At 60.0% G+C, this 56,688-nt stretch carries 52 protein-coding genes and 1 tRNA gene (2 of these 53 running past the window's edge); 20 read left to right on the top strand and 33 right to left on the bottom strand.

All coding sequences use genetic code 11. The features are described from left to right. The 3 genes from P0D52_RS05915 to P0D52_RS05905 all read right to left on the bottom strand — a co-directional run. A protein-coding gene (locus P0D52_RS05915) for a hypothetical protein (RefSeq protein ID WP_394694500.1) crosses the window boundary here: on the bottom strand, positions 1-336 show its 5' end (the start). It extends 438 nt beyond the left edge of the window; only the first 336 of its 774 coding nucleotides appear in the window; the start codon lies at positions 334-336; the stop codon falls past the left edge of the window. Positions 337-398: 62 nt separating this feature from the next. Continuing rightward, positions 399-1,598 (bottom strand): hypothetical protein, encoded by a 1,200-nt coding sequence (locus P0D52_RS05910; protein WP_394694499.1) that lies wholly within the window; start codon positions 1,596-1,598, stop codon positions 399-401. Positions 1,599-1,806: 208 nt separating this feature from the next. Continuing rightward, complete coding sequence (locus tag P0D52_RS05905; RefSeq protein WP_394694498.1) at positions 1,807-3,009, bottom strand: glycine C-acetyltransferase; 1,203 nt, start codon at positions 3,007-3,009, stop codon at positions 1,807-1,809. A 191-nt stretch (positions 3,010-3,200) separates the two neighbouring features. Here P0D52_RS05905 and P0D52_RS05900 point away from each other — a divergent pair, with 191 nt between their 5' ends. From P0D52_RS05900 to P0D52_RS05885, 4 genes are read left to right on the top strand one after another with little or no spacing between them, the layout of a single operon-like run. Next, positions 3,201-5,006: an FAD-dependent oxidoreductase gene (locus tag P0D52_RS05900; RefSeq protein WP_394694766.1), complete on the top strand. Its 1,806-nt coding sequence runs from the start codon at positions 3,201-3,203 to the stop codon at positions 5,004-5,006. Further along, entirely contained in the window at positions 5,003-6,838 is a 1,836-nt protein-coding gene (locus P0D52_RS05895; RefSeq protein WP_394694497.1) for a 2-oxoacid:acceptor oxidoreductase subunit alpha, read from the top strand. Before P0D52_RS05900 ends, P0D52_RS05895 begins: the two co-directional genes overlap by 4 nt. A 3-nt stretch (positions 6,839-6,841) precedes the next feature. Beyond that, positions 6,842-7,891: a 2-oxoacid:ferredoxin oxidoreductase subunit beta gene (locus P0D52_RS05890; protein ID WP_394694496.1), complete on the top strand. Its 1,050-nt coding sequence runs from the start codon at positions 6,842-6,844 to the stop codon at positions 7,889-7,891. 8 nt (positions 7,892-7,899) lie between these two features. Beyond that, positions 7,900-8,160 (top strand): hypothetical protein, encoded by a 261-nt coding sequence (locus tag P0D52_RS05885; protein ID WP_394694495.1) that lies wholly within the window; start codon positions 7,900-7,902, stop codon positions 8,158-8,160. Here the strand turns inward: P0D52_RS05885 and hutU are convergent. The 4 genes from hutU to hutI are packed head-to-tail and all read right to left on the bottom strand — an operon-like array spanning position 8,157 to position 13,346. Further along, on the bottom strand, positions 8,157-9,824 hold the full coding sequence (gene hutU, locus P0D52_RS05880) for a urocanate hydratase (protein ID WP_394694494.1): 1,668 nt from the start codon (positions 9,822-9,824) through the stop codon (positions 8,157-8,159). The genes P0D52_RS05885 and hutU overlap by 4 nt on opposite strands. Further along, complete coding sequence (gene hutG, locus P0D52_RS05875) at positions 9,824-10,630, bottom strand: N-formylglutamate deformylase (RefSeq protein ID WP_394694493.1); 807 nt, start codon at positions 10,628-10,630, stop codon at positions 9,824-9,826. Before hutG ends, hutU begins: the two co-directional genes overlap by 1 nt. After that, positions 10,630-12,147, bottom strand: coding sequence for a histidine ammonia-lyase (gene hutH, locus P0D52_RS05870; protein ID WP_394694492.1), 1,518 nt, complete (start codon positions 12,145-12,147; stop codon positions 10,630-10,632). Before hutH ends, hutG begins: the two co-directional genes overlap by 1 nt. Then, positions 12,144-13,346: an imidazolonepropionase gene (gene hutI / locus P0D52_RS05865; protein WP_394694491.1), complete on the bottom strand. Its 1,203-nt coding sequence runs from the start codon at positions 13,344-13,346 to the stop codon at positions 12,144-12,146. Before hutI ends, hutH begins: the two co-directional genes overlap by 4 nt. A gap of 63 nt (positions 13,347-13,409) precedes the next feature. Here hutI and P0D52_RS05860 point away from each other — a divergent pair, with 63 nt between their 5' ends. Next, positions 13,410-14,765: a formimidoylglutamate deiminase gene (locus tag P0D52_RS05860; RefSeq protein WP_394694490.1), complete on the top strand. Its 1,356-nt coding sequence runs from the start codon at positions 13,410-13,412 to the stop codon at positions 14,763-14,765. On the opposite strand, the gene hisIE is transcribed toward P0D52_RS05860, so the two are convergent. From hisIE to P0D52_RS05810, 10 genes are all read right to left on the bottom strand, one after another. Next, positions 14,762-15,367 (bottom strand): bifunctional phosphoribosyl-AMP cyclohydrolase/phosphoribosyl-ATP diphosphatase HisIE, encoded by a 606-nt coding sequence (gene hisIE / locus P0D52_RS05855; RefSeq protein WP_394694489.1) that lies wholly within the window; start codon positions 15,365-15,367, stop codon positions 14,762-14,764. The two genes, P0D52_RS05860 and hisIE, sit on opposite strands and share 4 nt — an antisense overlap. Next, positions 15,364-16,131 carry an imidazole glycerol phosphate synthase subunit HisF gene (gene hisF / locus P0D52_RS05850; protein WP_394694488.1) on the bottom strand — a complete coding sequence of 256 codons (768 nt, stop codon included), beginning with the start codon at positions 16,129-16,131 and terminating at the stop codon, positions 15,364-15,366. The genes hisIE and hisF overlap by 4 nt, the downstream gene beginning before the upstream one ends. Continuing rightward, a complete protein-coding gene (gene hisA / locus P0D52_RS05845) occupies positions 16,113-16,847 on the bottom strand; it encodes a 1-(5-phosphoribosyl)-5-[(5-phosphoribosylamino)methylideneamino]imidazole-4-carboxamide isomerase (RefSeq protein WP_394694487.1) in 735 nt (244 codons plus the stop codon). Before hisA ends, hisF begins: the two co-directional genes overlap by 19 nt. Further along, entirely contained in the window at positions 16,844-17,443 is a 600-nt protein-coding gene (gene hisH, locus P0D52_RS05840; RefSeq protein WP_394694486.1) for an imidazole glycerol phosphate synthase subunit HisH, read from the bottom strand. Before hisH ends, hisA begins: the two co-directional genes overlap by 4 nt. Continuing rightward, positions 17,440-18,567, bottom strand: coding sequence for an imidazoleglycerol-phosphate dehydratase HisB (gene hisB / locus P0D52_RS05835; RefSeq protein WP_394694485.1), 1,128 nt, complete (start codon positions 18,565-18,567; stop codon positions 17,440-17,442). Before hisB ends, hisH begins: the two co-directional genes overlap by 4 nt. Then, positions 18,560-19,855 (bottom strand): histidinol dehydrogenase, encoded by a 1,296-nt coding sequence (gene hisD, locus P0D52_RS05830; protein ID WP_394694765.1) that lies wholly within the window; start codon positions 19,853-19,855, stop codon positions 18,560-18,562. The genes hisB and hisD overlap by 8 nt, the downstream gene beginning before the upstream one ends. After that, on the bottom strand, positions 19,855-20,742 hold the full coding sequence (gene hisG / locus P0D52_RS05825) for an ATP phosphoribosyltransferase (RefSeq protein ID WP_394694484.1): 888 nt from the start codon (positions 20,740-20,742) through the stop codon (positions 19,855-19,857). Before hisG ends, hisD begins: the two co-directional genes overlap by 1 nt. Beyond that, entirely contained in the window at positions 20,735-21,049 is a 315-nt protein-coding gene (locus P0D52_RS05820; RefSeq protein WP_394694483.1) for a YerC/YecD family TrpR-related protein, read from the bottom strand. Before P0D52_RS05820 ends, hisG begins: the two co-directional genes overlap by 8 nt. A gap of 1,483 nt (positions 21,050-22,532) precedes the next feature. After that, positions 22,533-23,021, bottom strand: a complete 489-nt coding sequence (locus tag P0D52_RS05815; protein ID WP_394694482.1) for a hypothetical protein — start codon at positions 23,019-23,021, stop codon at positions 22,533-22,535. A gap of 14 nt (positions 23,022-23,035) precedes the next feature. Further along, positions 23,036-23,386, bottom strand: coding sequence for a rhodanese-like domain-containing protein (locus P0D52_RS05810; protein WP_394694481.1), 351 nt, complete (start codon positions 23,384-23,386; stop codon positions 23,036-23,038). Between the two features lie 85 nt (positions 23,387-23,471). On the opposite strand from P0D52_RS05810, the gene P0D52_RS05805 reads away from it, so the two are divergent. The 3 genes from P0D52_RS05805 to P0D52_RS05795 all read left to right on the top strand — a co-directional run bounded on the left by P0D52_RS05805 (position 23,472) and on the right by P0D52_RS05795 (position 26,787). After that, positions 23,472-24,335, top strand: a complete 864-nt coding sequence (locus P0D52_RS05805; protein WP_394694480.1) for an MBL fold metallo-hydrolase — start codon at positions 23,472-23,474, stop codon at positions 24,333-24,335. A 111-nt stretch (positions 24,336-24,446) separates the two neighbouring features. Then, positions 24,447-24,995: a hypothetical protein gene (locus P0D52_RS05800; protein ID WP_394694479.1), complete on the top strand. Its 549-nt coding sequence runs from the start codon at positions 24,447-24,449 to the stop codon at positions 24,993-24,995. Between the two features lie 22 nt (positions 24,996-25,017). Then, entirely contained in the window at positions 25,018-26,787 is a 1,770-nt protein-coding gene (locus tag P0D52_RS05795) for a M28 family metallopeptidase (protein WP_394694478.1), read from the top strand. Here P0D52_RS05795 and P0D52_RS05790 read toward each other — a convergent pair whose 3' ends face one another. The 3 genes from P0D52_RS05790 to P0D52_RS05780 form a co-directional block, all read right to left on the bottom strand. Further along, positions 26,788-27,975, bottom strand: coding sequence for a hypothetical protein (locus tag P0D52_RS05790; RefSeq protein WP_394694477.1), 1,188 nt, complete (start codon positions 27,973-27,975; stop codon positions 26,788-26,790). 241 nt (positions 27,976-28,216) lie between these two features. Further along, a complete protein-coding gene (typA, locus tag P0D52_RS05785) occupies positions 28,217-30,046 on the bottom strand; it encodes a translational GTPase TypA (protein WP_394694476.1) in 1,830 nt (609 codons plus the stop codon). Between the two features lie 87 nt (positions 30,047-30,133). Further along, entirely contained in the window at positions 30,134-31,324 is a 1,191-nt protein-coding gene (locus tag P0D52_RS05780; RefSeq protein ID WP_394694475.1) for a hypothetical protein, read from the bottom strand. Between the two features lie 137 nt (positions 31,325-31,461). On the opposite strand from P0D52_RS05780, the gene P0D52_RS05775 reads away from it, so the two are divergent. The 5 genes from P0D52_RS05775 (at position 31,462) to P0D52_RS05755 (ending at position 38,191) form a co-directional block, all read left to right on the top strand. Beyond that, positions 31,462-31,551 (top strand) — tRNA-Ser (locus P0D52_RS05775). A gap of 204 nt (positions 31,552-31,755) precedes the next feature. Next, positions 31,756-32,889 carry an efflux RND transporter periplasmic adaptor subunit gene (locus P0D52_RS05770; protein WP_394694474.1) on the top strand — a complete coding sequence of 378 codons (1,134 nt, stop codon included), beginning with the start codon at positions 31,756-31,758 and terminating at the stop codon, positions 32,887-32,889. Beyond that, positions 32,886-36,008, top strand: coding sequence for an efflux RND transporter permease subunit (locus tag P0D52_RS05765; protein ID WP_394694473.1), 3,123 nt, complete (start codon positions 32,886-32,888; stop codon positions 36,006-36,008). The genes P0D52_RS05770 and P0D52_RS05765 overlap by 4 nt, the downstream gene beginning before the upstream one ends. A 104-nt stretch (positions 36,009-36,112) precedes the next feature. Continuing rightward, a complete protein-coding gene (msrB, locus tag P0D52_RS05760) occupies positions 36,113-36,559 on the top strand; it encodes a peptide-methionine (R)-S-oxide reductase MsrB (RefSeq protein WP_394694472.1) in 447 nt (148 codons plus the stop codon). 81 nt (positions 36,560-36,640) lie between these two features. Further along, positions 36,641-38,191, top strand: a complete 1,551-nt coding sequence (locus P0D52_RS05755; protein WP_394694471.1) for a tetratricopeptide repeat-containing sulfotransferase family protein — start codon at positions 36,641-36,643, stop codon at positions 38,189-38,191. On the opposite strand, the gene P0D52_RS05750 is transcribed toward P0D52_RS05755, so the two are convergent. Next, positions 38,188-39,147 carry a hypothetical protein gene (locus P0D52_RS05750; RefSeq protein ID WP_394694470.1) on the bottom strand — a complete coding sequence of 320 codons (960 nt, stop codon included), beginning with the start codon at positions 39,145-39,147 and terminating at the stop codon, positions 38,188-38,190. The two genes, P0D52_RS05755 and P0D52_RS05750, sit on opposite strands and share 4 nt — an antisense overlap. Before the next feature lie 156 nt (positions 39,148-39,303). On the opposite strand from P0D52_RS05750, the gene P0D52_RS05745 reads away from it, so the two are divergent. Then, the gene (locus P0D52_RS05745; RefSeq protein WP_394694469.1) at positions 39,304-40,809 is read left to right on the top strand and encodes an exopolysaccharide biosynthesis polyprenyl glycosylphosphotransferase; all 1,506 of its coding nucleotides are present in this window, start codon (positions 39,304-39,306) and stop codon (positions 40,807-40,809) included. Here the strand turns inward: P0D52_RS05745 and P0D52_RS05740 are convergent. Both P0D52_RS05740 and P0D52_RS05735 read right to left on the bottom strand, forming a co-directional pair. Continuing rightward, a complete protein-coding gene (locus tag P0D52_RS05740; protein WP_394694468.1) occupies positions 40,806-41,924 on the bottom strand; it encodes a glycoside hydrolase family 5 protein in 1,119 nt (372 codons plus the stop codon). The genes P0D52_RS05745 and P0D52_RS05740 overlap by 4 nt on opposite strands. Next, entirely contained in the window at positions 41,918-43,009 is a 1,092-nt protein-coding gene (locus P0D52_RS05735) for a GNAT family N-acetyltransferase (protein WP_394694467.1), read from the bottom strand. Before P0D52_RS05735 ends, P0D52_RS05740 begins: the two co-directional genes overlap by 7 nt. A gap of 221 nt (positions 43,010-43,230) precedes the next feature. Between P0D52_RS05735 and P0D52_RS05730 the strand changes: the two genes are divergently transcribed. The 3 genes from P0D52_RS05730 to P0D52_RS05720 are packed head-to-tail and all read left to right on the top strand — an operon-like array spanning position 43,231 to position 46,384. Continuing rightward, the gene (locus P0D52_RS05730) at positions 43,231-44,688 is read left to right on the top strand and encodes a polysaccharide biosynthesis C-terminal domain-containing protein (protein ID WP_394694466.1); all 1,458 of its coding nucleotides are present in this window, start codon (positions 43,231-43,233) and stop codon (positions 44,686-44,688) included. Next, positions 44,685-45,614 (top strand): glycosyltransferase family 2 protein, encoded by a 930-nt coding sequence (locus P0D52_RS05725; RefSeq protein ID WP_394694465.1) that lies wholly within the window; start codon positions 44,685-44,687, stop codon positions 45,612-45,614. Before P0D52_RS05730 ends, P0D52_RS05725 begins: the two co-directional genes overlap by 4 nt. Before the next feature lie 2 nt (positions 45,615-45,616). Beyond that, a complete protein-coding gene (locus tag P0D52_RS05720; RefSeq protein WP_394694464.1) occupies positions 45,617-46,384 on the top strand; it encodes a polysaccharide deacetylase family protein in 768 nt (255 codons plus the stop codon). On the opposite strand, the gene P0D52_RS05715 is transcribed toward P0D52_RS05720, so the two are convergent. From P0D52_RS05715 to P0D52_RS05705, 3 genes are read right to left on the bottom strand one after another with little or no spacing between them, the layout of a single operon-like run. Next, the gene (locus P0D52_RS05715) at positions 46,360-47,628 is read right to left on the bottom strand and encodes an O-antigen ligase family protein (protein WP_394694463.1); all 1,269 of its coding nucleotides are present in this window, start codon (positions 47,626-47,628) and stop codon (positions 46,360-46,362) included. The two genes, P0D52_RS05720 and P0D52_RS05715, sit on opposite strands and share 25 nt — an antisense overlap. Then, entirely contained in the window at positions 47,625-48,260 is a 636-nt protein-coding gene (locus P0D52_RS05710; protein ID WP_394694462.1) for a hypothetical protein, read from the bottom strand. The genes P0D52_RS05715 and P0D52_RS05710 overlap by 4 nt, the downstream gene beginning before the upstream one ends. A gap of 47 nt (positions 48,261-48,307) precedes the next feature. Further along, on the bottom strand, positions 48,308-49,834 hold the full coding sequence (locus P0D52_RS05705; RefSeq protein WP_394694461.1) for a GumC family protein: 1,527 nt from the start codon (positions 49,832-49,834) through the stop codon (positions 48,308-48,310). A gap of 95 nt (positions 49,835-49,929) precedes the next feature. Between P0D52_RS05705 and P0D52_RS05700 the strand changes: the two genes are divergently transcribed. Next, positions 49,930-50,721, top strand: coding sequence for a polysaccharide biosynthesis/export family protein (locus P0D52_RS05700; protein ID WP_394694460.1), 792 nt, complete (start codon positions 49,930-49,932; stop codon positions 50,719-50,721). Positions 50,722-50,731: 10 nt separating this feature from the next. Here P0D52_RS05700 and P0D52_RS05695 read toward each other — a convergent pair whose 3' ends face one another. Then, positions 50,732-51,004: an SEL1-like repeat protein gene (locus P0D52_RS05695; RefSeq protein ID WP_187167529.1), complete on the bottom strand. Its 273-nt coding sequence runs from the start codon at positions 51,002-51,004 to the stop codon at positions 50,732-50,734. A gap of 381 nt (positions 51,005-51,385) precedes the next feature. Here P0D52_RS05695 and P0D52_RS05690 point away from each other — a divergent pair, with 381 nt between their 5' ends. After that, positions 51,386-52,330: an isopenicillin N synthase family dioxygenase gene (locus tag P0D52_RS05690; protein ID WP_394694459.1), complete on the top strand. Its 945-nt coding sequence runs from the start codon at positions 51,386-51,388 to the stop codon at positions 52,328-52,330. Beyond that, a complete protein-coding gene (locus P0D52_RS05685) occupies positions 52,327-53,370 on the top strand; it encodes a hypothetical protein (RefSeq protein ID WP_394694458.1) in 1,044 nt (347 codons plus the stop codon). Before P0D52_RS05690 ends, P0D52_RS05685 begins: the two co-directional genes overlap by 4 nt. Before the next feature lie 13 nt (positions 53,371-53,383). On the opposite strand, the gene P0D52_RS05680 is transcribed toward P0D52_RS05685, so the two are convergent. The 6 genes from P0D52_RS05680 to P0D52_RS05655 all read right to left on the bottom strand — a co-directional run. Next, complete coding sequence (locus tag P0D52_RS05680; protein ID WP_394694457.1) at positions 53,384-53,521, bottom strand: hypothetical protein; 138 nt, start codon at positions 53,519-53,521, stop codon at positions 53,384-53,386. A 106-nt stretch (positions 53,522-53,627) separates the two neighbouring features. Further along, positions 53,628-53,768 carry a hypothetical protein gene (locus P0D52_RS05675; protein WP_394694456.1) on the bottom strand — a complete coding sequence of 47 codons (141 nt, stop codon included), beginning with the start codon at positions 53,766-53,768 and terminating at the stop codon, positions 53,628-53,630. Positions 53,769-53,881: 113 nt separating this feature from the next. After that, a complete protein-coding gene (locus P0D52_RS05670) occupies positions 53,882-54,415 on the bottom strand; it encodes a DUF4199 domain-containing protein (protein WP_394694455.1) in 534 nt (177 codons plus the stop codon). 110 nt (positions 54,416-54,525) lie between these two features. Next, entirely contained in the window at positions 54,526-54,939 is a 414-nt protein-coding gene (locus P0D52_RS05665) for a response regulator transcription factor (protein ID WP_394694454.1), read from the bottom strand. A 42-nt stretch (positions 54,940-54,981) separates the two neighbouring features. Further along, entirely contained in the window at positions 54,982-56,475 is a 1,494-nt protein-coding gene (gatB, locus tag P0D52_RS05660; protein ID WP_394694453.1) for an Asp-tRNA(Asn)/Glu-tRNA(Gln) amidotransferase subunit GatB, read from the bottom strand. After that, positions 56,472-56,688, bottom strand: the 3' portion of a protein-coding gene (locus P0D52_RS05655) for a hypothetical protein (RefSeq protein ID WP_394694452.1). Its footprint extends 32 nt past the window's final position; only the last 217 of its 249 coding nucleotides appear in the window; its start codon lies off the right edge, out of view; it ends in the stop codon at positions 56,472-56,474. Before P0D52_RS05655 ends, gatB begins: the two co-directional genes overlap by 4 nt.

Here is a 56,688-nt window from a genome sequence, read left to right as displayed (position 1 = left end):
AATTGGTGTCCATCGGAAACTTGATTGCGTCCCTAATCGAACCAACAATACGGTGCTAAAGCTAAGCAGAAGGCCCGCATAGGCATACGGGAAGTAATTGTCCCATGCTTGAACGCCTTCAATGTGCTCGCGCATTGGCTCGTTGGCCGGGCTTCTTATAAAGCGCAAATCATCAAAACTTCTCGGAAATTCCATCGCCAGAATGGGTGTTTCGAAACCGTTCGGCAGATCAAATTCTTCCGGCATGGGGACACCGCGTATCTCCACTGCGATCCACATCGTCGCTGCGGCAAATATGAGCGTCAGAACCAGAAGTCCACGTTGTAGCCAAATCATGAAAATGCCTCCCCGGGCGTCTATCCTAGGGAGGCATTCCATTCATGGGAAGTTTTCAGAAACTAACCCTCAGCGGCACTGACCGGCGGGAATATCCGCGCGAGCGGCCCCTCGCCCGGGATGGGCAGCAGGAGAATACGGCGCACCGGATTCCAGGCCGCACCGAGCAGAACCACAATCCCACCCAGCGTCAGCAGCGTGATCGCCACCACGGCCGGTGCTTCGAGACCGGATCCATTGACGATGACGCCAATGGAGATACCCGCGGTCAGCAAGCCCGAGACAATCAGCGCCCGGCGATTGATCAGGAGCGAGACCAGCGCGAACAGCGCAATCACGACCAGAGCCACAACGGCCAGCTGCATCGCATTGGCGCTGTTCGATGCCAACGCCGCCAGCAGGCTGAAGGCTTCCGGATCGACGAAATCCGCCTCATCCAGCGACCAGCCCACCTGCACCACATTCAGCACCGAGGTCAGAAGGATCGGCGCGGCAAAGAAATGCAGCCAGAAGGCCGTGCCTGACAACCGCGTCTCGCGCTGCGGGTCCCGGGCGTCAAAGATGATGCCGGCCAGAAGCAATGCGCCACCGATCGCGACATTGACCGCCGGCGACCAGACGCCGACCGTATAGGGATCTATCGTGAACAGCGTCAGCGCGGCCAGCGTGGCCAGTCCGACGCCCATCAGCCCGCCCGCAAAGGGAAGCCGGAAGCTGAAATAGAACATCGCCACCGGCAGCAAGGCGGCAATGCCGAAAACAATGCCTGCTATGCGAAGCGCAAAGGGAATGTTGGCGAGGACATAATCAACGGCCTCGCGCCCGAATTCCATGTCGTCCGGTGCATTCGCAAAGCGGCTTTCAAAATAGGCTTCATTGAGCCCGAGCCCTTGCGTTGCCAGTTGGATATAGGCCCAGGACAGCACGATCGTCACAGAAATGCCGAACGCGCCGCACAGCACAATGCCCGGCAGAATGCGGCGTTGATTGCCAACAAGCAGCGCCGAGAGGAACCAGACGATCACGGCGATACCGCCAATCATGCCCATCAGCGCCATCTGCCAGCGCAGACTTCCGGATTCGAGGCCAAGGTTCGACAGGACCTGCCCGGCACCGATGCCCAGCCCGCCCAGCAGGATCAGCACGCCGATCGTCGTGAAGATATCGTGGAAATTGTTCAGGAATGGCAGCATTTCGTCCGATGGACGCGCGCTGCTTGCAGACGGCGATGATACCGGCCGTTCAGTTGGTGCTTCAGACATCAAAACCTCCTCGGCAAAGCCCTTGCCGTCTTGATGCCCCCCAGCATGCATATGGATGCAAATTCGCTTCCCGGGCGAAAATGCACTCCGATTGGTACTAGATTATGGCAGCGTCGTCACCTGTCATCTAACTCTGCGTCATCCTCCGATTTATTCGGAGGATCTCATCAGATCATCCGGACAAGCCGGATGATGACGCTGGGTGCGCCTAGATCACACCCAATTCTTTCCCCACCTTCGTGAAGGCCGCAATGGCCCGGTCGATCTGTTCCGGCGTGTGGGCGGCGCTCATCTGGGTCCGGATGCGAGCCTTGCCCTTGGGCACGACCGGATAGAAGAAGCCGATCACATAGACGCCCTCTTCCATCAGGCGGTTGGCCATTTTCTGGCTCAGCGCCGCATCGCCCAGCATTACCGGAATGATTGGATGCTCCCCCGGCAACAGGTCGAAGCCGGCTTCTGTCATGCCCTTGCGGAAACGTTTGGCGTTCTCGAACAGACGCGCGCGCAGATCGTCGCCCTTGGCCACCATGTCCAGCGCTTTTAGCGAGGCCCCGGCAATGGAAGGCGCAAGAGAGTTCGAGAACAGGTAGGGCCGCGAGCGTTGACGCAGGAGGTCGATCACTTCCTTGCGCGCGGCGGTAAACCCGCCCATCGCGCCGCCCAGCGCCTTGCCGAGTGTGCCGGTGATGATGTCGACCCGGCCCATCACGCCGCAATGTTCCGGCGTGCCGCGCCCTTTCGCGCCCATAAAGCCATGCGCATGACAATCATCGACCATGACCAGAGCGCCATACTTGTCCGCCAGATCACAGATATCTTTCAGATTGGCGATATAGCCATCCATGGAGAAGACGCCGTCCGTCACGATCAGCTTGTGACGCGCGCCAGCCGCATCCGCCGCTTTCAGCTGGGTCTCCAGATCATCCATGTCGGAATTCGCATAGCGGAAACGCTTGGCCTTGCAGAGGCGAACGCCATCAATGATCGAAGCATGGTTCAGCGCATCCGAAATAATCGCGTCTTCGGCTTCCAGCAATGGCTCGAATACGCCGCCATTGGCATCAAAAGCCGCCGCATAGAGGATGGCGTCTTCCTGCCCCGTAAACTCGGCAATCGCCTTTTCCAGCTCGCGGTGAACCGTCTGGGTGCCGCAAATGAAGCGGACGGACGCCACCCCGAACCCGTATTCGTCCAATGCATCTTTCGCAGCCGAGATCAGCTCGGGACGATTCGCCAGCCCCAGATAATTATTGGCGCAGAAATTGATGACATGATCAGTTTCGCCATTTTGCTGCACATCGATTTCGGAGAATTGTTGCGACGCGATCACCCGCTCGCGCTTGAACAGGCCCTCCGCCTCGATCTCCTTCAGCGTTTCCTGGATGTGCGTAAAAAAGGCGTCGGACATGTCGGTCTCCATCGGGGTTTGCGCGACACATAGCCGGATGCCCGTTTCGGTTCAATCGTTTCGCCGCCGACAAACGGTCTGATTTCCTGCCGGTTTTCCTTGGCAGTGCCGATAAACTGGTTTTAGCTGTGGATCAGTGTTTCGCCGGGAGGGATCAGGGCGCGTTATTCGCCTTGAAGGATTGCATGGCCATGAAGCCAACGGATACCAGTGATCCGGAATATTTCCACAAAGTCGTCGATTGTCAGCATGCGTGCCCGGCCCATACGCCGGTGCCGGATTATATCCGCCTGATCGCGCAAGGCCGCTATACCGACGCCTATATGATGAACCGGCGCTCAAATGTCTTTCCGGGCATTCTCGGCCGGGTCTGTGACCGCCCTTGCGAGCCCGCCTGCCGGCGCACACGCGTCGAGGACGAGCCGGTGGCCATTTGCCGGCTGAAGCGCGTCGCCGCAGATCACCGCGACGAGGTCAAACACCTCATGCCGGAGGTCATGCCGGCCAATGGCAAGAAGATCGCACTGATCGGTGCCGGCCCTGCCTCGCTGACGGTCGCCAACGATCTCGCGCCTCTTGGGTATGATTGCACCATTTTCGAAGGGCTGGAAAAACCCGGCGGCCTGATGATTTCCAACATCCCCTCCTTCCGTCTGCCGGAAAAAGTGCTGGATGACGAAATCGGCTATATTCTCGACATGGGCGTCAAGCTGAAGACCGGCCACCGGATCGAGTCGATGAAAGCCCTGCTCGACGAGGACTATGACGCAGTCTTTGTTGGGTCCGGCGCGCCCAAGGGCAAGGATCTGGACATTCCCGGCCGCGAGGACGCCGCCGACAATATCCATATCGGCATTGAATGGCTGGAATCGGTCGCCTTTGATCATATCGAGGAGATCGGCAAGAAGGTGCTGATCATCGGCGTCGGCAATACCGCCATGGATTGCTGCCGGACCTCGCTGCGTCTCGGCGCAGACAGTGTGAAGGTCATGGCGCGCAAACCGCGCCAATTCTTCAAGGCCTCCCCATGGGAATTGAAGGATGCCGAGCACGAGAATATCGAGATCATCGTCAATCATTCGCCCAAGGCGTTCGTGACGGAAAACGGCAAGCTGACCGGCATGACCTTCGAGGTCATGGAGTATGATGTCGATGAGCGCGGCAAGATTACCGACACGCTCAAGACCGGCGAAGTCACCATCCCCTGCGACGATGTCATCCTCGCCATCGGTCAGGACAATGCCTTCCCCTGGATTGAACGCGATATCGGCATGGACTTCGACAAATGGGATACGCCGGTTGTCGACAAGACCACGTTTGAATCGACCCGCAAGGGCGTCTTTTTCGGTGGGGATGCCGCCTTTGGTCCGCTCAACATCATCTGGGCGGTCGAGCATGGCCACCAGGCCGCCATCTCGATCCACAAGCATTGCATGGGCGAGGACGTGAATGACCGCCTGCCGCGCGGGTTGAATCTGGAAACCGCCAAGATGGGGCCGAATGAATGGTCCTATTCCAACGACTATGATCCGGATGCCCGCAGCGACATGCCGGAAGTCGATCTCGCCGAGCGCTTCAAGACGCTGGATATCGAAGTCGAGCTGGGCTTCACGCCGGAGCAGATCAAGACCGAGGTGGAACGCTGTCTCAATTGCGATCTGCAGACCGTGTTTTCGGCACCCGCCTGCACCGAATGCGATGCCTGTATCGATATCTGTCCTGTCAATTGCCTGACGATTACCGCCAATGGCGAAGAGGCAGACCTGCGCACCCGGCTATCGGCCCCTGCCGACAATCTGGATCAGGCGCTTTTCGTGTCCGAAAGCCTGCCGAATACGGCCCGCGTCATGGTAAAGGATGAAGACCTTTGCCTGCATTGCGGTCTGTGTGCCGAGCGTTGCCCGACCGCCGCCTGGGACATGCAGAAATCCACCATCTTCCTGCCGCATGCCGATGACGAGCTTGCAGCAAGTGCCAGCCGGAGAGCGGCCGAATGAATGTTCAGACCCAACCCGATGCCGCCGGTTCAACCGAAGTGAAGGTCAACGACTTTGTCATCAAGATTGGCAATGTGAACGGCACCGGATCGGCGTCCGCCAACGGCCTGTTGATGAAGTCGATCTTCCGCATGGGCGTGCCCGTCGTCGGCAAGAACCTCTTCCCGTCGAATATTCAGGGCCTGCCCACCTGGTATGAAATCCGGGTCTCGAAAGACGGATGGACGGCCCGGTCCGGCAATGTCGATCTGATGGTCGCCATGAATCTGGAAAGCTATGAGCAGGACCTCAAGACCGTCTCGCCGGGCGGCGCCCTGCTCTACGATTCCACCTGGCCGCGCCCGAAACTGCATGGCCGCGAGGACATCACCGTCATCGGCGTCCCGCTGGCGAAGATGACGAATAGCGAATTCGCGAACGCCCGCACCCGCGTCCTGATGAAGAATATGGCCTATGTCGGCGCGGTCGCCGCCCTGACCGGCATCGATATGGATGTCATCCAGTCCCTGGTGGAAGACACCTTCAAGGCCAAGCCCAAGCTGATCGAGCCGAATATGAAGGCGCTGATGCTGGGCCATGACTACATCACCAACAATTATGACGCCCTGCCCTTGCGGGTGGAGCCGATGGACGAGACCAAGGACTGCATCCTGATCGAGGGCAATGACGCGGCCGCGCTGGGCTGCGTCTATGCCGGCGCGACCTTTGGCGCCTGGTATCCGATTACGCCCTCCACCTCGCTGATGGACGGTTTCAAGAACCATTGCCAGAAGCTGCGCGTCGATCCGGAAACCGGCAAGAACAACTACTGCATCATCCAGGCGGAAGACGAGCTGTCCGCCATCGGCATGGTCATCGGAGCCAACTGGAATGGCGCGCGTTCCTTCACGCCAACCTCCGGCCCCGGCATTTCCCTGATGAGCGAGTTCATCGGCTTTGCCTATTATGCCGAAGTGCCCGCCGTCCTGTTTGATATCCAGCGCGTCGGCCCGTCGACCGGCATGCCCACCCGCACCCAGCAGGGCGATATCCTGCTGGCCGCCTATGCCAGCCATGGCGATACCAAGCATATCGTCCTCTTCCCGGCCGATCCCAAGGAATGCTTCGAGCTTTCCGTCGATGCCTTCGATGCCGCCGAGCGCTATCAGACCCCCGTCTTCGTGCTCTCCGATCTCGATATCGGCATGAATGAGTGGATGGTCCCGCGCTTTGACTGGGATGACAGCCGCCAGCCGGATCGCGGCAAGGTGCTCAATGCGGCAGACCTCGAGAATATCGAGAAATTCTACCGCTATTTCGATTATGATGGCGACGGCATTCCCTATCGCACCATTCCGGGCGAACACCCCAAGGGCGCCTTCTTCACGCGCGGCTCCGGCCATAACAAGTTCGGCGGCTATACCGAGGATTCCGCAGCCTATCAGGAAGTCCTCGACCGGATTTTGCAAAAGTGGAAAAACGCGGCCGACCATTTGCCCGGCCCGGTCATCCAGAAGGCGGCCGAGCCGACCAAGCGCGCCATCCTGACCGTCGGCGGGTGTGATGCCGCCGTGCGCGAGGCCATCGCCCGCATGGCGCAGGACGGCCTGCATTTCGATTATCTGCGCGTAAAGGCCTTCCCCTTGCATTCGGATATCGAGGCCTTCATCGCCGAGCATGACACGGTCTTCGTAGTTGAACAAAACCGCGACGGCCAGTTGCGCCAGCTTCTCATCAACGAGACGGCGGCAGAGAAAAAACAGCTCATCCCAATTCTCGATTATTCCGGCATGCCGACTGATACCGGACTGATTGCGCGGATGATCACTGACCATTGTCAGGCGGAGGCGTAAGACATGACCTCGATCAAGAAACCGCTCGTCGACAAGCATCTCCGCAAGAACAAGCAGGGCCTGACCCAGCGCGATTACGAAGGCGTGGCCTCCACGCTCTGCGCCGGTTGTGGCCATGACTCCATCACGGCCGCCTTTGTGCGCGCCTTCCACGAACTGGATCTGGAACCGCACCGCGCCGCCAAGATTTCAGGCATTGGCTGTTCATCCAAGACCACCGCCTATTTCCTGGGCCAGTCGAGCGGCATCAATACGGTGCATGGCCGTATGCCGTCGGTGGCGACCGGCGCCGCGGCAGTCAATCCCGACCTCCACTATATCGGCGTGTCCGGCGACGGCGACTCGCTCTCCATTGGCCTCGGCCAGTTTGCGCACGCCATCCGCCGTAACCTCAACATGCTTTATGTCATCGAGAACAACGGCGTTTATGGCCTCACCAAGGGCCAGTTTTCGGCCTCGGCGGATATCGGCACCCGCGCCAAATATGGCGAGGTCAATGAACAGACCCCGATTGACCCGGTGCGGCTCGCCCTCACCCTGGGTGCCAGTTTTGTGGCGCGCAGCTTCTCCGGCGACAAGGAACAGCTCGTACCGCTGATCAAGGCCGGCCTCATGCATCGCGGCTTTGCCGTGATTGATGTCGTTAGCCCCTGCGTGACCTTCAACGACCACGCCGGCTCCACCAAATCCTACGCCCATACCTACAAATATTATCACCCGGTCATCCACGCCGATTTCGTACCGGAAGAAACCGAGATCACGGCGGACTACGCCGAAGGCGAGGCCATCACCATCCCCATGCACAATGGCGGCGATGTGGTCCTGCGCAAAACCGACAAGAGCCATGATCCGCGCGACCGCGATGCGGCCTTCGACCTGCTGAAGAATCTGGAAGGATCAGAAATCCCGACCGGCCTCATCTATATCGATGAAAGCCGCCCCGACATGGGCGAGATGAACCACATTCCGGACACGCCGCTGAACGCGATTGACCATTCCAAACTCTGCCCGGGATCGGCCAAGCTCAAAGAGCTGATGGACGGGTATGCTTAGGCAACCCGATGAAACGTAATGAGCTTCCAGCCATTGGCGACCGTGACGCGATCAAGAAATTTGTGACTGAATTTTCAGCATATTCCGTTTTTGGGTCATTTGAGAAAGTTGCCGAAATAGCAACGCACAAACCACGAAAGACGTTCAACGAGGTTCGAGCTGAGCTGTTTTTCTACTATAGAGCTAATAATCACCTCGGCGTTGGTTTTGATAGCGTTTTAGATGCCTACGAAGAGCTATACCCTTATTTGACTGCGCTTTGCGACTAAACACTCGGCAGATCCAGCCCCTGCGCGCGCGCGCAATCCTTCGCGATGTCATAACCCGCATCGGCATGGCGCATGACGCCGGTGCCGGGGTCGTTCCACAACACGCGCTCGATCCGCGCCGCGGCTTCAGGCGTGCCGTCACAGCAGATCACCTGGCCGGAATGCAGGGAATAGCCCATGCCCACCCCGCCGCCATGGTGGAGCGAGACCCAGGTCGCGCCCGACGCCGTATTCAGCAGCGCATTCAGCAGCGGCCAGTCCGCGACCGCGTCCGAACCATCCATCATCGCTTCGGTTTCGCGATTGGGCGAAGCCACAGAGCCGGAGTCGAGATGATCGCGGCCGATCACCACCGGCGCGGACAGCTCGCCGCTGGCAACCATCTCATTGAAGGCGAGGCCGAGCTTGTCGCGTTGGCCCAGCCCGACCCAGCAAATCCGCGCGGGCAGACCCTGGAAGGCAATGCGTTCCTTCGCCATATCGAGCCATTGGTGCAGGTGCGGATCATCCGGGATCAGCTCTTTGACCTTAGCGTCAGTCCTGTAGATGTCCTCAGGATCGCCCGACAGCGCCGCCCATCGGAACGGCCCAACGCCCCGGCAAAAGAGCGGACGGATATAGGCCGGCACAAAGCCGGGAAAATCGAACGCATGTTCTACACCAACATCCAGCGCCATTTGACGGATATTATTACCATAATCAAATGTCGGAATGCCCATTTCGTGGAAAGCCAGCATGGCTTTCACCTGCTCGGCCATGGAGGCTTTTGCCGCTTTGGACACTGCATCCGGATCGGTTTCGCGCTTGCTCTCCCACTCCTCCAGCGTCCATCCTGCCGGCAGATATCCATTCACCGGATCATGCGCGCTGGTCTGGTCGGTGACCACATCCGGCCGGATACCGCGCTTCACCATTTCCGGGAAAATCTCGGCCGCATTGCCCAGCAGGCCAACAGATACCGCGCGCCCTTCCTTGTGCGCGGTCTCGATAATCGTAATGGCCTCATCCAGCGTATCGGCACGCTCATCCAGATAGCGCGTGCGCAGACGCATTTCGATCCGCGAGGGCTGGCATTCCACGGCGAGCATGGACGCACCGGCCATGGTTGCAGCCAGCGGCTGGGCCCCGCCCATACCGCCGAGGCCCCCCGTCAGGATCCACTTGCCCTTCAGATCCCCTCCGAAATGCTGGCGTCCGACCTCTGCAAACGTCTCATACGTGCCCTGCACAATGCCCTGGCTGCCGATATAGATCCATGATCCGGCCGTCATCTGGCCGTACATCATCAGACCCTTCTTATCGAGCTCGCGGAAATGCTCCCATGTCGCCCAGGCCGGCACCAGATTGGAGTTGGCGATCAGCACACGCGGCGCATCCGCATGGGTCTTGAACACGCCCACCGGCTTGCCCGACTGTACCAAAAGGGTTTCATCATCTTCCATCCGCTTGAGCGTCGAGACGATCCGGTCAAAGCTCTCCCAGTCGCGGGCCGCCCGGCCAATACCGCCATAAACGACCAGCTCTTCGGGCTTTTCCGCTACGTCAGGGTCGAGATTATTCATCAGCATCCGCAAGGGCGCTTCGGTCAGCCAGGATTTCGCATCCAGCTCCGGGCCGGTTTTCGCGCGAATGGTGCGGGCATTATCGAGGCGGCGTCCGGACATCAGTCATGCTCCCAGTGCAGGTGTTCGGCTGCGGCCAGCGCAGCAGAGAGTATATCTTTCAAGAGGGGCTGCAGCTTTGCCGCAGCTTCCTCGTCATAGCGTACAGCGGCCTCGTCCATATAGGCCCGCTGCGCCAGCTCCATTTGCAAGGCATGGAGATTATGGCGCGGCACACCGAAGGTGCGGGTGATCCAGCCCCCTTTGAAGCGGCCATTCGCAACGGTCTCATACTCATCCTGATCCAGCATCACCTGCATCACCGCACGGGCAATCGCCGTATCGCAGGTCTCGCCGTCATTGGTGCCAAGGTTCAGAACGGGCAGCTCACCGTCAAACAGGCGCGGCACGTTCGAGGCGATGGAATGCGCATCATACAGGACCGCATAGCCATGGATGGCGCGAATACGGGCAATCTGCTCGCTCAATTCCTGGTGATAGGGATCGAAATAGGTCGCGCGGCGCTGCTCGATTTCCGCTTCGTCTGGCTCGTCGCCTTCATACACCGGCGCGCCATCGAACAATTCGGTCGGCACCAGGCCGGTCGTCGCCTGACCGGGGTAGAGCGACTGGCCCGATGGATCACGGTTCAGATCGATCACCATGCGCGACACATTTGCTTTCAGGATGGTCGCATCCAGATCCGCTGCAAAGGCATAGAGCCGGTCCACGAACCAGTCCGTATCCGGCAATTTGCGCGCCGCCGGCGTCATCCGGATGAGAGTATCTTCCGGCACATTCGTCCCGGCATGCGGGATATTGATGATCAGCGGGCTCTGCCCCTCACGCAGCGCAAACAGATCTGCCATTACACGGCTCCCGGAAGATCGCAGATATCCGCCAACACGCCCTGCCCGATCATTTCCGTCGCGCGCGCAATATCCGGCGCAAAGAAGCGGTCATCCTCCAGCATGGCAATTTCGGCCCGCAGCTTGCCCTTGGCCGTTTCCAGCAATTCGGAAGAGGTCATGGGCGCATGAAAATCCATGCCTTGTGTGGCGGTCAGCCATTCCAGCGCAACGATGGCCTCCAGATTGGCCGTCATATCCATCAGGCGGCGCGCGCCATGCGCGGCCATGGACACATGATCTTCCTGATTGGCGGAAGTCGGGATGGAATCCACGCTGCACGGCGTAGCGCGTTGCTTGTTCTCGCTGACCAGCGCCGCAGCCGTCACCTGCGGAATCATGAAGCCGGAATTGAGCCCCGGTGCCGGCGACAGGAAGGCGGGCAGGCCAGAGAGGTTCGGATCCACCAGCATCGCCTGACGCCGTTCCGACATCGAGCCGATCTCGCAAATGGCCAGCGCAATCATGTCGGCAGCGAACGCGACAGGCTCGGCATGGAAATTCCCGCCCGAAATCGCATCCGGACCCTCCGGGAATATCAGCGGATTATCCGTGACGGCATTGGCCTCGGTCGACAGCGTTGCAGCCGCCTGACGCAAAACGCCGAGCGCCGCCCCCATCACTTGCGGCTGACAGCGCAGGCAATACGGGTCCTGCACCTTGGAACAATTGATATGCGACTCATTGATCTGGCTGCCCGCCAGGAGCGCGCGATAGGCCGCCGCGGCATCAATCTGCCCCTGATGGCCCCGGCAGTCGTGAATGCGCGCATCGAAGGGCGACATCGAGCCCTGGGCGGCATCCACACTCATCGCGCCGGTGATCAGAGCTGATTTGAATGCCTGCTCGGCATCAAACAGTCCGGCCAGCGCATAGGCGGTTGAAAACTGCGTACCATTCAGCAGGGCGAGGCCTTCCTTGGGGCCGAGTTCGAGCGGTGAAAGCCCGATTTTTGCCAGCCCGTCCGCCGCAGTCATTGTCTGATCACCGACCCGGACGTCCCCGACGCCGATCAGAGCCGCCGCCAGCTGCGAAAGCGGGGCAAGGTCACCCGAGGCACCAACAGAGCCCTGAGACGGTATGACGGGCGTCAGATCGGCTTTCAGCATGGTTTCGAGGGCCGCGATGACCTCCCAACGCACGCCCGACACGCCGCGTCCCAGCGACGACATCTTCAGAGCCATCATCAGCCGGACGATTTTCGCCGGCATGGGCGCGCCGACACCGGCGGCGTGCGACAGAACCAGACGCTTTTGAAGCTCGGCCAGCTCGTCATTCGCAATCCGGCTCTGCGCCAGCTTGCCGAAACCGGTATTCACACCATAGACCGCGCGCCCGGACGCCAGCAATTCCTGAACCGCTTCTGCGCCCCGCGCCACATCGCCCTTGCAACCGCGATCAAGGCTGACATCTGCCCCGCGATAGATTGAACGCCAGTCAGAGAGCGTCATCGCGCCCGGTCGAAGCGTTACCGTCATGCCCAGTCTCCGGATAGTATACGCCCGTGAAGCGGACGCGCGCCGATCCATTGGATCAATTGCGCCAGATTGTCGACATCCCAGACGGCCAGATCACACCTCTTGCCGACCTCGATCGTGCCTATCTCGTTTTGCAGTCCAAGCGCGCGGGCACCCTCTCGCGTAATGCCCGCCAGCGCTTCCTCAACCGTCATCCCGAAAAGCGTGCAGCCCATATTGGCAATCGTCAGCAGGGAAAGCACAGGCGATGAGCCCGGATTGGCATCTGTCGCCAGCGCCATCGGGACACCCGCCTTGCGCAGCGCCTCCATGGGCGGTTTTTGCGTTTCGCCCAGCATATAGAAGGCTCCGGGCAACAGGACGGCAACGGTTCCGGCCCTGGCCATGGCGGCTACGCCCGCTGCGGACGTGTATTCCAGATGGTCTGCGCTCAACGCGCCGAACTCGGCCGCGAGCGCTGCGCCATCTGAATCGCTGAACTGGTCGGCATGCAGCTTGATTTGCAGGCCCGCTTCACGAGCCGCTTCAAACACGCGGCGCGTCTGTTCCGGCGTGAAAGCGATCTTTTCGCAATAGGCATCGACCGCATCGGCGAGGCCCTCGCGCGCCGCTTCCCGGATCAGGGGCAGGCAGATGTCATCGATATAGCCATCGGCGCGGCGGGCATATTCAGGCGGGATGGCATGGGCCGCCAAGAGGGTGGATTGCACCCGCAAGCCCGTCACCAGACCCAGGCTGCGAATGGCCTTGAGCATATTCAGTTCGGACTCGAAGTTTAATCCATAACCCGTTTTAATTTCGACAGTTCCAAGCCCTTCCTGAATCAGTGGATCAAGCCGCGGCAAGGTGGCGGCGGCAAGGTCCGCCGCACCTGAATGGCGAACGGCCTCCACCGTTGCCGCAATCCCGCCACCGGATTTCGCAATCGCTTCATAGCTCTCGCCATTGAGGCGGCGCTCGAATTCGCCAGACCGGTCACCCGCAAAGACAAGATGCGTATGGCAATCCACAAGAGCCGGCGTCACCCACCGCCCCTCAAGGTCGGTTTGATCATCGCATTCCGGCGCGTCGTTCGATTGCCCGACCCAGACAATGCGACCGTCGCGGACCGCCAGCGCACCATCCTTGATCGCGCCATAGGGCACATCGCCAGCCATTGTGGCCAGCCGGGCGTTCGTGAATGTGCGATCGACGCGCATATGCTCTCCCCAACTCGTCGAGAATCCCTACACTAGGTGATGTCTTGTCAGAGGATAACCCGCATGCGCAAGCTCCAAGCGAAGTCCGCCCTTCTTCCGGAAGGCTGGGCGAAAGATGTGAGCCTGGAAATCGATGCCGATGGCCGACTGGTCAGCGTGGCGTCGGAATGCGTGCTCGACACCGCGACCGAGACCTTCGAGACGCTCTTGCCCGCCCCTTCCAATCTGCACAGCCATGCCTTTCAGCGCGCGCTCGTCGGCCTGACCGAAGTGCGCGGCCCCAGCGATGACGATTTCTGGAGCTGGCGCGAACGCATGTACGCTTTTCTGCCTCGCCTGACGCCGGACGATGTCGAAACCATTGCTGCGCAGCTCTTTGTCGAACTGGCCGAAAGCGGCTTTTCTGCTATCGCGGAGTTTCACTATCTGCACCATCAGGCCGATGGGGTTGTCTATGACGATCTGGCCGAAATGGCAGGACGGATTTCGGCTGCCGCGCAACAAACCGGCTTTGGCCTGACCCTTTTACCCGTCGCCTATGCGCGCAGCGGCTTTGGCGGCGCGCCACCCCATCAAGGTCAGATCCGGTTTTCGAACTCCGCCGAGAACTTCCTGAAATTGTGGGATGCCAGCCGCAAACACCTCCACCGCGAGGACGACAAGCTGGGTCTTGCACCGCATTCCCTGCGTGCCGTCACGCCGGGTGATCTCGCAATTATTCTGGGCGCACAGCATGACGGTCCCACCCATATTCACGCCGCCGAACAGGTCAAAGAGGTAGAAGACTGCATCGCCTGGAGCGGGCAGCGTCCGGTTGAATGGCTCCTGAACCATCACGATATCAATGAAAAATGGTGCTTCATCCACGCCACCCAGATGGCGGCGGAAGAAACAACGGCCCTCGCCCGAACCGGCGCTGTCGCCGGTCTTTGTCCGACCACGGAGGCAGATCTGGGCGATGGCATCTTCAACGGACGCCAATGGCATGCCGAGGGCGGCCATTGGGGCATAGGGACGGATTCGCATATCGGGACGGATATTGCCGTCGAGCTTCGTCAGCTCGAATGGAGCCAGCGGCTTACCCACAAACAGCGCACAGTTCTGGCGCACCCCATGCAATCGAACGCCAGAAGCCTCTATGAAGGCGCGCTCGCAGGTGGCGCACAGGCTCTGGGACGGATATCCGGACAGATCGCACCGGGATATTGGGCGGACATGGTGGCGCTCGACAAAAACCATCCGGTACTCGTCGGCAAAACTGAAGACTCCCTGCTCGACAGCTGGATATTTGCGGGATCTCGCGCCTGTGTCTCGAATGTTTGGTCAGCGGGCCGCCATATTGTCGAAGGCGGCAAGCATATCGAACGCGGCAATATTGCGCAGCGCTATGCCCGCGTGATGAAAAAGCTCCTCGCCTAGCGGTGGCGCGCTTCCAGCGTTGAAACAACGTCAGCGAGCGACAGTCCGCGCGCGCGCATAAGCATCATCAGGTGAAAGACCAGATCCGCGGCCTCGCCCTTCAGCGCCTCATCGTCCTCAGCGACGCCGGCGAGCGCCGTTTCCACGCCCTCTTCGCCCACTTTCTGCGCCAACTTGTTCAAACCCCTGGCGTTCAAGCGGGCAACATAGCTCTCCTCGGGATCAGCCGTCCCTCTCTCATCAATGACGCGCTCGAGCGTGTTGAGAAAACCCGGTGAGGCAGGCGCATCATCGCCAAAGCAGGTCGGCGTTCCGGTGTGACAAACCGGTCCTGCAGGCAGCGCTTTCACGAGCAAGGTGTCGCGGTCACAATCGATATGGATTGCCACAAGCGCCAGCGTATTACCGCTCGTTTCGCCTTTCGTCCATAACCGGTTTTTGCATCGACTATAGAATGTTACGAGTCTTTCTTTTATCGTTACTTTCACTGATTCACGATTCATATAGCCCAGCATCAGCACCTGCGATGTCTCGGCATGCTGGACAATGGCCGGGACCAGCCCCTCACCTTTGGCAAAGTCGATATCGTCCGGATTGATCATGCGCGGACCTCTATGGATTGCTGTTTGAGATAGGCCTTGAGATCGCCAATGGCGATGACCTGTTTATGGAACACGCTGGCCGCCAGCGCCCCATCGACCCGGGCCGATGTGAACACATCGGAGAAATGAGACATCGCGCCCGCGCCGCCCGAGGCGATCAGCGGCACCCGGCAAATATCCCGCGCAGCCGATAGCTGGGCGATATCATAGCCTTCACGCACCCCGTCCTGATCCATACAATTGAGGACAATCTCGCCCGCGCCGCGATCCGTGGCTTCGGCGATCCAGTCCAGCGTCGATCGCGCTTCCGTGCGGGTTTTATCGGGATCGCCGGTATTGGAGTGCACCCGCCACTCCCCCTCAATCTCCCGGCTATCGATCCCGACGACGATGCATTGAATGCCGAATTCTGCGGCCAGCCGGTCAATCAGTTCCGGTTGCGCCAGCGCGGGCGAATTGACGGAAATCTTGTCAGCGCCCGCAAACAGGCGCGCCCGGGCGTCATCTACCGTGCGAATGCCGCCCGCAACGCAGAACGGGATGTCAATTTCGCGGGCCACCCGTTTCACCCATTCCGGCTCGACCGAGCGCGCTTCGGGGCTGGCGGCGATGTCGTAGAAAACAAGCTCGTCTGCGCCTTCGGCCGCATAGCGCGAAGCCAGCACGACGATGTCACCGACGTCCTCGTGGTTACGAAACCGCACGCCCTTGACCACCCGGCCATCCTTGACGTCGAGACAGGGGATTATGCGCTTTGCAAGCATGCCAGCGCCTCCCCCAGTGAGAAGCGGTTTTCAAACAAAGCCTTGCCCACGATCGCGCCGTCTGCGCCAATGGCCTTCAAAGCAGTCAGGTCCGCAAGCGATGACACGCCGCCGGAAGCCTGCCAGGCCATGTCCGGCCAGAGCTCGCACAACTCGGCATACAAGGACGTATTCGGACCCTGCAGTGCGCCATCCCGGTCCACATCGGTGACCAGTGCGTGACGAAGCCCAGACGACGCATACCGCTCCAGCAAGGCCGCCAAGGGCTCGTCGCCCTTGCGGGTCCAGCCCGCCACAAGCGGCCAGATAATGCCGGCCTCGAGGCGCACATCGAACGCAGCGACAATCCGGTCCGATCCGAATTCGGATATCCACGCGGCAACGGTTTCAGGCTCACGCACGGCCAGACTGCCAATGATGACCCGCTCGGCGCCGGCCTTGAGGATGGCGGCGACTTCCTCGCGCGTGCGAATGCCCCCGCCGACCTGAAGCTGCAAGCCGGTATTCGACAATGACTGGATGGCCCCCGCTTGCCGCCGCTCGCCATCGCGGGCGCCGGACAGGTCAACGACGTGCAGATATTCTGCGCCCTGCGCCAGATAGGCCGCGGCGACCGCCGCCGGATCCCCGCCATAATCGGTCACGGCATCGAAATCGCCCTTGTGCAGCCGGACCACGCGCCCATCGAGCAGGTCTATTGCCGGATAAAGCTTCATGGCCTTACCTCCAGAAAATTCTTCAGAATGCGGGCGCCCACCGGCCCGGAGCGTTCCGGGTGGAACTGGCAGCCCATGATATTGTCACTGCGCACTGCGGCAGAGAAACGCTCGCCATACATTGTTGCGGCAAGGGTGAAATCGTTTACCGGCGCCGCGAAACTGTGCACGAAATAGGCGCGATCGTTCTCGCCCAGTCCTGCCAGAAGCGGATCGACCGGCGCGGAAATAACCAGCGTATTCCAGCCCATATGCGGCAGCACTCCGCCATCAAACGGCGCTAGCGGCACCACGCGCCCGGGAATGAGACCCAGTCCCGCCACATCGCCCTCATCCGAACCCTCGAACAGCAATTGCATGCCGAGACAAATGCCCAGCAAGGGGCGGGCTTCACGCTGCAAGGCCTCGGCCCAGCCTGTCGCCCGCAATTGCGTCATCGCCGGCAGAGCCGACCCCACGCCGGGCAGGATCAATCGGTCCGCAATGGCGGCATCCGGCGGCGTGGCGGCCAGACTATGCTCGACGCCCAACCGGTCGAGCGCCGCCTGAACCGAATAGATATTCGCGCAGCCCGTATGGATGATGGCGACGGTCACAACACGCCCTTGGTTGATGGGATGGCATCGCCCTCCACTTTCACCGCCTGCCGCAGCGTCCGGCCGAACGCCTTGAAACAGGCTTCGATCATGTGGTGCGCATTTTCACCCTCGACCGAGACATGGATGGCGGCTTTCAGGCTGTCAGCGATGGACCGGAAGACGTGAGACGTCATTTCGACGGGGAATTCGCCGACGCGTTCGCCGGGAATATTCCCGTCGAATTTCGAGAAGGGACGCCCTGACAAGTCGATCCACACCCCGGCGCGGGTTTCATCCATCGGGAGTTCAAAGCCGAACCGGCCAATCCCGCGGCGATCCCCGAGCGCTTTCGCCAGCGCGTCGCCAAAGGCCAGCGCGACATCCTCGATCGTGTGGTGAGCATCAATGCCGACATCGCCCTCGCAATCGACCTCCAGTGAAAAGCCCCCATGCTTGGCGATCTGCTCCAGCATGTGATCGAAATACTCAACGCCGGTCGAAATACGCACCGGAGTGCTCTGCTCCAGATTCACCGAGACCAGAATATCGGTCTCTTTTGTCGTCCGCCGGACGCTCGCTGAACGCGTCGCGGGCGCTGCGAGGCGCGCAGCCAGTGCCCGCGCCTCGTCAACGCTCAGGACGCGGAATTGTCCACTATCGGGCAGCTCCAGACCAATGACCGAGAGCCGCACCCGTGCCGCCGCCTCATCCGCCCAGGTCAAGGATATCCGATCGCCGACTGCGCTGGCTGATTCAATCTCATTCCACGCCTCAAATGCCCGAAGTACTACTTTAATTTTATCTTCTATATCGCTGTTTTGTTTTTTCTTTGACGCCATTGCTACGGGTAGAAGCGCAGTCAGGCCCGCCTCGACCAACCCGTCGCTCAACAGCGCCTCCCAACGTGCCGCATCCGGGTTCGGAGATGCCAACCTGACCGCCGTAATCGGCGCCTCGACCGGGCCCAATTGCTCCACATCCGCCGCATCGACGCCGATCAGATCGACCGCCTCCGGGCTCGGCAGAAACACGACGCCGGACGGTTCGCATCCCGCCTGAGCCGCATAACGCTGGCGCAGCGTCTCCAGCCGGGAGACCAGCGCCAGCCCAACCCGCCGGAAAGAGAGAAGATCGCTATTCATCCCTGCCTCCCGTCCGGCGCAGGCGCATCGCCGTGGCGTGAGCGTCCAGCCCTTCCAGCGCCGCGAGCCGCTCCACGACGGGCGCTATCGCCGATGCCCCCTCGCGGCTGGCCTCGATCAGTGTGGTCGTCCGCTGGAACGCTTCGACCGTAACACCGCTATAGGCGCGGCTCGCCCCACCCGTGGGCAGGGTGTGGTTCGGACCGGCCGCATAATCGCCCATGGATTCCGGCGTCCACGCTCCGAGGAAAATCGACCCGGCAGTGGTGATATCGCGCGCCAGTTCACCCGGCGCATCGGTTTGAAGGATGAGGTGCTCCGGGCACGCCAGCTCGGCGATGGCCATGGCCTCGCCCCGGTCAGCGGCCTCGATGATCACGCCCTGCGACAGCGCCTGCTCGGCAATCGCCTTGCGCGGCAGCGCACTCAGCTGGCCCGCGAGCTCGGCCTCAATCGCGGGAATATCCGCACCGATGGAGACAAGGCAGACCTGCGCCATCGGATCGTGCTCGGCCTGTGCCAGTAGATCCGCTGCGACAAAGCCCGGACGCGCGCCGGCATCGGCAATCACCATGACCTCGCTGGGTCCCGCCGGAAGATCAATCGCTGGTCCGCCGGGCAAGGTGCTGACATGGGATTTGGCCGCCGCGACCCAGGCATTGCCCGGCCCGAAAATCTTGGCGACCCGCGGCAGGCCCGCCGCGCCGAAGGCCAGCGCGGCAATCGCCTGTGCCCCGCCAATGGCGTAGACATTCGTAAGGCCCAGCAGGCTCGCCGCCGCCAGCACGGACGCATTCACCTTGCCATCCGGCCCCGGCGGCACGGTCACGGCAATCTCCCGCACACCGGCGATCTGCGCCGGCACGGCCAGCATGATCAGTGTGGAGACGAGCGGGGCCGAGCCCGCCGGCACATACAGCCCCACAGACCGAACCGCATCGACGCGGCGGCGGCAGGTCACGCCCGGCCAGGTTTCAATCTCATAGCCGCCCAGCCCCTGCTCGGCGTGAAACGTCCGCACAGCGGCAATCGCGGCCTCCATGGCGGCGATATCCTCCGGGTCAGCCGCCGCACGCGCGGCGTCGATCTCGGCGGGCGAAACGCGGAAGCTCGTCCCGGTAAACCCGTCCAGACGGCGCGCATATTCAAACACGGCCCGGTCGCCCTCGCGGCGGATGGCCTCGACGATCTCGATGGCGGCGGCGCGCGCCGTATCCGACTCCGGCGAGACCGAAAACACAGCCGCGCGGGCGCCCTCGCCCAGTTCCTTCCAGATGACCCGCTTCATCACGCCATCATCTTTTCGATCGGCAGCACCAGAATGGCCCGCGCCCCGGCGCCGCGCAGCTTCTCCAGCGTCTCCCAGAAGACCCGCTCGCGGCAGACGGCGTGGACGGCCACCACATCGTCGCGATCCGCGATCTGCGCGATGGTGGGCGCATCAGAGCCCGGCAGAAGCGCCTTGATCTCGGCCAGCCGGTCCTTGGGCGCATTCAAAAGGATGTATTTCGTCTGGGCAGAGGCAATCACGCCCTCGGCGCGCTCGATCAGCGTTTCAGCGACCGCTTCCACCGCTTCGCCGCGTCCGGTCTTGCGCCGGATCAGGACAGCCTGGCTCTCCAGCACGGTTTCAAACGCCGCCAGCCCGTTGGCTTCCAGCGTCGCCCCGGAGGAGACGAGATCACAGATTGCATCGGCAATGCCCATGCGCGGCGCGACCTCGACCGAGCCGCGCATTTCGACGATCTCGGCGTCAATGCCCCGCTCGGCGAGACATTTGCGCGTCAGACCCGGATAGGACGTCGCCACGCTGCGCCCGGCCAGATCCGCCACGGAGGAAATCTCCCCGCCCTTCGGCGCGGCCAGCTTCAACGTGCACCCGGCAAACCCCAGCGGCAGCGCCACTTCCAGATTGGCATAGCGGTTGGAGCGCGCCTGCATTTCATAGAGCACATTCTCGCCGACTATGCCGTAATCACACGCCCCGCCCGCCACAAAGCTGGGAATGTCATCATCGCGCACCAGCATCAGGTCCAGCGGCATATTCTCCGCCCGGCGATGCAATTGATCCCGCCCATAGGCAAGGCGCACACCGGCGCGCTTCAACAAATCCATACCGCCTTCGGACAGGCGGCCTTTGGACTGCACGGCGAGTTTCAAGCGGGCATCAGACATTGGCGTTTTTCTTCATCCGGTCGAGAACAAGGCGATAGCCCTGCGCAGGTTCCTGGGAGAGGAAGCGCGCCACGCGGGTGACTGTCGCCGTGGACGCGCCGGTTTTTTCGGAAATCTGGCGATAGGTCAGCTGGTTCTCGTCCAGCAGCCGCGCCACGCGCCAGCGCTCGGCCAGCGTCGACAATTCACCCGGCGTGCACAGATCGGTCAGAAACCGGTCCATTTCGCCCTCATCCTTCAAAGACAACAACGCCTCGATCAGCAGGCTACGCTCTTCAAGACCGTCATTTCGGCTCAGTTTTCTCATGGCTCTCACCTCCGTGAGCGCCGATATATCGTTTTAACATGCTAAAACAAGTGAGCGGAGTCAGTTGGCGTGCAGACAAGGAAACTGGCCAGGCGATTCATTGCGCGGGAGCCGCAGAACCTCCGGGGTCATCACCGCCGGGTGGATGGCCTCGGGTGACAATTTGAAATAGAGGAATGGGTTAGCCATTTTGCGAAAATATCGGCTAACCCACTAACGTCGAGCTTCCCCTGACAACACCCCCGAAACGTTCTACTCAATCCAAGTTGCTGCGTCATAGAGATCGGAAAGCTCAATTTTGTTTGAGCGGCGTGCACCCAAATACCAACCGGTCGAGATCCATAAGCAAACACCCCCGCCAAGACTTCGGTATTCAACCGGCCAGCCATATCGGCCGTCCCATTGACGTCCCGTCTCAAAATCAACGGCGTACGCGTTTGCAATGCTAGGCCGCAAAGAAACTACGGTTCTAAAATAGTACTCTTCAGCGCCGTCCGACACTGGAACTAGTTCGTGTTCGCTAATGCTGGGTAGCGCGCGTTGAGATTCTAATCTCCTCGACTCTAAACAGCTCCCAATCATAGCGGCTGTAGAGCCGTCAAACTGAGCTAGGCTCAGTACGTCTTCATCTGACGAAATCACTACTTCCGCGTGCTCTATCATTCCATCGGCACTAATGAGCGGGGATACTGATACGAGGCCGATGTTAATCTGCGAAGCGCAGGCCGTTTGTGTCAGTAGTATCAAAACTCCGCTATTCACGAACGACTTCATTTTCGATAACCTCTTTGTTAACATACAATTAGCTTATTTTCCTCGTTAATGTCCATATTAACTTGCGACTGGAAGAAGAACCTCTTTTCGCATTTTGGACACACGACAATCAAATCCGTGCTCTAAAATATATGAACAAACAAATTCCTATAAAAAAGAGGCCGCGAAGCAAAACTCCGAACCCCTCAACAAGACTAAATTGATTAATAATTAAAGATATTGTGGAAATCGCAACGATAATCACTATCATAATAATCATCAAAAGTCTTACTTGTGCGCGAAATTTCATTTTGCATATATTATATTAAATTGAAAAAACGGGGACGCACACCCTATTACCGGATTACATTCTCGCAAAGACTGTGTTCTGGCGCACGTCCCGCCACGCGGAAGAAATGCCTGTAAAACGCGCATCGTCCTGCCCGCCACCGCAAACTTCACGTGAACCCATTCACGGATACGCATACACGTCCACCATGAGAAATTGCGTCATCTGGCGCGCAACCCATCCGGGTGAGAGTTAACCGCGCGCGCCAGATTTATTCAATTGCAGGCTGCGGCGTTGTGCACAGTAGATTGTGGGATTGGTGTCCGACTAGCAATGTGGATGAAACTCAAACATCTTCACCGCCAGGCGGAAGACATCAGGCTGCGTGTTGAAATAGCGAAATGGGCTCTTGCTCATGGCGCCAAAATGGCAGCAAATCCACTAGCGCAGGGCTTCTTCTGACAATGCCTCGATTTGCCTACGTGCAACTATGTAACTTTCATTACTTTCAATACTTAAATTGTATTGTTTGGCTAATGAATTTATATGATTTCTTTCAGCGAGATCATAAAAATGATTTTTATACGATTTCAATTTCGTTCTAATTTCAATTTTTTTAATCCTATTTCCTCTTTTAAAAAATACAATTTTTTCTATGTCTTCTATATTTAGCAATGTCGAATTAAATACACCGAAAACGGTAACGTCATATTCAAATATTGCGATCTTTCCCATGTAAGAAAAATTTGAAGCAGAAAGCAAAACCATAAAGGCAGATATTACGATCGCCATGGGCGCCAAATTTTGAAATCTACCGTGATACTCACCGAATTGAACATAGAGCGACCAGATAAATCCCAGCACAAAAAACATGGTGCCGATAAACGGTACTACCAATTTGGATCGCAATACTATTCGTTGGTAAGCCATTGACGGTAGCCCCCCTACCCGCCCTTGACCTGCCCGGTCAGGGGGTCGGTTTCGATGATGGGGAGTTTCGCTTCTTTCCAGGCCCCGAGCCCGCCGGCGAGATGCGCATCGACATTCACGCCCTCATCCTGACAGCGCATGGCCGCCATGGCCGAGCGGCGGCCGGCCGCACAGTGAAACACCACGCGCTTGGGCCCGCCCACCGGAATGGCTTTCGGATCCAGCGTTGACAGGGGATAGAGCAAGGCGCCTGGAATGCGTTCCAGCCCGTATTCATTGGCCTCGCGCACATCAATCAGCAGGATATCGCCTGCATTCAGGGCATCCGCGACGGCTTTGGGCGACATGTCTTCCAGCTGGCTCATAAATCCGGTGTCCTCTGTGCTGTTTTGTCCACTTATCAAAGATGTAGTCTGTCCCCATATCTCTTGGCAATAACAGGAGCACACCATGACGACGCCGGACATTCTCGACTTCTTCCATGAAGACACCAACACCTTCACCTATGTCGTGATGGATCCGGCCACACAGCATGCCGCCATCGTTGATTCCGTGCTGGATTATTGCGCCGCCTCGGGCCGCACCCACACGAAAGCCGCCGATGCCGTGATCGCCGCCGTGAAGGATCGCGGCCTGACCATCGACTGGATACTCGAAACCCATGTCCATGCCGATCACCTCTCTGCCGCGCCCTATCTGCAGGAAAAGCTCGGCGGCCAGATCGCCATTGGCAGCCATGTCCGCGATGTGCAGAAGATCTTCACCAAACTTTTCAACGCCAATGGCGTCGCCACCGACGGCTCGCAATTCGGCGCGCTGATTGAGGATGGTCAGACTTTCAACATCGGCGAGCTGGAGGCCAAGGCCATTCACACGCCCGGCCACACGCCCGCCTGCATGTCCTACCTGATCGGGGATGCCCTGTTTGTCGGCGATACGCTGTTTGCAGCAGACTTCGGCACGGCGCGGTGTGATTTCCCCGGCGGCGATGCCCGCGCGCTCTATCAATCCATCCAGAAACTGTTTGCCCTGCCGGATACGACCCGCGTTTTCCTGTGCCACGATTATCTGCCGGAAGGCCGCGACCAATACATTCACCAGACCACGATCGGTGAGGAAAAGGCCAACAATATCCATGTCGGACACGGTGCATCGGAAGATGAATTCGTGAAGATGCGCACCGAGCGCGATGCCACCCTCGCCATGCCCAAACTCATCCTGCCCTCGGTCCAGGTGAATATGCGCGCCGGCCTTCTGCCCGAGCCGGAAGACAATGGCATCCGATATATCAAGATCCCGCTGGATGCGGTTTAGCGTCTCTCAGGCATATTCGGCAGTTTACCTCTCCCCGCTTTGTGTCGCATGATAGACGCAAGACTGATCCGGCAGATTGAACATCTGCCCACGGGATTTGCGGGGAGCAATATGTTGAAAAAATTACTGGCCGGTGTTGGCCTGACCGTAACCTTGGCCTTGTCGGCTTGCCAGACAACGGCAACAGAGCCCACCACTCTGGCCTGCCGCGCGCCGACGGGCGAGGAATTTGAAATCTTCCGCGCCGTCATCTCGCGCGACACCAACACGCTGACGCGCCTCTCGGCCATCGGCCCGGCCCGGACTGCGCTGGAACGCAACGACCCCTATGTGGCCGGCCATCTCTGGGGCCATCAGGGCTATACCGGTGGTACGCTGGTGGGCGTGCTCACCCAGCCGCCGCCTTGTGTCATTGATCTGCCGCGGCGGATTGATGCCGAAGGCAATGTCATCACAACACAGCGGTCCATCGCTGTTTATCAGGAAAGCCGTTTCCGCGCGCTCACCGGCGGTAGCGTCACCTTTGCACCGGAGCAGGCTGTGCGCCTGCCCGGCGTCAATCGTCAGGATTATTTCCGCTGCGACATGGTCCAGTCGGGTTCGAGCTGGCGCATGACGGATCTGTGCTCGCTGCCCACGGTCGCCGGCCGCGTCGGCTAGTCAAACCCATCAGGGAAGAAAAATGAAAACGCTCTATCTTGCACCCGCTCTGGCCGCACTCGCGCTCGCCGCCTGCAGCCAGCCGGCCACCGACGTTGAAACAGATATCGCAGACGCTGCAGACACGACCGATGCCGCCGCGTCCGAAGCGATGGAAGAGGCCGCGCCCGCAGAACGCATCGACCCGAATGCCCGTCCCGCTGATCGCGAGACCAGCGCGGCGATTACCGGCGAAGACCTCGCCTGGCGGATACAGACGCTGGCCTCGGACGAATTTGAAGGCCGTGCGCCCTCCACGCCCGGCGGTATTGCCGCCAGCCAGTGGATTGCCGACGAAATGGCACGCTCCGGGCTGGAGCCCGGCGGCGAGGATGGCACCTTCTTCCAGCGCGTACCGCTGGTCGAAGCGACCATGAATGTGGGGGCCTCCAGCTTCGATATCTCTATCAATGGCGAGCCCATGGGCCTCGAATACCTGACCGACGTCGTCTATGGCACGCGCCGGATCGAACCGGTCGTCAATATCGAGAACTCCGACATGGTCTTTGTCGGCTACGGCATCGTCGCGCCGGAATATGACTGGAATGATTATGCCGGCCTCGATGTCGAAGGCCGCACCGTTGTCATGCTGATCAATGATCCCGGTTTTGCCTCGGGCGATCCGGACCTCTTCAACGGCAATGCCATGACCTATTATGGCCGTTGGACCTACAAATATGAGGAGGCTGCCCGTCAGGGCGCGGCCGCCGTCATCATTATCCACGAGACCGAAGCCGCCAGCTATGGCTGGAACGTCGTTTCCGGCTCATGGTCCGGCCCGCAATTCGATCTGCAGCGCCCGGAAGGCTCCATGCCCTTCGCCGGCGCGGAAAGCTGGATCACCAATGAACGCGGCCGCGAACTCTTTGCCGCAACCGGGCTCGATTTCGATGCCCTGGTCGAGGCGGCCCATCAGCCTGGCTTCGAGCCCGTTGAAATCCCGGGCGCCGAGGTCAATGCAACCCTGACCATGGAGCATGAATTCCTCGACTCCCGGAACGTCGCTGGCGTTGTGCGCGGCACGGAACGTCCGGACGAATACGTGCTCTACATGGCCCACTGGGACCATATCGGCACGCGCGAAAGCTTCGGCTCCGATGCGGATGTCATCTATAATGGCGCTGTGGACAATGCGACTGGCACGAGCTCCATCCTCGAGATCGGACAGGCGTTTGCCGCCAATCCGGCCGAGCGCTCGGTGATCATTGTAGCCGTCACCGCAGAGGAATCCGGCCTTTTGGGCTCGGAATACTATGCCACTGATCCGCTCATCCCCTTCTCCCAGACGGTTGGCGGACTGAATATGGATGGCATGCTGCCCACCGGTCCGACCAGCGACATCGTCGTCATCGGCTATGGCGCATCCGAGCTTGAAGACCATCTGGCCGTCGTGGCCGAAACACAGGATCGCACGCTTTCACCCGATCCCAATCCGGAAGCGGGTTACTTCTATCGCTCGGATCATATCTCGCTCGCCAAGCGCGGCGTCCCGATGATCTATGCCGATACGGGTTCCGTGAATACCGAGCTCGGGGCCGGCCATGTCGAGGAACTGGCCGCAGCCTATCGCGCAACGGCCTATCACGGGCCGGAAGACGAGTTTGACTATGACTGGGATTTCGATGGCCTCGCCCGCGATGCCACCCTGCTCTATCTGCTCGGCGAACGCCTCGCCAATACCGATGAATGGCCGAACTGGTATGAAGGCAATGAATTCCGCGCCCTGCGGGACGAGCAGCTTTCCGGCAACTGATCAGGCTTTGAAGAGGCACCGGAAGATCGGTGCCTCTTCCATCGCCTCGAAGACCTCGCCAACAAAACCCGAATGCGCATCCATGAGAGGTGCGTCTGCAGCCTGCGCCCGCATGGCGCCAATCGCCGCGGCGATATCACCTGTCAGAGCCGCCTCGCCCAGAGCCTGAACCAGATAATCCGGCGGCAATTCCCCGCTTTCATCATCGACAACCAGCGCGGACAACGCCCGTCCGGCATCAACGACCGGATCTGCAGAACCCGCGATCCGGAGCGTCTCGCTCAATTCGGTGCGGCTCTCGCTGTGAAACAGCGCACAAATAAAGGCGCGGATTTTCGGATGATCATGTTCGCCGAGGAGTTCCCGCGTCTTGTCGCTGCGCTCGATATCATCCAGCGCGGCCAGGACGCGCGCGCCCTCCGGCAGGCGGTCCAGCGCAATCTCAATCACTTCCTCTGGCAGCGGCAGACTGTCGAACGCCGCCGCATCCAGCAGGCGGATCAGCGCCGCGTCGTCCTGCGGGGTTGACAGGCCGGCAAAACGCTCGGCGTAGGCGGCTTCATCGGTCTGAAGCATCTGGGACAAAAGATCGATCTGCACGGCACTGGCTTCGCGCCGGCGATGGGACGGGCACCGCAATCCGGGCCGCAGGTATTCAAAAGCCCCCTTCGGCCCCTGCCCGACAACCCGCAGACTGATCGCCAGGCCCGGTTTTCCCGGATAGACGACGCTGTGGATAAGAGACGAGCCTTCCTCGACGGGCTGGATATGACCGGGGTCAAACACCGCGAACGACCGGCGCTTCAGCGTGCCAAGCGTGAATTCGCCGGCATCGCGCGCCGCATCAAAGTCGAAACGGGCGTTGAAGGACTGCCCTTCGAGCACCTGGAAAGCGCCGGTCCAGTCATGCTGGTGCAACCGATCAGCCGCATCACTCCAGAGATGCGCGACAATGCGGACATGCGGCCCTGTAAAGAGCGGAATCAGACCGGGTTTGGAGCTGTCGCCGAGACCGGCCAGCTGACCCTCCCCGGCCGCCGTCCAGAGCGCCGCGAGCGACACCTGATCCTGCAGGGACCAGTCATCCAGCAATCCTGCCGCCACGTTGGTAAAGCGGTCCGGCGATCGCCCGGCTTTGTCGAATCCAGCTTCCGCTTCGGCCCCGAATTCTTCAAACAGCGCGCGCAAAATGCCCTCCAGAAACAGCAAACGCCCCGCAGCCGGGTGGAGGCTACGGGGCGTTCAAACTGATAGCCGTTAGTCCCAGTAAAGGACGCGCTTGGCTTTCGGAGCGGACTTCCGCAAAACTTTGACCTTCAACATACTCATCTCCTCTTCTGAGTCATCGCGACCCTTCTGGTCACCACAACCCATGTTTGAAGTGAGTCGGCCTACGTCGTAAACCTTTTGTTCATCCTGACCAAAAGCATCAGGCGGCGTTGGCCCGGCTGGCCTTCTTGCGCTCGTGTTCTTTGAGCCAGCGTTTGCGTATCCGAACCGACTCCGGTGTCACCTCGACCAGCTCGTCATCATTGATGAATTCCAGTGCAAATTCGAGCGTCGCCTTGATCGGCGTCGTCAGAACAACGGCTTCGTCCGTGCCCGACGCGCGGATATTGGTCAGCTGCTTGCCCTTGGTCGGGTTTACCGGAAGATCATTATCCCGGCTGTGAATGCCGATAATCATGCCCTCATAGACATCGGTGCCGTGCCCGAGGAACAGCTTGCCGCGTTCCTGCAAATTCCACAGCGCATAGGCAACAGCCTTGCCGTCGACCATCGAGACCAGTGAACCATTACGGCGTTGACCGATCTCACCCGCTGCGCGCGGGGCATAATGGTCAAAGGTATGGAACATCAGTCCGGCACCCGAAGTGGCGGTCATGAATTCGGACCGGAAACCGATCAGGCCCCGCGTCGGGATTTCATAATCCAGGCGCACGCGGCCCTGCCCGTCCGGCGTCATATTCTTCAGCTGACCCTTGCGTTCGCCGAGCTTCTCCATAATCGCGCCCTGCGCCTCTTCCGGCAGGTCGACCACCAGGTTTTCGAACGGCTCACAGATTTCGCCATCGATTTCCTTGGTCAGGACGTGAGGACGTGAAATCGCCAGCTCATAGCCTTCGCGGCGCATATTCTCGATCAGCACGGACAGGTGCAATTCCCCGCGCCCGGACACTTTGAACTTGTCGGCATCATCCTGCTGCTCCACGCGCAGGGCGACATTGTGGATCAGTTCGCGTTGCAGACGGTCAGCGAGATTTCGGCTCGTGACATACTTGCCTTCCCGGCCGGAGAACGGACTGTCATTGACCTGAAAGGTCATGGCGATGGTCGGCTCATCCACGGTCAGCGGCGGCAGCGCCTCGACTTTCTCGGGCGAGCACACCGTGTCGGAGATATTGAGCGGATCAATCCCGGTAAAGGTAATGATGTCACCTGCGCTGGCGCTGTTCATTTCAACGCGCTCAAGCCCCTGGAATCCGAATACCTGCTGGATTTTCCCGCGACGGATCTTGCCATCTGCGCCTATCACGGACACTTGCTGGTTCTTCGTCACGGAACCGCGGCGGATGCGGCCAATGCCGATTACCCCCGTATAGCTGGAATAATCCAGCGCACTCACTTGGAGCTGCAGGGGCCCGGTCAGATCGACGGGCGGCGGCGGCGTGTGATCCACGATCATCTGGAACAGCGCCGTCATGTCCTCGTCCGGATTTTCAGCGTCCAGTCCGGCAAAGCCGTTCAGGGCTGACGCGAACACGACCGGGAAATCCAGCTGCTCGTCATTAGCGCCCAGGCGGTCGAACAGATCAAACGTCTGATCGACGACCCAGTCCGGACGCGCGCCCGGACGGTCGATTTTATTGACCACGACAATCGGGTTCAGCCCGCGCTCAAGCGCCTTGCGCGTAACGAAGGCGGTCTGTGGCATCGGGCCATCGACCGCATCCACCAGCAAAAGCACTGAGTCTGCCATCGACAGAACACGTTCGACTTCTCCGCCGAAGTCTGCGTGTCCGGGGGTGTCGATGATGTTGATGCGCCAGTCCCGCCAGGTCACGGCAGTGTTTTTGGCGAGGATGGTGATGCCGCGTTCTTTTTCGATATCGTTGGAGTCCATCATGCGCTCGGTCGTCTCGACCCGATCGCCAAATGTACCCGATTGCTTCAAAAGCTGATCGACAAGGGTCGTCTTGCCATGGTCGACGTGGGCGACGATGGCAATATTGCGCAATTTTTCCGGTGCAACGGACATAGGCAGAACTCGAATAGCCAAAGGAATTTGGCGCCTCTTAGCCTTGTCCTGCCTGTCCGGCTACCCCAAAAAACGCAAAGCAGGTTTTCAGGCTCTGGCCAATCCGCCCGAAGCAGCGGCCGCGTTCCGGCGCCGTCGCTTGAGCCAGCGATAAACCAACAAGACGACAGCTTGGGTAAAGACGCCAAAAAACGAGAACACGAAGATCATGGCGGCCACGCCCGAAGCCCGGGAATGAATCAGCCATGTTGGCCGCGTGATAACAAAATACCAGCCCGGTGTTTCAATGCGGGCAAACGCGACAATCCGGCCATCATCCGTTTCGGTCACCCCTGTTGCACGCCCATCGCGGCGTATGGCTTCCGACAAGGCGAAGGCGCCTGCGGACCTTCCGGCTTCAGCAACAGCTTCCGGCGTCAGAACGTCCTGGAACAACAGATCCCGGTGTGCCACGAGGCTGCCCTCCCGCGTCAGGATCATATTCTGCGAATTCGGTTCGGCATCGACGATCGCATTCGCGAGATAGTTCTGCATCGAAATCGTCACGCCAAATGCTCCAAGATGATGGCCACTTGCCCGAACCGGAAAATGGCATCCGGTCGTCAGTGCCACACCATCACGCACATATAGCAATCGCGAAAGCTGCGTGCAGCGCGCCACGCCCATCGGATTATTCGCTGGCGATACAATCTGCGCCAACTCTTCTGACTGCAAATCAAAATCCGCCGGTGCATTGATCCTGTAGAATTCGAGCCGGTCTTCACGGCCCGGAGCGAAAATAATCAGATCATTATTGGGGGTCACAAAATTCAGATTATCGAAGTGGCCCAAATTCGCCTCTCCGTGCTGCCGGACCGTATGATAGGCGGCAATCAGCTGTCTTTGCCGTTCGGGTGCGACATCGACATCGGCAATAAACGCGCCAACGCCATAGACATAATCGCCATCTGCGGTGCGATAGCCGTCAAACAATTCCGGCCGGGAGCGGCGTGTGCCGTCGCCGAACTCGGGAAACAACCAGTTGAACTCGGCAGAAACATCAGCGTCTTCCATAGCGGCCAGGCGGTTTGCAAAGCCCCGCCCGGTTGCATATTCAATCGCGCGCACGTCGGTAAAGAGCGCGCTTTGGCGATTGGCGCGCTCCTCGATGTGCAAGGCGCTCGCCTCCATTACTTTGCGCTCGAAATAAGGCTCCAGGGTCAAATACCCTGCGATCGCGGCAAATGATGCAACGCCCACAGCCACCAGGAATGTCATCCCGGTAGATTTCCAGTTCATCCGGTTCATCAGGCTTCCCGTTAGTTTTAGTTTTCCACCTGATTTGGTTCGTACACGATCAAGGTTAAATTCTCACCAACACACCAACCGCCATCGCCGCTTGATCCCGGGCACATGGTCCGGCTAAACCCGCCAGTGGAGAGGTGGCCGAGTGGTCGAAGGCGCTCCCCTGCTAAGGGAGTAGGCTCGGAAGAGTCTCGAGGGTTCGAATCCCTTCCTCTCCGCCACTATTTTCAGACCCGCGATGACTGCATGCCAATCAATAGGCTTGCTAACGCTGTCGCTGCAGGGATGCGCGGCTTCTTGAAGGCACTCACGGTATTTACGAAACGATCGCCCGCTCAACGCAACCTTAACAAGTATACGGGTCAACTGTATTTCGCCTTGAAGTCTCGGGCTATTGGGGCATCTTTCCGCGCGGAGGCTTTCCCATGAAACGTGCTGCGACCCTGATCATTGTTCTCGGCGTTTTTCTCGCCATGACCGCCATTGTCATTTTCCGTTCGATCGGGGGTGAAGAAGCGGGCGAAGGCGGCTGGGGTGGCAGTGCCGTTCCGGTCGCGGCCTATGAAGTGGGAGCGCACGAATTTGCGGACATTGTTGAAGCGCTCGGCACAGCGCGGGCGAATGAAACCGTAACGGTGACAGCGCGCGTGTCCGACACGATTTCCGTCGTGAATTTCGACTCCGGCCAGCGCGTGGCGGAAGGTGACATCCTCGTTGAGCTGACCGAGACGGAAGAAGCAGCAGACCTTGCCGAAGCGCGCGCCACCCAGCGCGAGGCCCGCCGGGAACTGGACCGCGTCGAGGATCTGATTGATCGCGGCATCGCGCCGCGCCAACGCCTCGATGAAGCCAACGCGGCCGTTGAACGCGCGGCCGCCCGGGTGAATTCCATCGAGGCGCGGCTGGCCGACCGCATCGTCCGCGCACCCTTTGCCGGCATGGTGGGGCTGCGCGAAGTCAGTGTCGGAAGTCTGGTCCGCCCTGGCGATCCGATCATCACGCTGGACGATACGTCCACCATCAAACTGGATTTCTCCGTGCCGGAACGTTTTCTGGCCGCTCTGGAGCCTGGGATTTCCATTGCCGCGCGCACATCGGCCTATCCGGATGAAATCTTTGTCGGTGAAATCGCCCAGATCAGCAGCCGGATCGATCCGGTGACCCGGACGGTGACGGTTCGCGCCGAAATTGACAATGAATCCGGCCATCTGCGGCCCGGCCAGCTCATGACGATCGAGATCCGGCGCGACATCCGCAACACGCCCGCCGTGCCCGGGTCGGCGATTACCCGTTATCTGGACGAGAGCTTTGTCTTTGTCATCGGCGAACGTGACGGCGGCCAGTTTGTTCAGCAGCGCGTCGTCGAACTTGGACAGCGCGACGGCAATCTCGTCGAAATTACCGATGGCCTCTCCCCCGGTGACATGATCGTGGCGGAAGGCGTGCATCGCGTCCGAAGTCAAATGCCGGTGACGGTGACCGAAACACGGTCAGCTCCTGCCTCCCAGGGCGCCACCACCTCGGCAATCCCGTCCAGCAATCTGACGAGCCAGCCATGACGCTTTCCGATATTGCCGTCCGGCGCCCGGTGCTGGCTTTTGTGGCGAGTGCCCTCATCATCGTGTTTGGCATTCTGGGTCTGCGCGAACTGCCCCTTCGCGAATTGCCGGATGTCGATCAGCCCGTCGTCTCGGTTCAGGCCGAATACCCCGGCGCCAATGCCGAGGTCGTCGAAAACCGGGTCACTCAGGTGATCGAGGATCAATTGTCGGGCATTGACGGCATTGAACTGATCCAGTCGTCATCCCGCGATGGCAATTCCAACATTTCCATTACCTTCGATCTGAGCCGTGATATTGAAGCGGCCGCGAACGATGTGCGCGATGCAGTCTCCCGGATTGCGGACCGTCTGCCGCCGGAAATCGAACAGATCGAGGTCCAAAAGCAGGATTCCGACGCGCGCCCCTTCATGTGGTATGCGCTGATGTCGGACCGAATGACATCGGAAGAGCTGTCCGATTACGCCGAGCGGTCCATGATTGACCGGTTCAGCGTCATTGATGGCGTCGCACGCGTCAGGATTGGCGGCCAGCGGCGCTATGCCATCCGGATATGGCTGGATCCGCAGGCCATGGCCGCCCGCGGCATTACCGTCTCGGATATTGATGCCGCGCTGAGAACACAGAATGTCGAGGTTCCCGGCGGTTCCATCGAGACGCCGGATACCCAGATTGTCGTTCGGGTCGAGCGCATGTTTTCCGAGCCGGAAAGCTTTGAACGCTTGCCGATCGGCCGCGGCGAAGGCGGCCACATCATCCGCCTCGCCGAAGTCGCGGATGTGTCCCTGGAAGCAGAAGAACCGCGCACCCTCTTCCGGGGCAATGCGAACAATATGATCGGCCTCGGGTTCGTGCGTCAAAGTCAGGCCAATTCCGTACAGGTCGCCAGCGATGTCAGCGCCGAGGTCGAACGCATCCGGCCCAACCTGCCCGAAGGCATGACGCTTATTGTCGCGTCCGATGACACGGTCTTCATTGAAGAATCCATCCGTGAAGTCTGGCGGACACTGTTTGTCGCCGCCACTCTGGTGGTGCTGGTCATCTATCTGTTTCTTGGCAGCTTCCGTGCCGCCATCATTCCCGCCGCTGTCGTGCCGGTCTGTCTGATTGGCGTCTTCGCCGGCCTGGCCATCGCTGGCTTTTCCATCAACATCCTCACCCTGCTCGCACTGGTGCTCGTGATCGGGCTGGTCGTGGACGATTCCATCGTGGTTCTGGAAAATATCCAGCGCCGCGTGGATATGGGTGAAGGCCCGGCCCTCGCCTCGCTGCGTGGCGGCCGCCAGGTCTTCTTTGCGGTGATCGCAACGACGGCCGTTCTGGTCGCGGTCTTCGTTCCACTGGTCTTCCTGCCCGGTTTTATCGGCCGGATTTTCAACGAGCTGGCCCTTACCATTGCGGTGGCCGTGATCCTGTCCAGCTTCGTGGCGCTGACCCTCTCGCCCATGATGGCGTCCAAGCTCATCAAACCATCGACGGAAGCGCGCGGACCGGCACGCTGGGTGAATGAAATCGTCAATCGCGTGCGCCGGAATTATCGATCCAGTCTGGAAATTGCGGTGAAGACACCCTGGATGATCATTCCGGTCGTCCTCGTCGCGCTTGGCGGCTCGGCCTTCCTGCTCAACAAACTGCCGGGCGAACTGACCCCGCCGGAAGATCGCGGTGCCTTCTTCGGATTCTTCTCCGGGCCTGAAGGCGCCAGCTTCGACTATATGACCCAGCAGGCCGCCGAAGTTGAAAACATCGTGATGGACTACGTCGAGGCAGGCGAATTGCGCCGCGTGCTGGTCGTCGCGCCCGGCTGGGGTGGCTCGGGCTATAATTCAGGGATCGTCATCGGCAGCATGGTCCACTGGGACGACCGCCGGGATGGCAGCGAGATCATCGGCGAAATCAATGGCCGCTTTGGACAGCTGACCGGGGTGCGCGCCTTTGCCTCCATGCGGTCGGCTATTCGCGGTGGCGGAGGCGGCGACGATATCCAGTTCGTGCTCCAGGGGCCAGACTATCGCAGTCTGGATGCGGAAGCCGAGCGGCTGCTGGCCGCCATCCGCGAAGGCAATCCCAACCTGATGCGCGCCCGCAAGGATTACGAGCCCACAAGCCCACGCCTGGTGGTCGATATTGACCGTGAGCGGGCGGCAGATCTCGGCGTCTCGGTGGCCGACATCGGGCAGACCTTGCAAACTCATCTCGGATCGCGCCGTGTCGGACAATTCATTGAACAGGGCGAAGCCTATAACGTTATTATGGAGAATCGCCGGGATCAGCGCTCCAGCGCTCAGGACCTGGAGACACTCTATGTCTCCGGTCGCGAAGGCCGCCTGATTCCCCTGTCCAATCTGGTTTCGATCACCGAAATCGGCGAAGCGTCATCGCGCAACCGTGTGGACCGCCAACGCGCCATCACGGTCTCCGCCACGCTGGCGGAAGGATATACGCTGGGTGAAGCGGTTGAATGGCTCGACGACTGGGCAGGTAGCGAACTCGCACCCCGCTTTTCGACCACCTATCTGGGGGGCGCCAAGGAGTTTCTTGAAGCCAATACGGCGCTTCTCTTCGCCTTCGGCATGGCCTTGTTGATCGTGTTTCTGGTTCTGGCCGCACAATTCGAGAGCTTCATCCAGCCCTTCGTCATCATGTTAACCGTTCCGCTGGCTGTTACCGGCGGATTGTTCGGCCTCGAAGTGATTGGCTCCAGCCTCAATATCTATTCCCAGATCGGACTGGTGATATTGATCGGGCTGGCGGCCAAGAATGGCATTCTGATTGTCGAATTCGCCAACCAGCTGCGAGAAGAAGGCCGCGATGTCATGACGGCGACCCTGGATGCCGCCGAAATCCGCTTCCGCCCGATCCTGATGACCGGCCTGTCGACCGCTATCGGGGCCGCTCCGCTGATGCTCGCAAGCGGTCCGGGGGCTGAAAGCCGGATCACGATCGGTGTTGTGATCTTTACCGGGGTGACGGTTGCGACCCTGTTTACGCTCTTCGTTATTCCGGTGGCCTACAGCGTTCTTGGCCGGTTCACGAAGACGCCGAACTGGATGTCAAAACAGCTGGAATCGCAAGCCGAGGATGCCGGCGGCGAACCGGTCGTCGGAGCGCAGAACTAGCCCGCTTCACGCGCGCATCACAATCCGGACATTGGTATGGAAGTCGGCTAGCCCGCGCCCCATATCGGCGGGACCAGTGCTGACGAATGAAAAGGGAGTGGCCCATGCCCGGAAACTACAAAAAAGACGCCGATGCCATCGCCCGGCTGACCCCCGAACAATATCGGGTCACACAGGAGAATGGCACGGAACGCCCCTTCACTGGCGAGTTTGACGGTCACAAGGAGGTCGGTCTGTACGTCGACATCGTGTCCGGCGAACCGCTTTTCACCTCGATGGACAAGTTTGACAGTGGGTGTGGCTGGCCCAGCTTCACAAAGCCCGTTGAGGGTGAAAACATCAACGAATTACGGGATATATCGCATGGCATGATCCGCACCGAGGTCCGCTCGCGGCATGGAGACAGCCATCTGGGCCATGTCTTCCCCGATGGCCCTCAGGATCAGGGCGGATTGCGTTATTGCATCAATTCCGCCTCGCTTCGCTTTATCCCGGTCGCTGACCTTGAAGCCGAGGGATATGGCGAATACGCCCACCTTTTCACCGATTGACCCCGTGAACGGCATGCAGGCGGTTGCTTGCATGCCGGACCGCCCCACGGCTTTATGGGGCGATGCAATTTCCGGCCTATCATGTCTGCTGAAGAAACGCTGCGTATCCTGCCAAAACTGTTGGGTGCGGGCGATTTTGCTTCTGCCGAGCAACAAGTGCTCGGGGCGCTGAGCTCCGACCCCGAGCATCCCGCCCTGAACGCCTTCGCCGCCTTTATATCTGATCGTCTCGGGAAGACGCAGGCCGCGATCCTGTTCGCCCAAAAAGCCGTCGCCAGCCCCGGCACATATCCGCGTCAGGCGGCGCAAGGTGCCAATATACTCGCCCGGCTCCGCCAGTTCAGCGCTGCGCTGGAAGCCGCCCGCGCCATCAAATTCGCCGAAACAAGCGACCCGGTTGTGCTTGATCAGCTGGGCGCCTGTTTCACCGCCTGCGAAAGCCATGCAGAAGCCTGCGCCGTCTATGAGCGCCTCGTTGCCCTTGTCCCGCATGAACCGCGCTGCTGCTTCAATCTGGCAGCCGCTCAGCGCTATACCGGCGATCTGGAGGCCGCAGCACGTAATTTCGATCTGGCCAGCCAGACCGGCCCACAGGCGTCCGAGGCCGCCTATGCCCGGTCCTTGCTCAAAAAGGCTTCCGCCGAGCAAAACCATCTGGACGATCTGGACCACCGCCTTCAGGCACCGGGACTGGATCCGCTTTCCCGCGCTTCACTGCACTATGCAAAAGGCAAGGAATGGGAAGACCTCGAACAATGGTCCAAAGCCTTCGCCGCGTGGACGGATGGTGCGCGCGCCATGAAGACCGCCCGCCCCTATTCGGTTGATCCGGAAATCGACGCGATCAACGAGACCATCAAGGCGTGGCCCGAGGCAACCGCCCGGTATGCGCCCGCTGAATTGACGCCTGTCTTCATCGTCAGCCTGCCGCGTGCGGGATCAACCCTGCTGGACCGCATCCTGTCCAATCGCAGCGATGTGTCATCCGCGGGTGAGACCGAGGATTTTATTGTCAGCCTGCTGGCGGACCCGGCATTGGCGTCTTTGCAGAATCCGTCAGAAATCGCACGGAAAACGCGCGCGATAGATATCAAGGCGCTAGGCGGACGCTACCGCGCGGCGCTAAAGCAGCGCGGATTTGATGCCGGCTATGTCATCGACAAGACGCCGACCAATTTTCTCTATGCCGGGCTGATCGCCGAGGCTCTGCCCGAAGCCAGGATCATTCACGTCACCCGCGACCCGAAAGATGCACTGATCGCGACCTACAAAACGCTCTTCAGGGATCGCTATTTCTGGTCATATGATCTGGATGACATCACCGCCTACATTGCGGCCTATCGGCGATTGTTGCGCCATTGGCTGGAGCACTGGCCATCGCGCATTGAACAAATCGCCTATGAAAATCTTGTCGAAAACACCGAAGCCGAAGCCCGCCGGATAACCGCGGCACTCGATCTCGACTGGAATGACGCCTGCCTTGATATCGGCCGCAATAAAGCCGCCGTCTCGACGGCCAGCGCGGAACATGTCCGGCGGCCCGTCTACCAATCCTCCATCGGACACTGGAAGCACTTCAGCGACAACATCGCAGACGTGCTTCCGGCGCTCGCGAAACTGGAACAGGACTAGCTTTCGCCGCGCTCGAGCGGGCCTTCGACATGAAGCCGGGGATTTTGGCAAAGGTCGTGCACCAAAGCCCCCATGAGTTCGCCGTCCGGGCCACGAATATGCTCCACCGCCTGACACTCATTGGCTTCCGGCACCTCTGGCAGGAAGACCGTTCGCCCTTCATTCAGGTGCACTTCCGTCGCATCCAGTTCACGAAGGGACGTCAGGCGCTGTTCGGCATTCACAATCATGCATTCAAACCGCCGTTGATCGGCCGTAATAACGCGCACCGCCGTATGGTCTTCGCTCGGCGAGTAGGCGTCAATTGCCCCCGCGGCATCGGTCACTTCATCCAGACACATCCGGACTTCGTCAAAACGGGTGAGAATATCCCGGCTCCAGTCCCACTGGCCGCCATCTTCGCGGGCACACCCACTATAAACCGCGTTATTTACCTGTATGGAGGCGAAAAACGGACGCTCTATTCCGTCCGCGCCCCGACACGGACCCGCCTGGAATGACGCGGATACGCGCACATCTTCATCGCCAGCCGAGACAAAACGTCGAAAGCCATTCATCAGATGATCGGGGCCCGGACGCAATCGGGTCAGCACCGGATCGTTTTCGGCCATGACCATGTGAAGGTCTGCAAACAGCTCGCCAGAAAGCTCGTAGAATTCCAGGCTCGCCCGCCAGTAGGGCGCGGCCCCCAACGCATTCATGCTATAGGGCGTGTCCGGGCGAGTGCCGGCGAATGCCGATCCGATCGCGGCATATTGAAATCCGGACGAGGCCGATACTTCGTCATCGCCCGCTGTGATATCCGCCTCTTCCTCCGTCTGGACCGGCGGCGCAGGCGGTGGCGCCGGGGCTACCGCAGCCGATCGCATATCACCTGCGTCCAGATCAGATGGCGCGGTTGCACAACCGGCCAGCAGCGCCCCCAACAAGGCCGGTATCGCGATCTGTCGAAACATGTGTCCCTCCCCGGAAACCCGGCAATCATCATATCGCGAAATCCGCGCAGGACGAAATCGCCCGGCTTCAGCTTTCGCTAACCACGTCTGACAACCGAATCTTTTCGTTATTCGGGCATTATCCCGGTGTGATCAATTTGATCGGGACTGGTGACCATGAGCAAACGGCACTTCGAAGCACGACCTTTTTCTCCGGCGAATGACGTCTCGCCGGGCTTTGCGGGTCTGGAAAGTGGGCGCGGACGCGCGGCAACGCTCGAGACGATGCGCGCGAAAATTGACCCGCCGACCAACCGGATCGATCGGGCAACGCTCAGCCGCGCGCTTCAGCTGATCGACCTCGCCATAATGGGCAGTCTGGCAGTCGCCGCCTTCCTTTCCTATTCGGCCAATTTCTGGCCCATCCTCGTCTTTCTCGGCGTGACCCTCTGTGCGTTCCGCGTATCTCACCTCTACATCATCCGCGCGCGCAAGCCGGCCTGGCGGCATATGGCAACGGGCATTATCGGTCTTGGCCTCGCGGGCATCGCGACAATTACGCTGGTGCAATTGTCCGATCCGGCGCTCACGCTTGCCGCCACGCAGCAGGCCAGCGTTTCCGCTGCGGCCTTGCTGGTGATCCACACAGTCTATGCCTTCTTCATGGAATACTGGGCGCGGAATGGCCGATTGGCCGCAAATGTAGTTATCGTGGGGGCAACGGCAAATGCCCGCCGCCTGATCGATTCCAATGACCGAAACAAAGCAGTCAACATTCTCGGCATCTTTGATGATCGGCAGGCGCGCAGCCCGTCCATCCTCGCCGGGGCGCCCTATCTGGGTACGCTGGCAGACCTGACCAGCTGGCCGCACTTGCAGGAAGTCGACCGCATCATCGTGACAGTGACGCCGCATGCCGTCGACCGGGTTCAGAACCTGATCACCAAATTGTCCGGATTGCCGCAACCGGTCTGTCTCTTGCTGGATTTCGAGCACTTCAATCCGAAGAAACAATCGCTGGAAGACATTGCCAACGCCCCGGCCGCACGCCTGTCTGGCAGCCCTGCCACGCCGGGCTGGATCATTGCCAAGCGGCTGGAAGATCTGGTGATCGGTTCCCTGATGTTTGTGGCGGCGCTGCCCGTCATGGCCGTCCTGGCGGTTCTGATCAAACTGGATTCCCCGGGCCCTGTCCTGTTCCGTCAGAAACGCGAAGGCTTTAACGGCCGCCTGATTGAAGTCTTGAAATTCCGCTCCATGCGCGACGAGCCTGCGCCCAAAGATGGCGCTGTCCGCCAGGTAGAGCGCGACGATCCACGTGTCACACGACTGGGCCGTTTCATTCGCTCGACCAGTCTCGACGAGTTGCCGCAGCTCTGGAACGTCCTCAAAGGCGAGATGTCACTGGTCGGCCCGCGGCCACATGCGCCGGGCATGAAAACCGGCGCGGCGCTGACCTCCAGCCTCGTGGGAGAATATGCGCACCGTCATCGGGTAAAACCGGGCCTGACAGGCTGGGCGCAAGTCAACGGATCCCGCGGCCCCCTTCACTCTCCTGAAGCCGCACGCGAACGCATCCGTTATGACGTTGAATATATCAGCAAGGCCAGCCTCTGGTTTGATCTCTGGATCATGCTGAAAACCGGCCCCGCTCTGCTCGGCGACAAGATCAATATCCGCTAGGGACGAAGCCTGTTCCGCGTCCAGCAACGGCGCAGCTCCCGCAGCAGCGGAGCATCGGCTGTACGACGAGTGGCGTCCGGATCGTGACCGAAAAACGGATTCCAGCCATTCTCGACCTGCTCGTAATTTCCCCAGCCTGACGGCCAGCTGAACCACGCTGAATTGGCGCCCTGCTCTTCCATGGACTGTAGTCTCAATCGAGCGAATTGCGGCGCACTGTGAGCCCAACGGCGAACGCCCCATTCTCCGACCATCCAGCGACCGGCCGCAGGCGGAGCGATGCGAGCCGATTCCGTTGAAAAAGAGGCAGCGCTATGCGGCCCCGAATGGGTGTAGGCAAAGGGCGAGTAATCGTGAATGGCCAGTACGGTATGGCCCAGCCCTGAAAGGTTCAATTCGGCCTCAAAGGCAGCATTAGCATACCCGTCCGGACTGATCAGCAGCGGCGTTTCGATATCCACCTCCCGAATGGCCAGTGCCATTTGCCGCGCCATTTGCGGCCAGGGAGAACGGCCCACAATGTGGCTGCCATTGGGCTCGACCATCAACAGATAACCGGCGACCGCAGGATTGGCGCGAAACTGCCGGGCTGTCTGTTGCCACATATCCGACCAGGCAATCTGAGCCTCGCCATCCTGCCACAACCGCTCGTCAATCATCGAAGCGGGAAACCAGCTATCGCCATCATCACGATGGAAGGTGAATTCTGATCGCCCCGGTCCGGATCGAAATCCGATGACGGAAAACAGGCCGTGACGGGCGCATCGCTCAACCAGCCGCGCCAGATGCTCGGCGATCTGTTCATCGATCCGGTAGGGCGCGGTTTCGGTAAATATGCCGGGATGGGACAGAAGAGCGAAATTGCCGCCATTCCCTGCCAGACTGGCCAGTGCGGCGTCCGTAACGGGCGTCCCGACGGGTCCCGGTCCCAAAAAAGTATCTCCGTCAATATCCGGATAAACCCGCCGCTGCGGCAACACCGCGCCCCGAAGGTGCGGCCCGGTCGCATTATCCCAGAGATCTATTTTCCGGCGGGTGGCGGACCTTTGTCCGCCCATCAATAACGAGGCACCACCCGCCAGTAGGACAGAGCGGCGGTCAGGCCGGATTACCATGCGTAAAAGGAGGCCAGCTTGTCGGCCTTTCGCAAGGCCCGCCGGGGCAAGCCGCCCACATTGCCAAGCGGCGCCTTTTCAAAGGCATCGGCCAGCGACCGGGCCGCGCCGCGTAAGGTAGCCGGCGCAGACGCGGTCAGAATGCAGCCCTGCGCCAAAGGCACTTGCGAGCTGCTCAGATTGCGCTTGAAGTCATAGTCGCCGGGACCGAGCTCCACAGTGTCACGCCCTTCCGAAGCCGCAACGCGCACTTTTTCGAGCAGCAGCAGCAATCCAGGGCTCAGCTTGTTGAAAGCCGGATCATAGGCCGGAAACCAGTAATGGCTGCGCGATTCACTCCCCATGCCGACATGAACAGCTGCGATCTGACCACCCATATTGAGCGTCGAACAAATACCCCGAAATCTGTCGGTTCGCTTTTTAAGCAGGGCCTTCAAAAGCTTGCCGGTCCACTCGACGGAAAAAACATCAAAGACACCGGTCCGGCGGTATTGCTGACTTTTCCAGTCCACCATTGTGGCAAAGGCTTCCGGACGGTCATCGTCCATCCGGAATTCGAAGCCGCCTTCGGCCTCTTCCAGCTTGCGGCGGCGCGACCGGATATTGCGAAAAGCCTTGGGCTCCAATTCCGCGCGTGATTGCTCAAAGGCATCGAAGCCTTTCGACATATCAATGATCCAGGAGCCATCCTGCACCGCGGAGTGTTCCTTCCAGCAGGATTGGAGACCAAGCGCGCTGTGGAATTCGAAGAGCGGTACACCGCCCGCCTTCAGCCAGGATTTCAGGTCAACCTCACGGCCGGGCTCGCTGATCACACCGTGCACGTCCGACAAAGGCCCCGCCAGCGGCCGAGCATAGCCCACCTTGCCCATTTGCAGGGGCAGGAAGCCGACAATTTGTCCATTTTCCCGAACAACCAGAACCCGCGTATCCGACCGCGCTTCTTCACAGCATTCGGCAAACTCCAGGCGAAAATACGGACTGGCCAGCGCGGGGTCAGCATCCGTAAACGCCACCCATGCCTCACGCTCAACGGTCAGCAGATCGCTGGGTTTCTTGAGTTCCGCTTCAATTGAATTGGCCATGGGCACCCCGGTTTCTGGCCTGACAATAGCCGAACAGGGTTTCGTTTTGGTTTCCGGCGGCCCAGTGTCGGCATTTTGAAGGGAAACAGGCATCCGCCCCGGACACTTTCCATGGTGTCATCGTTCAGCTTCGCAATTTTGCTGCTTTTCTGTGGATGTTCACGCGATTTTAGGTGCTTGTGTGCAGGATGCTCGGCTCAACAAGGGAGCTGCGCGCAAGAATGCTCGGCAAGCACATTCTCGGATACCTGCCCGTGCAGATTGCCCGCGCCGTTGTCGGCTTCGGCGGCGTCGCCGTTCTGACGCGCCTGATGCCCGCCGAAATGTATGGTCAATATGCGCTGGCGCTCGCCGCCATGCACATTACGGCCATGGCCTTTCATACCTGGCTGGATGCTGCCGTTGCGCGGTTTCACGCGCGGGCCGATGAACGCGGCCAGCTCGCCTCCCATCTGGCGACCATCTATACCAGTTTTGCACTGGTCGGCGCAGGCGTTCTGATCCTTGGCGGTGTAGCGCTCTGGCTGGCCCCGTTCAGCATGGCCTTGAAGTCAGCGCTGGGGTTCGGCCTCGCTGCCCTCACCTTGCGCTCCCTTTTGGCCATCGGCATTGAATCGCGCCGCGCGGCTGGCGAGGTTGCGTCCTATTCGATCTTTGAAACCGCCAATATTCTGGGCGGATTTGCGCTCGGTATTGCCATTCTGATGGCGACGCCCCTGGGCGCTGCTGGCCCGATCGCCGGCATGGCGCTGGCCAGCCTGATCACGCTGTTCTTCGAATTTCCGACCCAGGCGCGCAAATCTGCCCGTGGCAAGCTGCGCAAGCGCCGGGCCATGGTCTATTTCGCCTATGGCCTGCCGGTCTCGATTTCACTGGTGTTCGAACATCTTCTCTCCGCAGGAGATCGTTTCCTGATCGCCGGGTTGATGGATGAAGCCGCTGTCGGGATTTATGCGGCAGGCTATGGTCTCGCGGATCGGACCATCGACATTCTCTTTATCTGGCTGGGAACCGCCGCAACCCCGCTCATGATCCAGGCGCTTGAAAAAGAGGGCCCCGAAGCCGCGCGGGCCGTGGCGGGACAATCCGCGCGCGTCATGGGCCTGATCGGCTTTCCGGCAGCCGCCGGACTGGCGCTCGTGGCGGCTCCCCTTTCAACAGTCATGGTCGGTGAAGAATATCGCGCCGGGGCGACACTGATACTGCCGTGGATCGCATTGGCCGGCCTGATGAAAGGGCTGATGACCTATTATTTCCACGAAAGCTTCATTCTGAAGCGCAAGACACGCTGGATGGCAGCGATCATGGGCGTCGCCGCAGTCGCGAATATCGGGCTCAATCTTGTCCTGATCCCGATCTTCGGCATTGCCGGCGCGGCGGCCGCGACACTGGTATCTTATGCTCTCAGCCTTGTGGCCTGTGCAGCGATCGGACGATCTCTCTTCCCCCTTCCCCTGCCCTGGCTGGACTGGGGACGTTCGGCCCTCGCAACGGCGCTCATGGCGGCCGTTGTTTACTGGCTCCCGGTCTCGGGACCTGCCCTCCTTGTTCTGCTGGCAAAGGCCGTCTGTGGTGGCGGGGTTTTCGTGGCGGCCGCGCTGGCCCTGAACATTGCCGATTGCCGCAGCTGGCTGGGAATTGCCCAGGGCTGGCTGCGCCCCGTGGAGGCCTCCTCATGAGCGAATATGCGGACTATTCCAATCGCGCGGCCACTTTGGCTTCCGGCATCCGGATGTCAGTTCTAATACCCTTCTATCGCGATGACCCGACCCCTCTGGCCCGCACGCTGGCAGACGAGATATCCGCGCATGAACTGCCCATCGAAATCGTCTTCTTCGACGATGGAGAACCGGACCCGGAGCTGAATTCGCGGGTCGCGCAAACCATCGACACATTGGCCGCGCCGGCCCGTCTATTGACCGCCCGCCGCAATGTCGGACGCGCGGCAGGGCGCAACCGGCTGGCGTCCGCCGCCATCGGCGAGTGGCTGCTTTTTCTCGACGCGGACATGACCGTATCCAACAGCTTCCTGCAAACCTGGCTTGAACAGATAGACGGCTTCGAGTTTGACGCCGCTTTTGGCGGATACACCGCCGATCCGGTCCAGGAGAAGGCGCATCACCTTCATGCCGCGCTGGCCCGAAGCAGCGACGAAAACTCTGCGCAATGCCGCAATGAAATCGGCGCGACAGCGTTTTGCACCAGCAATTTGCTGGCGCGCGCGGACCTGATGCGGAAGATCGGATTTGATGAGCACTTCACTGGCTGGGGCTGGGAAGATGTCGATTGGGCTGTGCGCGCCGATCAGGTGGGCGAGCTCGTGCATATCGACAATCCGGCCGGCCATTCGGGTTGGCAATCGCCGGACGTTCTGCTCGACAAATTCCGTGATGCTGCCCGCAATTATGCGCGGCTCCTGCAAAAGCATCCCGAACTCGCCACGCTGCCCGGAGCGAGAGCCGCACGCATCCTGAAATCCATTCCGGGTCAGGCCCTGCTGCGTGGTGTCTGGGCCCTGATGACACAATCACCCATCGCGCCCATGAAAGCGCGGACAACAGCCCTGAAACTCTGGCGCGCCAGCTGGGCCGCCGATGCGATCTGACCATGACTGAAAACGCCTACATCCCCTCATCCGGCCTGACCGGAAAACTCAAGCGCATGCAGGCCCGCCTGTTCGAACGGGATCCGATTCACATCGCGCCGGAACAGCTTGTCGTCTCGATCACCTTTGATGATTTTCCAAAATCCGCTGTCGAGAGCGGCGCGGCCGAGCTGGAAAAGCGCGGCTGGCGCGGCACCTGGTATGCAGCCGCCGGCTTTGCCGGAACCGGCACGCATCACGGCCCCATGTTTGATCAAAGCGATATTCAGCGGCTGGAAGAGGCCGGGCATGAAATCGCCTGCCACACGCTCAATCATATCGATCTTGGACAGGCCTCGGCAGAGGGGACATTGGCCCAGATCAACGCCAATCGGGACGCACTGAAAGCCCTCGGACAAAAGTCCGGACTTCCGGCCTTCGCCTATCCCTATGGGGAGGCCTCCCCGGTCAGCAAGCGCATCCTCGCGCAGCATTTCGAGACGCTTCGCGGAGTGCGGCCGGGAATCAATCGCACCGGCGATGACCGCAACCTTTTAAAAGCGGTGGGCATTGATGGCGGCGAAAGCGGGCTTGCTACAGCGAAAGCCTTTGTCGATGAAGGCACAACCCGCCCCGGATGGCTGATTTTCTATGCGCACGACATCCAGGACCAGCCGACCGAATGGGGCTGTACGCCGGGTCAGTTCCGGGATCTGCTCGATCATGTTCAGAAAAGCGGTGCGAATGTCCTGCCCGTCACCGAGGCCTATCGCGCCCTGACATCATCATAGCGCCGCGGCAAGGCCAGCCGCGCGGCCGTTGCCACGAACAACACCCAGGTAATCGCATTTCGCTGTAGGAGATTGCTCTCCGAAATACTGATCAGAGCGACCAGAATCAGAAAGATCAGCGCCCAGAAAACTTCCGGCCCGCGAAACAGACGCCCCGCCGCTCGGCCAATCGAGATGAAAAGCGACAGGGCCATCAGAACAACGCCCGGAAGACCTATGCTGAGCGCAATTTCCAGCCAGCCATTATGGGCGGTCGGCACCGGCCATTGCGTGCGCTGCCGTACCCAGTAGGCCGGCCCGTAAACGCCGTCCCAGAACGCGCCATAGCCATATCCCGTCCAGGGCCGCGCCTGCACCTGATCCGCCAGCACCAGCCAGATGTCTGTCCGTCCCGTCAGCGTGGCATCCCGGCCGAGCGCCTCCAGAATGGCGACCGGTGCGATTGAAAACACCAGGACGACGATAAAGACCACGAGCCCTCCGCCGATCAGGATCAGCGATGAAAAGCCGAACCCCCGGCGGATCAGGTGAATGGCGGCAATACCGGCAAGCGCCAGCATCAGGGCCAGCAAGGCTGTCTTGGACGTCGACATCAGCACCAGTCCGGCCTGAAACGCCGCCAGCCCCCACCAGATCAGCTTGTGGCGCGGCTGGCAGACCGATGCCGCCAGCGCGGCGGTCGTGCCGAACGCCATCATGGCACCGAGCGTGTTTTTCTCCCACCAGATGCCTTTCCAAGCCCCGACATGGATGTCGTGGTGAACGGCAATACCGGGAAAGGCGAGCGACATGATTGTGCTCATCACGCCCAGGATCACGAAGACGACGGCAAACAGGGTGATCATTTCCCGCCAGTTGAAACGCGAAGCCAGAAGCAGGCCGAACAGCGTCGTCATGACGAGCGCAAAGCCGCGGCGCTGAGTCAGGCCGGCATCGACTGACCACATGAAGGACGCGAAACAGAGAATCGACAAAACGAGAATCAGCGGCGTTCGCCACATCACCTCCAGGGTTCGTGCCGGCGTAATGACCATCCATCCGATCGTCAGGGCATAGACCGGCAGCCACATCACACGCAGAATCGCCGCGCCTTCCGGATCGGGAGAATCCGCCAACAATGGGCCGAGCAGGCCCTGTGAAACCAGAAACAAAATCAGCCCAGCCAGAAAAAATTCCAGCGGCCGCAACACATTCATCCGCGGAGCGGAACGCAAATTCTGGATATGGTAGCTGACGTCGGTCAAGCGGCGCGTCGCGACACATCCCGCGACCGGTTGCAGACAATGCCGGCCACGACGCCGCCGCGCCTTTCAATGGCATCCCGGCGCGCGGCGATGGAGCGCTCATTCCAGCTACCTTCGTCGGCGACCAGAATCACCCCATCGGCATCTGCCGCAACCGGCAGCGTCGCCCGGCTGGCCGCAGGTGCATCGATCACCGCAAGATCGATACTGCCCCGCACCGCTTTCCAGTATTCGCGAGCACTCCCGAATTCGAGACGCTCAACGCCCGAGCGGGCGCGCTGGAATTCCGTGACATAGAGATGATCGGCACAGGCTTTGGCGACAAGACGCGCCCGGGCCCCGTGAGGTTCGGCGCGCCAGAAAGCATTGCGTCCAAAGGATGCGTCAAAGACCTGTGCGTCCGGACCTGCCAGAGCGCGCGCGTGCGAGTTGCGGGCAAAGTCAAGATCGAAGAGCCATACGCCGCGCCGCGACCGCTCGGCGGCGGCGCGGGCAAATTCCCGTGCTATTGTTGACGTACCGGCGCGTTTACTCGCGCCGAGGAACATCAGCACGCGGCCCTTCCCGCCGGGCCGGGCAATCGGCTCCAGCTGGTCGACCAGCGCCTGCATTTCAAATGAGAGATCAACCATCGAATCGCCGCGAATCATTTCCGAGCACACAGCATTGATTGCATCGGTTAACGGCGCGCCAACGCACTGCCTCTATCCGGCATTCGTGCCAGCACCGGAACCCCCGCTACGCGGGACGGCATCGGGCCGAAACCTTCTGTGGTGTCAGCAGTTCTGACCGGACGCGCAACCCGCTGCCGCTGGCCCGTCGGCCCCACATGCTGCGTCCAGTAGCCCCGGATCAGTCCGATGAGGACCGCTGTACCGGCGGCAAAAATGAAGGCTGCGGCAACACCCAGCTTTTTCAGGGAAGAGCCTTCCGGTGCCGCGAAAGCGCGTTCGACTATGCGCACCGCATCCGCACTGCCGGGTGACAGGGATTGGCGCGCCTCGGCTTCGGCTTCCTGCGTCGCGAGTGCCGTTGCAGCCGTTCCGGTCGCCTCGACATTCTGCGCAAGCCGCCGGTATTCCGGCTCCACACTGCGCAGTCGTGAAATGTCATCCTGTACGGATTGGAGCTGTCCCGAAATAGTGCGGGCGCGCATCGCTTCTGCCGCGGCCACGGACTCCAGGCGCAATTGCTCCTGCACCAGTCCCTGGCGAACCTCATTTACCCCTGTACGGGTCTGACCCAGCCCTGCGACACCGCCATTCGCAAGAAACTCTTCCAACTCTGCAATTTCGCGATCAATCGCAACGACCGGCGGCGCCGTCTCCTGATAACGGGCCAGCAGGCTTTCGCGCTCCAAGCGCTTCTCGATCAACAGATTTTCCGCGCTGCTCTCGACATACAATTCGATATTGGCCGGCATGTCGGCCACCCGCGCTGCAATGGCTGCAGCCGCCGCAGCGGCGGCCTGTCGTTCCGACTGGGCGGTCGCCAGTGTGGTTTGCAACGCCGCATTCTGGGTCCGCAGTGCGGCCACATCAGAATCGTAGTCGGTGATATCATTGGCCGTCAGGAAGGCATCCAGTTCGGCCAGCGCCGTCGCATAGGCTTCATTGGCCTGCAGACGGCGTTCAGTCACGCCCGCTGCACCATCGCCGGTGAGTACGACCTCCCGATATTCCAGATAGGCATCGACAATTGCATTGAGAATCGTTTCAGCGCGTTCGGGGCTATCGCTTTCGATGACCGGAATCAAAACCGAGGCACTCGGGGCGCGAACCACGGAAAAGCTCTGCCGCATGGTCCGCAGGGCCAGCGCTTCCGAGCCGCCTTCCGCCAGAACCGCTGACGGGCCGATATTCTCCAGCGCAATGCGGCGCACTGTCTCCGAATTCATGATTTCGGATTCCGACTGCATCACCTGTTCGATGATGAATCCATCACCGGAACCCGCCGCGCCGGGCGTCAGGTCCTCATCATCAAGAAGCACCAGCAACCGCGCGCGGGCTTCGTAGGTTTTGTTCAGCATCAAATAGGCTGCCGCGCCGCCGGCGATGAACAAGACCAGGAAAACCGCAATGATGACGCCGCGCTGCGACCAGACCATTTCGATCAGGTCATACAGGTCCAGCTCCCGCCTTTCGTCCTCGGGACGAGCGGTTTCATGCGGCGGTCTGGAACCGGTTCCGGATGGCGTACGACTCATGAAACCGAGAAAAACGCTGCCCGGTTTAATTTTTCATTATCCGAACCGCGAAAGGTTGTTGTTCAGGTAAGAATTCATCAAGCGAGTCTCCGCCCATGCGCATCTCCGTTCTGATACTGGCCTTATGTCTGGCAGGGTGTGGCACCGCCCGAACGGTCACAAATGCTGTGACATCGCCCTTCAGCAGCGACCGCGAACCGGATTACTGGAGCTATGCAGGCGCGCGGCCGGAAGGCTCTGTTGCCCCGACGAGCTGGAATAATATCGAGTTTGTAGAATGGCGGTCGGCAGACCCGGCTTTCCGCCTGTATCCAGGGGATGCCATCGATGTCACGGTGCACACGGCCAGTGAGCTGAACCGGACGGTCACCGTCGGGCCGGATGGGCGGGTCAATCTGCCTCTGGCCGGGCGCGTCATGGTCGCGGGCAGAACCGATTCGGAAGCCGCCAGCTCAATCGCCGACGCCTATACGTCCATGCTGCGTGATCCGATTGTCGAGGTCACCGCCACCAGCTTTGCGCCGCAGAATATCATTGTCGGCGGACAGGTCGCCTCGCCTGGCATGTATGAAATGCCATCGCGTATCGGCACGCTTGAAGCCATCATGCTGGCGGGCGGATTCCGCGATTCGGCGGCCCGCGGCGATGTCGTCGTGCTCAGACGGTCGCCCGGCGGCGACGGTCTGATGATGCGCACCGTAAATCTGCACCGGGCCCTTCGGGGTGACGGCCAGGCCGACCCCTTCCCGCTGCAACGATACGACATTGTGTTCGTGCCGCGCTCGACCGTCGCCGAAGTCACACTGTTCGTCGAACAATATGTCTACGGCATCCTGCCGCTCGATCAGGCGTTTTCATTCGCCATCGCGGACGCGATCAACAATTAGAGCCGTCAGCCTAGTGGCGCGTGGCCAACCAGTTGCGGGCCGCACGCTGAGCTGCCGAGATCTGCATCGTATCCATCTGGTCAGAGATTTCCTGACGATAGTATTTCGCAGCATCACAGCCCATCAGGGTCGCGAGGTTGAACCATTTGTGGGCTTCCACATAATCCACCGTGCCACCCTGGCCGGTTGAATAGAGAAGTCCGAGTTTGCAGAGATCTTCGCCCGTCGGATCCGTGTTGACCACGTCGTGCGCTTGTGCCGTTTCCACATCAGTGAAAGCCATTTTGGCCCCCGTTATCTGGCTCTCATGCCCGGCTTGTTACCGGATTAGCTATGAGAGCATTCCACCCAATGCCCTGAGCCTTCTGGCCTCGGACAATCAGGAGATTCACCTCAGGGGTTTGCTATAAGGTTAAGAAAAATCAGGGTTAATCGATTTATTTGGTTTATTTCCGTTAGGGATTCTTGAGATCGGTTAAGCGGTCTGAATCAGGTCTGAATCGCATTCCGCACTCCTTACCGGATCACCCGCTTTCGTTAGGAGAGATCGCCAAAACCTTTCTATCCGCAGATTTTTCCGATGCGGCAATCCGTTCCATCGTCAGCCCGACCTTGCGCTGCTTTGCTCACACGCTATGACAACGCGAACGTTTTCGGGTGCCTCATGACCGACCAGACAATTCCCCCGGTTTCGCTCACGCTCGACGAGACCCATCCGGATGTTTTTGCCGCCGAACTGGGCGAGGAATTCCGCCGTTTCGGATTTGCCGTCATTTCCGATCACGGCCTGGATCAGTCCCTCATCGATGAGGCGCTGGACAAGGCCAAGGCCTTCTTCGCCCTGCCAGCCGAGATCAAGAAGAAGTATTATAAAGACGGCGGTGGCGGTCAGCGCGGCTATACACCTTTCGGGCGCGAGGCCGCCAAAGGCGTGGCACAGATCGATCTGAAGGAATTCTGGCATGTCGGCCGCGACCTTCCATCCGGACATCCCTATCGCGACCTTATGCCGGACAATATCACGCCGGAGGAAGTCGAGGGCTGGCAGGCCGTGACGCGGCTCTATGATGCGCTGGACCAGCTGGGCATTCGCCTGCTGAGAGCCGTCGCCCGCGATCTTGGCCTGGACGAGGGCTTTTTTGACGGCACCGTCGAGAACGGAAACTCCATTTTGCGGCTATTGCATTATCCCGCTCAGGAAAGCGCCCTGCCTGAAGGCTCCATCCGCGCCGCCGCCCATGAGGATATCAATGTCATCACGCTGTTGCTGGGTGCGGAAGAGGCCGGCCTTCAGGTGATCGACCGGCGCACCGGCGACTGGATTGACATCAACCCGCCTGCCGGCTGCCTTGTCATCAATGTCGGCGATATGCTGCAACGTTTGACCAATAATGTTTTACCGTCGACCACACACCGCGTTGTGAACCCGGCACCGGAGCGCCAGAAGTTTGCGCGCTATTCCATGCCCTTCTTCCTGCACTTCCGGCCGGACTATGAAATCCGCTCGCTAGAAAACTGCGTCAGCGACGAAAACCCGGATCACTATCCGCAACCGATCACCGCTCAGGACTATCTTCTGGAGCGTCTGAAGGAAATTCGCCTGATATGAGCATCCCACCGGACCAGTGGCTTCCCCGATTTGGAAGCGAGTTTCAGATCTGCCTGCAGCAGATGGATATCGCGACCAATCGCGGCCTGCTCGTCTGGCTGGATGAAAATGCGTACCGGAATGCGAGTTTTCTGGATCAGAGGGCGCTGGCGCACAATCCGCCGGGCCAATGGTTCGGGCTCGACGATATCTGGCGCGCAGCGAATGGCACGGGCGCGCCCCATTATATCTTTCACATCGGCCATTGCGGATCGACGCTGATATCCCGCCTGCTGGACAGTCTTGGCGCATTCGGTCTTCGTGAACCCCTGCCGCTGCGGACAATGGCTGAAGCCGCGCCAATGCTGGATGAGGCGTGGTCGCTCTTCAGCCCGACATCATTTGAAGACGGGCTGGCGCGATTGAATGCGCTTTGGGGACGCAAGCCGGCCTCCGGCGCGCTCCCGATCGTCAAGGCCACCAGCTCGTGCTCAGGCCTGTCAGCGCCGCTATTGGCCCTGTCGCCGCAATCGCGCGCCCTGACGCTTGGCCTCGATCTCGAGCGATATCTCGCAACGGTTCTGGCTGGACAATATGCGCCGTTCGAATTCCGGGCGGCCGCCGCCTTGCGGCTACAGCGCCTGGCCCGGCTGGGCATTGAAGAAGTGCCAAATGCGCATGAAATGGACACGCCGGACTTTGCGGCGCTGGCCTGGATCACCGAAACGCTGGCCGCACGCCAACTGGCACAAGTGCAGGGCGATCGTGTGCTTCACGTCGATTTTGACGCCTTCCTGCAGGCGCCCGGCGAACAGCTCGGCGCGATTGCCCGGCATTTTGGCCTCGCCGCGACCGATCAAGAGATTCAGTCAGCGATCAGCAGCCCGGTCATGACCCGCTACTCGAAAGCGCCCGAGCATGGATACAGCACGGACCTCCGCGATCAGGTCGTCGCCCGGTCCATGGCCGAGAATTCGGCCGCTATCCGGCAAGGCATGGCGTGGGCCAACTACCTCATCGCGCGCAGCACTCTTTTGTCCGAGGTCCTCGGGACGCGTTAGCGCCGGACCCGCACTAGAGCGTGGTCGACCAGATCAAAAGGCCAAGGCTGATGGACGAGCCGGCACCAACGAGCGTCAGGGCCAGGCCGTTGTCTTTCCAGCTTTGCCCCTTGCGGAGGCGGCGCGCGGACTCTTTGGTTTTCTTAATCATGGGGAGGCTCCTTTTTGGATTTTATGATGGGGAAATGGTGTTTTCCTCATCCCGTTCAAGGAGCGAAATCAAGTTAATGAACCCCATTTTTCAAAGGGTTATTCCGTCAGCTGATGGCCGCAAAAACCAGATACCCCGCACCGAGAATAACCACGGCCGCAAGGAGTGAGATCACCAGCGTATGCTCCTGCCAGCGCTTCCGTTCGCCCTGCCGGGCTTCGGTTTTTTCGATTTTCTGATCCATCATCAAAACTCCTTTCACGCTTTGACGTGGCGCTATCGACGCAGACTTCAACCCCCTGCAGCCGGAAAACCGGCTCCAGGATTAATAAATTTCTCCGTATATATAATGCGTTAGGTTTAAACTGCGCGCTTGGGCAAGACTTTCGGATTCCGCAGAATGGCCGCCGAAATCAGCGACACCAGCAGCCCGACCGGCAGGATTTCCGTGAAAGTAAGCGGGATCCGGAACCACCAGTTGGAATACAGCGCCGCCATGGCCTGGCTTTCCTCGACGAAAGCCGCCAGCTCCGCCTCGCTGGCACCATTGGCCTCACGCATTGCAATCTGCGCCTCCAGATAATCGCTCATCCAGGCATCGCCATTGGAAGCGAAGATGACCTCCCAAGCCGCAACATAGATGATGCCGGCCACGATCGAGACCTGCACACCCAGCCAGAAGGCCGGCAGGAACTTGATGACCCCGCCCTTTTCCTCGTCGCGATAGCGCTTGATCGCCACAAAGACCATGGACAGCCCGACCAGCATGGTCAGATAGCCGATCAGTTGCGAGCCGGCGCTGCCCTGTTGCGCCAGAAGCGTAAAGCCGATCAGCATCGCTGCGCCGATAAAGACGCCGCCAATACCGCCGAATATCAATCCATATCTCAACATATTGCATCCCCTTCCGGATCGTTATTGATATCCGGTTTCAGCCACGAAACCATGCCGCGCGCATCACCCGAACGGGTGGATTCGACCTGTTGTACTGTTTTATGGGGCCATTACGGCACGAGCGAGAGAAAACGCGCCTTCTCGATGGCGGACACCCGTCCGGTCACCTCCAGTTTCGAGAACAGGCTGGCGATATGGCTTTTCACCGTATTGGGAGACAGGCCCAGTTTTTGCGCAATGTCCTTGTTCGAGCCGCCACTGCAGAGCGCCTGCAAGACTTCAAGCTCCCGCCGTGTAATGCCCAGAGATGTCTGGGCCGCGACATTGACCTCGAAGCCCTCGACGGGCTTCCGGCGTGTGAGGACAATCCCGATCCATGCGCCTAGCGCGGCAAAGGCGACGGCAATGATCATGAACATGATTTCCAGCCCGAACCGGCGGGCGAGAAACTGGTACTGCACCCATTCCAGAGCAAAGACGCCGACGGCCAGCAGGCCCGCATAGATCAATATGGTTCGCCACATCACGCCATATTGGCAATCACGCAAGCCAATGGGAAGAGGCGATCAGAGCCCGAGTTTTGCTTTCAGAATCTCGTTCACAGCTTTCGGATTGGCCTTGCCCTGCATCGCCTTCATCACCTGCCCGACAAACCAGCCCAGCGCCCGCGGGTTTTTCTCGATGGACGCCACCTGATCGGGATTGTCTGCGATCAGCTGATCCACAACGGCTTCGATGGCGCCGGTATCGGTGACCTGTTTGAGGCCGCGATCCTCGACGATTTGCTTGGGCTCGCCACCTTCCGACCAGACAATCTCGAAAACGTCCTTGCCGATCTTGCCGGAAATGACGTCGGTCGAGATCAGTTCGACGAGCTGACCCAGTTGGTCGGCAGAGACGGGGCTTTCGGTGATGCCCATCCCTTCCTTGTTCAACCGGCCGAAAAGCTCGTTATTCACCCAGTTGGCCGCAATCTTCGCATCGCGCCTTTCGGCGACGGCTTCGAAGTAATCTGCGCGATCCTTGTCGGCCGCCAGAACCGAGGCGTCATACTCCGACAGGCCCAATTCGTTGACAAAGCGCTTGCGCTTGTCAGCCGGCAATTCCGGCAATTCGGCCTTGATCTCGTCAATCCGCGCCTGCGGAATTTCCAGCGGCAACAGGTCCGGGCACGGGAAATAGCGATAATCATGCGCTTCTTCCTTGGAGCGCATGGACCGCGTCACGCCCTTATTGGCGTCAAACAGGCGCGTTTGCTGTTGCACCGTGCCGCCCTCTTCCACCAGATCGATCTGGCGGCGGGCTTCATATTCGATGGCTTGCTGGATGAAGCGCATCGAATTGACATTCTTGATTTCACAGCGCGTGCCAAGATGTTTGAAATCACCGTCTTCGCGGAATTTCTCATACTGGCCGGGACGGCAGATCGAGACGTTGACGTCCGCCCGCATCTGACCCTTCTCCATGTCGCCGCCACACGTGCCGAGATAGCGGACAATCGTCCGCAGCGTTTTCACATAGGCTGCTGCTTCTTCCGGCGTCCGGATATGCGGGCGTGAGACGATCTCCATCAGAGCCACGCCGGACCGGTTCAGGTCAACATAGGTCGCATTCGGATCAAGATCGTGGATGGATTTTCCGGCGTCCTGCTCAAGGTGCAGGCGCTCAATGCCGACGGTGAAGAGCGAACCGTCATCGCGCTCGCATTCAATCTCGCCCTCACCGACAATCGGGAATTGAAACTGGCTGATCTGATAGCCCTGCGGCAGATCCGGATAGAAGTAATTCTTCCGGTCAAAACGCGAATATTTATTGATCTGCGCGTTCAGTCCGAGCCCCGTCCGCACGGCCTGTTCAACGCAATAGGCGTTGATCACCGGCAACATGCCCGGCACGGCCGCATCAATCAGGCTGACCTGCGTATTGGGCTCTGCGCCGTAATCCGTGGCCGATCCCGAAAACAGCTTCGAATTCGACGCGACCTGGGCATGCACTTCCAGCCCGACAACGATTTCCCAATCGCCCGTGGCGCCTTGCAGAACGTAAGTGTGATCAGTCATTCCTGTTCCCCGGTATGGGTCGTGTTATTGTCGTCATTAGCCGCCACGACAATGCGCCAGGCAGCCCGTGTCATCATTCCGAAAATCACCAGACCGATGCCAAAGCAAAGACTGATAATCCCGATCATCAAGCCATTCGGCAATGTCACGGCATCCGTTATCAGGAGCGCCCCGAACAGGGTTGCCGCCGCGCCGATCAGCAAGGCCGGGCCG

This window comes from Hyphobacterium sp. (assembly GCF_043584775.1).
GTDB lineage: Bacteria > Pseudomonadota > Alphaproteobacteria > Caulobacterales > Maricaulaceae > Hyphobacterium.
The sequence above is the reverse complement of the archived record's forward strand: the minus strand, read 5'-3'. Positions and strand labels throughout refer to the sequence as shown.

What these genes read in the sequence shown, in the direction of transcription:
- P0D52_RS05910 (WP_394694499.1), bottom strand. Translation starts at nt 1,598, where the DNA reads ATGTCTGAAGCACCAACTGAACGGCCGGTATCATCGCCGTCTGCAAGC.
- P0D52_RS05905 (WP_394694498.1), bottom strand. Translation starts at nt 3,009, where the DNA reads ATGTCCGACGCCTTTTTTACGCACATCCAGGAAACGCTGAAGGAGATC.
- P0D52_RS05900 (WP_394694766.1), top strand. Translation starts at nt 3,201, where the DNA reads ATGAAGCCAACGGATACCAGTGATCCGGAATATTTCCACAAAGTCGTC.
- P0D52_RS05895 (WP_394694497.1), top strand. Translation starts at nt 5,003, where the DNA reads ATGAATGTTCAGACCCAACCCGATGCCGCCGGTTCAACCGAAGTGAAG.
- P0D52_RS05890 (WP_394694496.1), top strand. Translation starts at nt 6,842, where the DNA reads ATGACCTCGATCAAGAAACCGCTCGTCGACAAGCATCTCCGCAAGAAC.
- P0D52_RS05885 (WP_394694495.1), top strand. Translation starts at nt 7,900, where the DNA reads ATGAAACGTAATGAGCTTCCAGCCATTGGCGACCGTGACGCGATCAAG.
- hutU (WP_394694494.1), bottom strand. Translation starts at nt 9,824, where the DNA reads ATGTCCGGACGCCGCCTCGATAATGCCCGCACCATTCGCGCGAAAACC.
- hutG (WP_394694493.1), bottom strand. Translation starts at nt 10,630, where the DNA reads ATGGCAGATCTGTTTGCGCTGCGTGAGGGGCAGAGCCCGCTGATCATC.
- hutH (WP_394694492.1), bottom strand. Translation starts at nt 12,147, where the DNA reads ATGACGGTAACGCTTCGACCGGGCGCGATGACGCTCTCTGACTGGCGT.
- hutI (WP_394694491.1), bottom strand. Translation starts at nt 13,346, where the DNA reads ATGCGCGTCGATCGCACATTCACGAACGCCCGGCTGGCCACAATGGCT.
- P0D52_RS05860 (WP_394694490.1), top strand. Translation starts at nt 13,410, where the DNA reads ATGCGCAAGCTCCAAGCGAAGTCCGCCCTTCTTCCGGAAGGCTGGGCG.
- hisIE (WP_394694489.1), bottom strand. Translation starts at nt 15,367, where the DNA reads ATGATCAATCCGGACGATATCGACTTTGCCAAAGGTGAGGGGCTGGTC.
- hisF (WP_394694488.1), bottom strand. Translation starts at nt 16,131, where the DNA reads ATGCTTGCAAAGCGCATAATCCCCTGTCTCGACGTCAAGGATGGCCGG.
- hisA (WP_394694487.1), bottom strand. Translation starts at nt 16,847, where the DNA reads ATGAAGCTTTATCCGGCAATAGACCTGCTCGATGGGCGCGTGGTCCGG.
- hisB (WP_394694485.1), bottom strand. Translation starts at nt 18,567, where the DNA reads ATGAATAGCGATCTTCTCTCTTTCCGGCGGGTTGGGCTGGCGCTGGTC.
- hisD (WP_394694765.1), bottom strand. Translation starts at nt 19,855, where the DNA reads ATGAAGCGGGTCATCTGGAAGGAACTGGGCGAGGGCGCCCGCGCGGCT.
- hisG (WP_394694484.1), bottom strand. Translation starts at nt 20,742, where the DNA reads ATGTCTGATGCCCGCTTGAAACTCGCCGTGCAGTCCAAAGGCCGCCTG.
- P0D52_RS05820 (WP_394694483.1), bottom strand. Translation starts at nt 21,049, where the DNA reads ATGAGAAAACTGAGCCGAAATGACGGTCTTGAAGAGCGTAGCCTGCTG.
- P0D52_RS05815 (WP_394694482.1), bottom strand. Translation starts at nt 23,021, where the DNA reads ATGGCTTACCAACGAATAGTATTGCGATCCAAATTGGTAGTACCGTTT.
- P0D52_RS05810 (WP_394694481.1), bottom strand. Translation starts at nt 23,386, where the DNA reads ATGAGCCAGCTGGAAGACATGTCGCCCAAAGCCGTCGCGGATGCCCTG.
- P0D52_RS05805 (WP_394694480.1), top strand. Translation starts at nt 23,472, where the DNA reads ATGACGACGCCGGACATTCTCGACTTCTTCCATGAAGACACCAACACC.
- P0D52_RS05800 (WP_394694479.1), top strand. Translation starts at nt 24,447, where the DNA reads ATGTTGAAAAAATTACTGGCCGGTGTTGGCCTGACCGTAACCTTGGCC.
- P0D52_RS05795 (WP_394694478.1), top strand. Translation starts at nt 25,018, where the DNA reads ATGAAAACGCTCTATCTTGCACCCGCTCTGGCCGCACTCGCGCTCGCC.
- typA (WP_394694476.1), bottom strand. Translation starts at nt 30,046, where the DNA reads ATGTCCGTTGCACCGGAAAAATTGCGCAATATTGCCATCGTCGCCCAC.
- P0D52_RS05780 (WP_394694475.1), bottom strand. Translation starts at nt 31,324, where the DNA reads ATGAACTGGAAATCTACCGGGATGACATTCCTGGTGGCTGTGGGCGTT.
- P0D52_RS05770 (WP_394694474.1), top strand. Translation starts at nt 31,756, where the DNA reads ATGAAACGTGCTGCGACCCTGATCATTGTTCTCGGCGTTTTTCTCGCC.
- P0D52_RS05765 (WP_394694473.1), top strand. Translation starts at nt 32,886, where the DNA reads ATGACGCTTTCCGATATTGCCGTCCGGCGCCCGGTGCTGGCTTTTGTG.
- msrB (WP_394694472.1), top strand. Translation starts at nt 36,113, where the DNA reads ATGCCCGGAAACTACAAAAAAGACGCCGATGCCATCGCCCGGCTGACC.
- P0D52_RS05755 (WP_394694471.1), top strand. Translation starts at nt 36,641, where the DNA reads ATGTCTGCTGAAGAAACGCTGCGTATCCTGCCAAAACTGTTGGGTGCG.
- P0D52_RS05750 (WP_394694470.1), bottom strand. Translation starts at nt 39,147, where the DNA reads ATGTTTCGACAGATCGCGATACCGGCCTTGTTGGGGGCGCTGCTGGCC.
- P0D52_RS05745 (WP_394694469.1), top strand. Translation starts at nt 39,304, where the DNA reads ATGAGCAAACGGCACTTCGAAGCACGACCTTTTTCTCCGGCGAATGAC.
- P0D52_RS05740 (WP_394694468.1), bottom strand. Translation starts at nt 41,924, where the DNA reads ATGGTAATCCGGCCTGACCGCCGCTCTGTCCTACTGGCGGGTGGTGCC.
- P0D52_RS05735 (WP_394694467.1), bottom strand. Translation starts at nt 43,009, where the DNA reads ATGGCCAATTCAATTGAAGCGGAACTCAAGAAACCCAGCGATCTGCTG.
- P0D52_RS05730 (WP_394694466.1), top strand. Translation starts at nt 43,231, where the DNA reads ATGCTCGGCAAGCACATTCTCGGATACCTGCCCGTGCAGATTGCCCGC.
- P0D52_RS05725 (WP_394694465.1), top strand. Translation starts at nt 44,685, where the DNA reads ATGAGCGAATATGCGGACTATTCCAATCGCGCGGCCACTTTGGCTTCC.
- P0D52_RS05720 (WP_394694464.1), top strand. Translation starts at nt 45,617, where the DNA reads ATGACTGAAAACGCCTACATCCCCTCATCCGGCCTGACCGGAAAACTC.
- P0D52_RS05710 (WP_394694462.1), bottom strand. Translation starts at nt 48,260, where the DNA reads ATGGTTGATCTCTCATTTGAAATGCAGGCGCTGGTCGACCAGCTGGAG.
- P0D52_RS05705 (WP_394694461.1), bottom strand. Translation starts at nt 49,834, where the DNA reads ATGAGTCGTACGCCATCCGGAACCGGTTCCAGACCGCCGCATGAAACC.
- P0D52_RS05700 (WP_394694460.1), top strand. Translation starts at nt 49,930, where the DNA reads ATGCGCATCTCCGTTCTGATACTGGCCTTATGTCTGGCAGGGTGTGGC.
- P0D52_RS05695 (WP_187167529.1), bottom strand. Translation starts at nt 51,004, where the DNA reads ATGGCTTTCACTGATGTGGAAACGGCACAAGCGCACGACGTGGTCAAC.
- P0D52_RS05690 (WP_394694459.1), top strand. Translation starts at nt 51,386, where the DNA reads ATGACCGACCAGACAATTCCCCCGGTTTCGCTCACGCTCGACGAGACC.
- P0D52_RS05685 (WP_394694458.1), top strand. Translation starts at nt 52,327, where the DNA reads ATGAGCATCCCACCGGACCAGTGGCTTCCCCGATTTGGAAGCGAGTTT.
- P0D52_RS05680 (WP_394694457.1), bottom strand. Translation starts at nt 53,521, where the DNA reads ATGATTAAGAAAACCAAAGAGTCCGCGCGCCGCCTCCGCAAGGGGCAA.
- P0D52_RS05675 (WP_394694456.1), bottom strand. Translation starts at nt 53,768, where the DNA reads ATGATGGATCAGAAAATCGAAAAAACCGAAGCCCGGCAGGGCGAACGG.
- P0D52_RS05670 (WP_394694455.1), bottom strand. Translation starts at nt 54,415, where the DNA reads ATGTTGAGATATGGATTGATATTCGGCGGTATTGGCGGCGTCTTTATC.
- P0D52_RS05665 (WP_394694454.1), bottom strand. Translation starts at nt 54,939, where the DNA reads ATGTGGCGAACCATATTGATCTATGCGGGCCTGCTGGCCGTCGGCGTC.
- gatB (WP_394694453.1), bottom strand. Translation starts at nt 56,475, where the DNA reads ATGACTGATCACACTTACGTTCTGCAAGGCGCCACGGGCGATTGGGAA.